Origin of the sequence: Arthrobacter sp. SO5 (assembly GCF_020532805.1) — a bacterium.
Classification (GTDB): domain Bacteria; phylum Actinomycetota; class Actinomycetes; order Actinomycetales; family Micrococcaceae; genus Arthrobacter.
Genome location: NZ_MQTQ01000075.1, coordinates 1 through 55,466, shown reverse-complemented (window position 1 = coordinate 55,466; position 55,466 = coordinate 1). Strand labels below are relative to the sequence as shown.

The window sequence follows — 55,466 nt, the reverse complement described above, 5'->3', positions numbered from 1 at the left end:
AGTTCGTGGAGGATCACCGCACCGCATGGGACTGACTGCCACGGGTTCGTCCGGATGAGGAGTGTGGCTCACAGCTGTCGGTAGTAGTCCATCACTGGGTCTGTTTGATTCGGTGGGGTGTTGCTGAACATGTGCTCGGGCGTCCGTCGAACGCATGTTTTCCACGCGGACCCGGATCCCGGCAGTTGGCGGCGCGGACTGGTTCGGGCTACTCGGCGGATGGCCGCCGTCGTTGCCGTTTGGTCGCTGCCCGCTGTTCCTTGGCGGCGAGGCGCCGGTGGTTCGAGCCACGGCTGGGTTTGGTCGCCCGGCGGTGGGCAGCTTCGGGAGCGAGACCCGCTGCCACGACGTCGGCGAGTTTGGCCAGGGCGATCTCGCGATTGCGCAGCTGGGAGCGCCGCTCGGAGGCGGTCACGGTGATCACCCCGGCGATCAGACGTTGTCCAAGACGGGTCAGGAGCATCAGCCGCTGACTGTCTGAAAGCGCCGCCGAGGCGCCGACGTTCCATGAGAGCTCGACGCGGCTGTCCGAGGTGTTGACGTGTTGACCGCCTGGCCCGGACGATCGCGAGAACCGCCAGCCAAGTTCCGAGGCGGGAATCGTGAGCGCGGGCAACACCTCCAGATCCATGACATCAGCGTCGCACAATATAGGCGTAATCGAAGACCCCATCCCCTGCAGGCTCAAAGATAATCGTCCTACGGCGGGGGAGATACTTTCGGGCGTTGGTCCAGCCCGGCATCGTCAGGAAGGCGGTCCGGCCGCTGTCATGTGACCGTGAGCGTTCCTTGCATATTGGAGTGGTAGGTGCAGTGGAAGGTGTAGGTGCCTGGCTTGGCGGGGGCGGTGAAGGTGACGGACTCTCCGCCTTTCACGATGACGTCGAAGGAACCGTCGTCCGCGGTCACGGTGTGGGCCTCGGTGTCCATGTTCATCACAGTCAGCGTGGCCCCGGCGGGGACGCTGTCCACCGCTGAGTAGGCGAAGGACTGGATGTGGATGGTTGTAGCGGCCGGGGTGCCCGCAGGAGCCGAAGTGGTCACCGAGGGGGAGGCCGGCGGGGTCGAGGTGGCCGGGCTCACGGACGCAGAGGCGGACGACGGCGGCGACGTTGCTGGCCCGGTGCTGCTGCTCCCGGCGCCGCTTCCGCAGCCAGTGACGCCCAGCGCCACGGCTCCGGCGAGGAATGCAGCAGCGAGGCGGCAGGATTTGGTGCTGGTCAGGTTCATGGTGTTCCCTCCGGGAAACTGCATCGGCCGCTCAGGTGTGAGCATGCCCGGTGTCAGGCGGGGCGGCTGGCGGTGAGGTGGGCGTAGACGACCGTGTTGTCCAGGTAGTCCCCGGTGGCAGGATCATATCCGCCACAGGTGATCAGCCGGACCTCGGGCCTGTCTGCATTTCGGTAGACCTCCACGGTCGGGAAGCTGGCCTTGCGGTAGGTCTCGACTCTGTCCACGGTGAACACGGACGCCGTGCGGTCCGCGAGGGTGACGGTGAATTCCTCGCCGGCGGCCAACTCGTGGAGGCGGTAGAACACCCCGACGGGGCCCTTTGTGGAGTTCACATGGCCGAGGATGATCGCCGAGCCCGCCTGTCCGGGAACCGGGGAGTTGTTGTACCAGCCGGCGGGGGAGCCGGGTTCCCCTGGCGGGATACCGACTTCGCCGTTGTCCTGTTTGCCGAGTTGCATCAGCGGGGACGTGACCCCAATGGCGGGGACGTCCACACTGACGGGCACGCTGACGGGCAAAACGGAGGGATTTGCGGGGGCTGGAGCCGGCGGGCCGTCCGGAGCTGCAGTCGGCGCTGCGGATCCCGCCTGTGCTGTCGGCGTGGACTGTGTGGAGTTTCCGGCGGAAGCGGTAGCGGCAGGTGCGCCGGCAGGATTCCCGCCCCCGGCCTGGAGCCCGGATCCGCACGCGGTGATTCCGCCGGCCAGAATCAGGGCGGCCGCCGCGGACGCAATCGTACGTCCGCGGCGGCCTTTCATTTCAGATGCCATCAGGCCCTGCCCTATTTCAGGCCTTGGCGCTCATCCGGCGGCGGACTGTGTAGGCTCCGCCCGCTGCCAGGAGCAGACCGCCGCCGGCAGCCAGCAGTCCCATGTCAGGGCCGGCGGGGGTAGCCGGAGCCTTGATTCCCGTGCCGGGGGCCCCGGCAGGCATCGCGGTGAGCGTCCCGCACAGTGCCGGTGACGTAGCGGCCAGCGGCAGGGACGGGACGAGGTCGCTGGGTGCCTTTTGGGCCTCGGGGGACAGGGTGGCGGGGTCCAGGCCGTGGACGACGACGACGGCGGTGCCCCCCTTGAGCGCGGCGGAGGTCTTTGCGTCCAGGGTGAAGGTCCGCTGGTAGGTGTAGGCGGCGCCCATGCCGGCCACGGCCAGGTTGGTGCCGGCGGCCGGGCTCGTGTCGCCGCTGGTGGACAGGGTCGCTCCGATGCCGCCGTAGTTCGGGGCGCCTTCGGTGGTGCTGATGACGCCGTCCTTGTTGGTGTCGGCGGACATGTCGGGGCAGGTGCCTTTGGCGCCGATGTGGATGTGCTGGACGTGCGGGTAAGGCTTGCCGTCGAACGTGGCGGCGAGTCCTGAGACTTTTTCGGTGACGGTGGCTTGGTCACCGCTGACGGTGATCATCACCGTGCCCGTGGCGTTGCTGCCGTTGATCGCGGCAAGGTTTGCCTGGAAAGTATTGTCGTCGGCCGCGAGGGCCGGGCTGGTGGAGAGGGCGAGCACGCCCAGGGCTAGGGCGGGGGCGATCAGGAATGCGGACTTCTTCATGATGGGTTCCTCCGATGACAATGGCCGTTCCCCTGGTGGGCACGCCATGGTTGTGACACTAATGCTTCGTAGTGATCCATGTCACGGATTGGACATTTCCAATTTCTTTATTTGAGACTTCGCTCCAGAATCGGAGATCAGGACCCGGCCGGCGGATGTTCGGCCCAGCAGGCCAGGACGGCGGTCGCTACCTGGTAGGCGAAGGCGCCCCGGGTCACACCGTGCGGGCCGACGGTCGCCGTCAGCTTCGTTGCTTCGACGGTGAGGGTCATGTTGTCCTTGGCGAACACCACGAGGCCATCTCCCGTTTCGAAGGCCGGCAGCCCGAGGTTGGTCAAGCCTTGAATCGGCACGGCCGACGGTGTGTTGTGCTGGAGGGCGTCAAACTGAGCGCGCGCCGAGGGCGCGTCCGTGGACTCCTGCACCGCCAACACCAGGGACCCCGCCGGCAACGTGTAGGTGCACGTGTAGAGCCGGTTCGCCCACGTATCGGTCGGCTTGGGGGGCTCGGCCAGGGAGAGGACCTTGGCGATGTTTTCCCGCGTTTCGTCCGAGCACGCCATCCGTGCGGCCGTCGAGGGGGAGTCCCCGGCGGCGCCTGGCACCGGTGCGGACGGACCCGTGGACGAGGGAACGGTTCCAGGCGCGGCCACCTGGGCCGGCGTGTCCTGCGGTCCGGAGCTAGTGGGGCTGACACCGCCCGCACCGGTTGCGGCGGAGCATCCGGTCAGCACCAGCGTCGATACCGCCGCAGCTGCCAGGGCCGTCCTCAGGCGTCGGGCGCGCCGGCCGGTGCAGATCCTACTTCTCATAAGGCGCCTTCCAGAGATTCCGGGACTGACGAACATCAGCCTTCCCCAGCCATTCGTTGCCGGGCACTCCACGGACCGGTGAAGTCGAGATGGTCCGAGTAAGCCCGTCGTCGCTATTACACCCCATCTTCCACCATGCAGTCACGGCGCCTAGGGCCACGGCACGGGGTGATTACGAAAACCTTTTGTACCCTAATTTGTTTTAGGTAAGCCTTATCTAATAATATCGTCCGGGTGACCACGCAGATTGACTTCATGCGGGTGCCCTTTGCCGCCGATCTGGCGAGCTACGGGGACAGACCCGCCATCCTCACCGACACCCTGGTCCTGACCTACCGGGAACTGGCGGAACGCGTCGATGACCTGGCCGTCCGGCTGGGCACGGAGCGGCGCCTCGTCGCGCTGACCGCAGGCAACGATCCCGACTCCTTGGTCGCCTATCTGGCAGCGCTGGCGGGCGGGCACCCCCTGATCCTCTTGCCCGAGGACAAACCGGCCGCTCTGGAATCCCTCCTCGCGGCCTACGACCCCGACGTCGTCATGCGGTCCGGGAACGGCGGGACCGTGCTGGAGGAACGTCGGCCCGGTACACGGCACGAGCTGCATCCGGACCTGGCGCTTCTGCTCAGCACATCCGGATCCACGGGCTCGCCGAAGCTCGTCCGCCTCTCCCACGCGAACCTGCAAGCCAATGCCGAATCGATTGCCGAGTACCTGAACATCGGCCCGGATGACCGTGCCGCCACCACGCTCCCCATGTCCTACTGCTACGGATTGTCGGTGATCAACAGCCACCTGCTCCGCGGCGCCGGGCTGGTCCTCACCGGCCTTTCTGTCGTTGATCCGTGCTTCTGGGACCTCTTTCGGCAGCAGGGGGCTACGGCCTTTGCGGCCGTGCCGTACACCTTCGAGCTGCTGGAAAGGGTGGGGTTCGCCGGCATGGAGCTGCCCGACCTGCGCTACGTCACCCAGGCAGGCGGCCGCATGGCGCCGGAATCGGTGCGGCACTACGCCGAGCTGGGCCGCCGCAACGGCTGGGAATTTTTCGTCATGTACGGCCAGACAGAAGCAACTGCCAGGATGGCCTACCTTCCTCCTGGGCTGGCGGCCGAGCTCCCGGGTGCCGTCGGCATCCCCGTACCCGGCGGATCGTTCCGGATCGACCCCGTGCCGGGACTTGAGCACGGCGAACTTGTCTACACCGGCCCCAACGTCATGCTCGGCTATGCCCGCAGCCCGGCGGACCTCGCCGCTGGCCGCACCGTCACCGAGCTCCGCACCGGCGACCTCGCCAGGAAACATCCTGCGGGAGTCTACGAAGTAGTGGGGAGGCGCGGCCGGTTCGTCAAGATCGTCGGACTTCGTGTTGACCTTGGGCAGGTGGAGCGGCTTCTGGCCGACCTCGGAGTGCGGGCCGCCAGCGCGGGAACGGACGACGGCGTCGTCGTCGCCATTGAAGGCGACCACGACGCACAGCTGCTGGGCAAGGTGCTCGCCCAGGGCGTGGGGCTGCCGCGGGCAGCCCTTGAGGTACACGCCGTCGAGCGTCTCCCGCGCCTGGCGACAGGAAAACTGGACTACCAGGCTGTGCTGGCCCTGTCCCGGCCACAGCCTGCACCCGTGACGGAAGCCGGCGGAACAGACAGCGTCCGGAAGATTTTCCAGGACGCCCTGGAATGCGCCGACATCGCCGACGGCGACACGTTTGTCTCGCTGGGCGGGGACTCGCTGTCCTACGTGGCCGCGTCGGTCCGGCTGGAACAAGCCCTGGGCCATCTCCCGCCGGACTGGCATGTGACGCCGGTCCGGGACCTGGAACCGCGGCCCCACACGGAACCGGTCCGGAAGCGGCGGCGGTACTTTGCCCGGCTCGAAACCAGCATTGTGCTGAGGGCTGTGGCTATCGTCCTGATCGTCAGCACCCACGTCGGCCTGTTCAGCTGGCAGGGAACGGCCCACGTGCTCATGGCCGTGGCCGGCTTCAACTTCGCGCGCTTCCAGCTCGCCGGAGAGCGGCTGCCGCGGCTGCGGCGGCAGCTGGCCAGCCTGGCCAGAATCGTCGTACCCAGCATGGCGTTCATTGGGGTCGCCTATCTGATCACCGACAACTACTTACCTGCCAATATCCTGCTCCTGAACGCTGTCCTTGGGCCGGCAGCGGTCACCACGCAGTGGCATTTCTGGTTCATCGAGATACTCGTCTACCTGCTCCTGGGAATGACAGCGCTGCTGGCCTTTCCCTGGGCCGACCGCACGGAGCGGCGCTTCCCGCTGCTCTTTCCCCTGGCGCTGACCGGCGTCGGGCTGCTGACCCGCTACGAGCTGGTGAACCCCGGGGTGCCGCACACGGCGCCGGCCCTCTGGCTGTTCACTCTCGGCTGGGCCATTGCGCGGTCCCGGACGGTAGCCCAGCGCTGCGTTGTCTCAGCGATTGCGGTCCTCACCGTTCCGGGGTTCTTCGACAACGCGAACCGGGAATACACCTTGCTCGCTGGGATACTGCTGCTTATCTGGCTGCCCGGCATCCCGGTGCCGAAGGGCCTACGACGCCTCACGGTGGTCCTGGCGAGCGCCTCCCTCTACGCGTACCTGGTCCACTGGCTGGTCTTCCCGCTCTTGGCCGGGATCAGTCCAGTTCTGGCCGTCGCGGCCTCTCTCGCCGCGGGGATAGCCTATTGGGCGCTGTGCATGCGTGTGGTCAACGCGGTCACCCGCCGGCGGACCCGCCCGAAGAACCCGGCCAAACCCGTTCCGACGACCTGACGCTATGTCCCGCACTGCTGGCTGCGCCTTGCCGCCTCGCGCAGATAGGCGGCTCTGGGCGAGATCTGGCTGGTGCCGTCGAGGTGCCGGTACACGCGGAGGGCACTGACTTCACCGGTCGCGTACTGGATGTTCTCAGGTTCTGCTCATACCGGATGGGACATACTTCCACTATCAAGGAGGGGGTCCCTGAATGAGGATTCTGATCGTGGAAGACGAGAAAGGCCTCGCCGAAACAATCCGCCGCGGACTGACAAATGAGGGCTTTGTCGTGGAAGTGGCGCACGATGGGGTCAGCGGGCTGTGGGCGGCGACGGAAAATCCCTACGACGTGATCCTGCTGGACCTCATGCTGCCGCTCAAGAACGGGTACGCGGTCCTGAAGGAACTCCGGGAGCGCAAGGTATGGACCCCGGTGCTGATGCTCACGGCGAAGGACGGCGAGTACGATCAAACCGATGCGTTCGATCTCGGAGCCGATGACTACCTGACCAAGCCTTTCAGCTTCATGGTGCTGGTGGCCCGCATCCATGCCCTGATCCGCCGCGGTGCACCTGAACGGCCCGTGGTCCTGACGCTGGGGACGTTGACGCTGGACCCGCGCAACCGCACCGTCCGCCGGGGGGACACCGCGGTCGGCCTCACGGCGCGCGAATACGGACTCCTGCACTACCTCATCCGCCGGCATGACCAAGTCGTGTCCAAGGCGGAAATACTGGACAACGTGTGGGACCCGGCGTTTGAGGGCGGAGATAACGTTGTGGAGGTTTACATCGGTTATCTGCGGCGGAAGATCGATGTTCCCTTCGGGGTGCACACGCTGGCCACCGTACGCGGAATGGGCTATCTGCTGAGCGCCGACAAGGATGCGGGAGCGGCAGCCCGACGGTCCTCCGAGCGGTAGGTGGGGTGCGTCCTCAGGGCATGGCGGCGGGGAAGGCCAACTCGAAGCGGCAGCCGCCGGTGGGGCTTTGGGTGGTCCGGATGGAGCCGTGATGGGCGGACATGATTCCTTCTGCGATGGCCAATCCGAGTCCGCTTCCGCCGCCTTCGCGCGACCTGCTCTCGTCAAGCCGGACGAATCGTTCGAAGATCCTGCGCCGATCAGCTTCGGGCACCGGGTCGCCGTCGTTGTCTACGGTGATCAGCGCGCCAGCTCCGCCCGCCCCAGTAGTCAAGTTGATTTGGATCTGCGAGCGGGCATGCCGGTTGGCGTTGTCCAGCACGTTTCGCAGTGCCTGTCCCACCCGGCGCGCGTCCCCGGTGATCCGGGCGGGCGTGAGGTCAAGAGTGATGAGGTGTGGGCTTGTGGCGCGCAGACTCCGCGTTTCGCGGTCGACGACGTCGTCTAGGTCAACTTCCGCCGAGTTGAGCCGCAAGCCGCCGTCGTTGGCATTGGCGAGCGTCAGCAGGTCCTCCACAAGGTAACGCATCCGGGAGGTTTCCTCCGAGATGATGTCCGAGATCCCGTGCCAGGTCTCGCCCGAGGGGTCGGCCGCGGCAATCTCGACCCCCGCGCTCAGCGTCGCCAAAGGGCTGCGGAGTTCGTGGCTGGCGTCGGAAACAAAGCGGCGTTGTTCGCGGTCCGATGACTGAAGCCGTTCCAGCATCTTGTTCATGGTCACGGCCAGGGCCTGGATTTCGTCGCTGGTCTGCGGAACGTCCACTCTGCCGTCCAGGCGCCCGCCGTCGATTCGGGATACCTGCCCGCGGATCCTTTCGACCTGTTGCAGGGACCGCCCCACCAGCAGCCAGACCGAGACGGCCACCACAACAAGCAGCAAGGGGGTGGCGCCGAGGAGGAACCACGACACAGTGCTAACCGTCTCCGTCAAAACCCGAACCGTGGACGCGACGACCACAGTGTAGATTCCGCGGTCCAGACGCACAGCGCTGGCGATGATCAGGAAGTGATCCGCGTCCCCGATGCTCTCCAGTCCTGACACCTCCTGCTTCAGGGTCTGGTTTGGACCCGGGCGCAGGGTCGTTAGCGGCATGTGCGCCGCCGTCGGCACCGAGGCTGCAATGACGACGCCGGATGGGTTGAGGAGCTGGACGATCTGCCCTGAGTGCGCGGTCGCGGTCAGGTACAGTCCCGCCTCGTCGACATCCTGATCCCGCACCTGCGTGATGACGTCCTCGGCCTTGCGCTGCGCGGCCGTTTCCGTGGACGAGATCAGCGATGTCTGCAGCAGCACGAGCAGCGTGAGCCCGCCGATCAGCAGTGCCACCGCGACCACCACGACGGCTGTCGCTGTTGCGCGCTTGCGCACTCCCCAATGCTTGGCGCTGAGCTGGGAGGCGCCCGCGACGGCGTCGTCTGTCATACGCCAAGGATGGTGCACACCTTGAACGCCGACAACCTGGCGGCCCCCGATTCTCAGGTCCGCCACAGGATCCCTTAGGGGAATCTCAGCGGATTCGGCCCACACTGAACCCGGGCCCTAACACCATCCGCAATCCCCATCAAGAAATCGAAAGGCTGAACCGTGAAGACCGCCGGCGGGAACACAGAACTGAAAACCACAGGGGCCCGGCCGCGGCCCGATGGCACCAACGTGGTCACCCCGATCGGGGAGGGCGCCTTACTGCGCGTACAGGTTCTGGAGATTATCCAGGAGGTACTCAGCGGCACCTGCCCCGAACAGGCCGAGGCCCGGGCCAGACTGCGGACCCACGTCGAAGGCAACCCCGGAGCGCCGGAGCGGGCCATCCTCAAACACCTGATGACCAGGTAGCAACGCGCTGGGAACGCGGCACTTGCGGCGCATGGGGGACTCGAGGCGAGAGGAAGGACAGGCCCGGGCATGGGGACAGCTGACCGAAACGGCAGCAGTGCGGCCTTCAGCCGCAGGGCCTTCACCCTCGCTGCCGCATTGGCGCTCGCCGGGTGCGAGAGTCCAGTTCGGCAGGGAGCGGAGCGACGGCGGGAAGCTGTCCCCGGTGCGAACCGGCCGCCGGCGGGCTCCCAGCCAGGCCTTGCGACAAACCACCCTCCGAACCCGGCACCAGAAGTTCAACCAACGTCTCCGACAGACGCCACACCACCGTCCCCAGACGCCCTGCCGACGGCTCCTTGAAAGGAAGAGATCGTCGCGGCCTTCGCCGGGCAGGCGCCTCAGGAGTGGGGGCTTCAGTTATCCGGAGTCCTGTCCAGTCTTCCGGCCGGCAGTTCCGGCGTCGCTCTGAGCTTCGACTGCTGCGGCGGTCCCGGGGGCAATGCCGTGGACCAGGTCCTCATCGATTTTCTGCAACAGACGGGCACCCCAGCAACATTTTTCCTGAACTTCCGCTGGCTCCAGGCCAACCCGGGCCCGGCGAAAGCACTGGCTCAAAACCCCTTATTTGAGATAGGAAACCACGGCACCAGACATAGGCCGCTCTCGGTCTCCGGCCGCGGCGCCTACGGCATTCCCGGAACCGCCAGCCCAGCGGAAGTCTACGACGAGGTCATGGTAAACGAGGACGCCCTCCGCAGTCTGACCGGCAAGCCTTCCCGCTATTTCCGGTCCGGAACTGCGTACCTCGACGATGTCGCCGTTAGGATCGTTCGTGCGCTGGGACTGGTCCCCGTCTCCTTCAGCATCAACGGCGACGGCGGAGCCACCTTCCCCGCCGCCGTGGTCTTCCGGGAAGTCGCAGCAGCCAGGACCCGCGACATCGTCATAGCCCACGCCAACCACCCCACGGCAGGAACAGCCGACGGCGTCGCCCGCGCGCTCCCTGCACTGAGCTCCGCAGGAATCACCCCGGTCCCTCTCCCCAGCACTTGAAGCTAGTGGTGAAGGGGGAGCATTTCGCCGGTGTAGGTTCGCTGTCCGATTCCGGACTCATGCGAAACTAACTTCCGCTCCATGTCTCGGTGGAGAGCCGCGACGACGCGTTCCCTGGCCTCCGGCCATTCCTCCACCAGCAGGGACAGCACCGTGATGTCCCGCCAGGTGCCGTCCCCCCGCTGGGAAGACCGCCGGCGGACACCCTCGATCGTGAAGCCGAGCCGGGTCAGGGACCTCAGGGACCGCTCGTTGCGCGGATCGACGTCGCATTCGATCCGGCCGGCACCGGCGGCGAACAGCCAGTCGAACATGGCTACCTTCACCTCATGGTTCGCCCGGGTACCCCAGAACACCGGGTTGATGACCGTGCGTCCCACCTTCACCCGGTCGAATGAAGGGTGTGCCTCGGTGATCCCCGTGGTGCCGGCGAACAGCGGGCCGCCGGGCAGGCCGGTGTAGTGGATGGCGAAGACCGGGAGCCCGTCATAGCGGCGGCGGATGTACCGGACCAGCTCGCCATGGGTGGCGGGCCTGGGCGCGCCGTTGCCATATCCCTGGGCCCAGACGTCGTCGTTGGACAGTATGCTGGCCAGCGGCTCGACGTCGGCGTTACCGAATGGGGTCAGGACGAAGCGGCCTGTGACCGTGGGGAGGGCCGGCAGGATGCCGGGGAGTTGTAGCGCCATGACGGCCTTTCAGTGACCCGGGATTCCCGGTGAGGTTCGGCCAGGCTGGGCCGTCGATGACCGCATGCGTGCGGCGCCGGAGGAAACACTCATGCATGAAAGTAAATGCCGGGTAAAGAAGGGCGGAACCGCTGGTGGCTGGTCCTCGGCAAGCCGCCCGAACGAGGAGGAGCGATCAGAAATTGGCCGGCAAACGCCGTCGAAAGGGCTGTTGTCGGTAACTTCGTGGGCCGTCCATGCTGGACGATTCCGGGCCGGCCCCGGTCCGGGCGGACCGGGGACGAGTGAATCTCTTGACCGCCTGGAATGTTAGAGACTAACATTCTGCTATGGGAAACGCGGTTGCCACGAGGGCGTTGTTGCAGGAGCAGGCCATGGCACTGTTCGTTCAACGAGGTTTTGACGAGACGACTGTTGCCCAGATCGCCGAGGCGGCCGGTGTCTCGCAGATGACGTTCTTCCGGTATTTTCCGACGAAGGAAGCAGTGGTCTTTGACGACCCATACGATCCGGTGATCGCGGACGTCATTGCGGCCCAGAACCCCGGGCTTCCGGCGGTGGAGCGTGTCCGGCTGGGGCTGCTGGCCGCGTGGACCTCCGTGCCCGAGCCCGTTGGCGATGCGACCAGGGACAAGATCAGGCTCATCGCCGGCCACGCCAGGCTTGCGGCGGGCGTCTGGGAGAACAACCGCAGGACCGAGGACCTGATCGTAGAAGCCCTGACGGGAACCGGCGTCGGCCGGCTTGAGGCGCGCGTCGCCGCAGGAGCCTGTCTTGGCGGATTGACCGCCGCCCTTCTGGATTGGGCATCGGAGCCCGACGGGCAGGAACTGCGGGAGCGAATCATGACGGCACTGGTGCTGATGGGCGAACCGGGCGCGACTTCGCGGGTAGTCCAGTGACTACGCCAGCGTCGCTGAGAGCGGAGCGGATATCGACGGCCTTGGGCGGACTCACCGTTCTCGACGACGTGTCCCTCAATGTGGGGCCGTCGGAAATCCACGCCCTGGTAGGGCTGAACGGAGCAGGAAAGACGACCCTGATGCGGATACTGCTGGGCATGCTCACACCTGACCTGGGCACGGCTCACCTGACAGGAGTCCGGGTCTGCGCTGCAGGAGAGCGGGTATGGTCACGGGTCGGACAGATGCTGGAGACCCCATTCGCCTACCCGGAGCTGACGGCGAGGGAGAACGTGTACTCCTCCGCCCGATTGCACGGCATGGGCAGGGACGCCGCCGGTGCTGCCGCGGCAAGGGCACTGACTGCTCTGAGTCTGGATCACTATGCCAGCCGGCGTGCCGGGACGCTGTCGCTGGGAAACCGGCAGCGGGTGGGTCTGGCCGCCGCCCTGGTCCATGGACCGGACGTGCTTGTCCTGGACGAACCGACCAACGCACTGGACCCGCGCGGCGTCGTTGATCTTCGCCGGATACTTCAGGAAGCAAGCAGGGAGAGGGGCGCCGCCATCCTGGTCTCCAGCCACCACCTCGATGAGGTCGCTCGGATGGCCGACAGGATCAGCGTGCTTCACCGGGGCCGGATCCTCGGTACGCTGCAGCCCGGAAGCGTGGACCTTGAACGCCGCTTTTTCGATCTGGTGCTGCAGTCTGACTTGCAAGAGCAGGAGCAGTGATGAGCGCTTCCCCGCAGGCCCTGGAATTCGAGGCCCTGAAATTCCGCCGGGCGCCGGTGGTGCGTACGGTCTCCGTCCTCATCGGAGTCGGCCTGCCGGTGCTGGCAGCGGCATTCATGGTTGCCGCGACCTCAGACGGGTCCAGCCAGATCGGTCTCAAGGCAGCGGCGATGCTGACGAGTACAGGCTGGACCGGGTATTTCGCGATGGTGGGGATGCTTCTGTCCGTTGGTGCGCTGATGGGCATCGGTTTCGTGGTGTGTTGGTGTTTCGGGCGCGAGTTCACCGAAAAGACCCAGGCCTGCCTGTATGCCCTGCCGGTCAGCCGCCGCCGGCTTGCCTATGCGAAGTTTACGGTGATCCTTCTCTGGTCACTGGTGCTCTGTCTGGTCACCGTAGCGCTTGCACTCCTTGCCGGCGGGATCATAGGTCTGGGCATGCCCGGTCCGGAGGATCTGGTGGTCGCCGGCAAAGCCTGGTGCGCCGGTGCCCTGGCGGCTCTGCTGGCTTGTCCGCTCGCCGTCGTGGCCAGCGTTGCCCGCGGCTATCTTCCCGGCGTCGGCGGACTGGTGCTACTGGTGGTCATCACGCAGGTGGTGACGGCATTCGGCACCGGGGCTTGGTTTCCGTACGCAGCGCCCGGCCTGTGGATGGGCATGGGCGGCCCGGCGGCCGCCGAAACGGTCAGCCCGCTGCAGCTCCTGCTCTGCGTCCCGGTCTCCGTGCTCGGCATCGCCGTCACCGGGCAATGGTGGAAGAACATGGAAATCAGCGCCGGATAAGAAACGCCGCCGCCGGGTGAAGACTTGGGTCCTCGAGGGCGCTCCGGTCCGGTACCCCTGCGGCTCCGAATCACTTTCAGAGACCACGAGCAGAAGGTGACCATGAGTGTTCAGCAGGAAACCGCGCCCGCGGGAGCGGCCGAGCTGCGGCGGCAGATCCTTCCGACGGAGCTGGGTCCGTGCACGGTGCGCGTCCAGCAGGGCACCGGGGGACTGCCTGCCGCGTCCGGCACACCGGTTGTCTACCTGCACGGCGCCGCGGGATCCTGGACTACCTTCCGGCCGATGCTGTCCGGGGCGCCCGCCACTGACCGGGTGTTGATTGACCTGCCGGGCTGGGGCGAATCCACGAAGGGAGCCCGGCTGGAAGATCTCAGTATCGAGGCGATGGGGCGATCTGTCACCGGGGTGCTGAACTCGCTCGGCTACCGGCGTTGGAACCTCGTGGGCCACTCCATGGGAGGCTTCTTAGCGCTGCACATTGCCGCGGCGTGGCCGGAGCAGACCACCAGCGTGGCCGCGATTTCGGCCACCACCTTCGGCGTGTCCGACGCGGCGCGGGGGCCACTGCGCAGCCTGTCAAGGTTCCCGGCGTTCGTCGGCATGATGCTGGCCATGCGCTCCATGGCGGCACTCGGCCCGGCGGGGTCCGCACTGGTCCGCGCAGTCGGCGCCACACCCGTGATGGGACCGCTGATGGCCCCGTTCTTCGCGGATCCCAGGGCAATTTCCCCGAGCGTGATCCGCGCTCTCGGCGACGACGCCCGTCCGGCCAGCTTCGCCGCGGCGGCCAGGGAGGCGGCGCAGTACAATTTTGGCCAATGGCGCAGCATCGCCTGCCCGGTCCTGGCCACCCGCGGAGACAGCGACGTGTTCACGCCGCCGACTGACCCGGTCCGGTTGGCGGAGATAGTCCCGCACGTGAAGACGGTGACGATCCCGCGTTGCGGCCACTTCGCCACCATCGAGCGGCCGGAGCAGTTGCACCGGTTACTCGGTGAGATGTGGTGGCCGTGAGGTGTCCCCAGTCAGTGCGCAACCCCGTGCTCGTCACCGCACGTTTGGGTGGGCCGGGGAAGCAGCTTCCTCATCGTTGTCATCTATGGGCGGACCTTCCGAGGGATCCTGCGCATGGACCCTTGGTGTCGACTCGGCAGCCTCTAGTTCACCCTCCGCGGGCGCGTCGGCATGGAGGCGCTCCACCGGCTCAGGTGTCTCATGCATTTTCATACTCTCCTTGATCGCTTCCGGAGGCGGGACGCCGCAGACCAGTCCGCGTCATCATTCCTTGTGAATCTTCTCGCGCGGTGCGTGCACGCCAGCGTCGATAGCCGCTGTAAGGAATTGATCATCGCTTTGAAGAAACCCGTAGCCAAGCCTCTTTCCCATGATCGGCTCGGCAGGTCAGCGGGTCAAGGGGCATCGCCGGCAGTCCGAGACCGCTCACAGGGGGCTTCGATGAGGCCGGCAAGCCGCCTTACGGGTCCGGCTGCGGAGGGGTAGGTAACGCAATCGAGTGGCCGCTGGATCAGATCAGGGGACTGACACCGAGAAGCGCGGCGCGCAACGACTCGGCGGAGGGAAGTCCTGCCAGGCCGTGACCGGAACGGTAGAGGCGGCAACTCAGTGCAGGTGCGGTTTCCGCGGGGAAAAGGTCCCGTCCGTCGGCTATGAACGACGGCGAGCCGTGGAACTGGAGTTCCACTGCCTCCTCTTCCGAGGTGACGCGGCGGATCGTCAGCTGTTCGGCCGCGTGTCCTTCGGCAGTTAGCGTCTTACGGAACAACTCCAGGGCGGCCCAGCTGTTGGGGCAGTCCCGGATGGTGCGCAGCTCGAAGTCCATGGCTCAGGCGTCCTTCCGGCCCAGGCTCAGGCATAGGCAGGCGGCGCGCGTCAGGGTTTCCATGTATCCAACGTACCGCCAGGTGCGGACAATGGTGGTGCGGGTAGGACACGGATCAGATGGCGGGCTTGTGGTGGGTGCCGCGCATCCGGAGGGCGACCAGGATGCCTGATGCCCCGGTGAGGGCTGCGACTGCGGCGACGTACGCCGGAATCCCGTATGCATCTGTGAGAAAGCCGGCGAGCAGCGCACCGATGGCGAATCCGCCGTCGCGCCACAGACGGTAGATGCCCGCCGAAGCGCGCACGCCAGTCAGGATGCTCGACGTCGCCGATTTCAGCCAGCAGGGTCGGGTAGACCATGGCGGTGCCGAGTCCGAGCAGAACGGCGGCGGCGAGCACCGCCCGGAATGGCATGCCGCGTCAGAACAGGACAGACTGCAGGGCGACATAGACGGCGATGGCCAGCACCAATGTTCCGAAGCTGCGTTTGATGGTCTTGTCCGGGATGCTCGTGCCGATCCGCCCGGCCGCGAGCGAGGCTGCCATCGCGGTAACCGCGAAGGCTGCCGTGACGGCCCAGTCGATCTGCAGGTCACCCAAGTGCGCGGCGAAGCCTGCGGCAGAGTTGATGGCGATGATCACCAGGGAGGTCCCTACCGTCAATGCCATTGGGAGCCCTAGAACCAGGGTGAGGGCCGGGACGATCAGGAAGCCGCCCCCGACGCCGAGCAGGCCGGTCAGGAAGCCCACGACGGCGCCGGTGGCGATTGCCTTGGGCAGGCAGCTGGGCCAGTTGATCCCGCCGCCGGGGAGCGCGCAGGCGCCTCCGGCTGCTGCCGAGGGCATCAGCATCCGGACTCCGGCGAGGACCATGATCGCGGCGAAGGCCAGCAGCAGGATCTTCGGGTCCAGGTGCCGGTTGACCATGGCGCCGAGGTAGGCGGTTGCGGTTCCTGCGGCGCCGATGATGAGCGCCAGTCTCCAGTTCACCCCGGTGCGCAGCCGGGGCAGCACCGCGACGGCGGAGGAAGCGCCGACGACGACCAGCGACGTCGGGATTGCCGCGGCAAGCGGCAGTCCCACGCCGTAGACGAGGGCCGGCACGGCGAGGATGGATCCGCCGCCTCCGACCAGGCCCAGCAGGGCGCCGACGAGAAGCCCGAACGCCGCCGCGGCAAGGATCATGCCCGGGCGTCCAGGTTCTGAAGGGCCTGGTGCGCGGTGGGCTCATTGGTTGAACGGTTCCAGGGCATCTTGGAGAGCATCTGCCCCATGGCGCAAGTGTTGGTCGCTGCGGAGGACGTCAGGCCGGCGCCAATGCCGCCGGCGAGCAGTCCCAGCTTCGGGGAAACGAACTTCGCGGCGACGATGCTGGCGAGCACCAGGGAGCCGGCGGTCATCCGGACCTGGCGTTCCAGCGCCCAGGGGCCACGGCCGCGGACCACGTTTCCGCCGGCGGCGGCGTAGGCGGTGACTCCTCCGGAGAGCACGCGGGCGCTGGCCAGGCCGACGGAGTCCAGGTGTTTGCGCGCCTGCTCGGCCCGGTTTCCGGACTGGCAGACGAGGACTACGCGGGTACCCATTTTTGCTGCGAATTCTTCCGCGTGTTCGCTGAGCATGGCCAGCGGCACATGGTACGAGCCCTTGATATGCAGGGACTCAAACTCGGCGCCGCTGCGCACGTCAATGATCATCAGATCGTCGTGGTGATCTTCCCAGGCCGTCAGGGTCGAGGCATCGATGGACTGAAGAGCGGAATCAATGGTGTTGGTCGTATTCCAGGAAGTCATGATCTCTTTCGGTATGTCTTGGAGGATTTCCGGTGGCGGCCACTCATTTGCGCGAAGCCGCCCTCCACCGTCCGGTTCGCCGGGTCAAAGCCGGTCCGGGCAAGTGGAAGCCCGGGCAGCACTTGGGGGGCCTGCCGCCCGGGCAGTCTGGTGGGGTCAGCTGATCGATAGTCCGGCTCGTGCCGACTTCAGATAATGCGTGGATCAGTTGCTGGAAACAGACTCGCGCGACTGCTGCCAGGCGGTCCACCCGGCGTAGCTGCCGTCGAGTTCGACGACGTCGTACCCGGCGCGGCGCAGGGCGCTGGCCGCCACCGAGTTCCTTACGCCGCTCTGGCAGTAGCTCACGATGGTGCCCCCGGCGGGGAGCTCGCTCAGGTTCCACATGACGCGGCCGCCGCTGAGCTGGTGCGACCCGGGGATGTGCCCGGCCGCGTGTTCGGTGCGGTTGCGGACATCCAGGAGCATGGCGTACTCGAACCCTTCGAGTTCTTCGGGCTGGATCAGCGGGGGAGTGCTGATGGGCAGGCCGTCGAGGCTCGTGACGTAGCCGGCCACCGAGTCGATGCCGACGCGGATCAGGTGATCCCACATGTCCTGCGCGGCTGCCTGGCTGGTGGCCAGCAGGACGAGGGCGTTCTTGTCCGTTTCGGGGTTCACGGCCCAGGCGCCGAAGCTGGCCGCGGACTTGCCCGCCGGAATATTCACCGAGCGCGTGACGGTTCCTGTGTGGACTTCGGCGTTGGACCGGGTGTCCACGAAGGTCACGGTGTCCTCCGCCAGGTCCCGGACGACGTCGGCGGTGGCCAGCTTGGCCAGCGGCTTCCGGTCGCCCAGGACGGCGGGGCCTTCGCGGTTTTCGCGTTTCATCCGGCCGAAGTAGGCGTGGGCATCGGGCTGTCCGTCGAGGAGTTCAGCGACAAAGCCTTCCTCGTCGTTGGCCGCGAGGTAGGGCCCCCACCAGGAGTAGAGCCGCTCGTAGCCGACGGTGGAAGAGGGGATGGCGCCGAGGGCCTTCCCGCAGGCGCTGCCGGCGCCGTGGCCGGGGTGGACCTGGACGTGGTCCGGCAGGATCAGGAACTTGTCCCGCAGGCTGGCGAAGAGCTGCCGGGCGCCGGCGAAGCGCGTGTCGACGCCGCCGGCCGCCTCGTCGAGCAGGTCGGGGCGGCCCAGGTCCCCGGAGAAGACAAAGTCGCCGGAGAGCAGGTAGCCGGGGGTGTCGGCGAACGCGCCGTCGGTGATGAGAAAGGACAGGTGTTCTGGGGTGTGCCCGGGGGTGTGCACGGCCTTCACGGTGATGTTGCCGAGGGTGATCTCGTCGTCGTCGTTCAGGCGTTCAGCCGCGAAACCGTACTGCCAGTCGGTTCCGCCCTCACCGGAGACGTAGGCGGCGGCGCCGGTCGCGGCGGCCAGTTCACGGGTGCCGGAGAGGAAATCCGCATGGATGTGGGTCTCTGTGACGGCCACAATCTTCATCCCGTTCGCTGCAGCCAGGGACTGGTACACGGCGATGTCGCGGCGGGGGTCGACGACGAGCGCCTCGCCCTTGGCCTGGCAGCCGATCAGGTAGCTGGCCTGGGCGAGGTCTTCGTCATAGATGCGCTCAATAAGCATGGGGGCACTCCTTTGGTCGGCGGTGGGGAGCTTCGGGGTGGGACCCTCCGTTCCTCTCACAACGGTAATACCCCCGGGGGTATCTTGCAAGCGGTCCGGCGTCGACTGGAACGCGACGGACCGCCGCTGGCCGTTATACCCTCCGGGGTATAGACTCGGCAATGCACCCACCACCTTCGGAGTCCGCCATGGAACTTGATTCGACAGAACTCACCCCGGTCGTCAACCGGCTGAAGCGCGCCCAGGGGCAGCTCGCCGCGGTCACCCGGATGCTGGAAGAGGGGAAGGACTGCCGGGACATCGTCACCCAGCTCGCAGCTGTCTCAAAAGCCCTGGACCGGGCCGGCTTCGCCATCATCGCGAGCGGCCTCGAGCAGTGCCTGCTCCGCGGCGACACGAGCATGGACACCAAGGACCTGGAAAAACTCTTCCTGTCCCTCGCCTGAGACCCCTCACTATCCCTGCAGGAGCAGCCATGAGCTACACGCACACCGTCACCGTCCCGCTGACCTGGGAAGAAGCAGTCCAGCGTACCCGGGAGGCGCTCGCCGGACAGGGGTTTGGCATCCTCTCGGAGATCGACGTCCGCGCTACCTTTGAGGCCAAGCTGGGCGCCGGTGCCGCGGCGGAACTCGGCGACTACATCATCCTCGGCGCCTGCAACCCGGCCCTGGCCAGCCGGGCACTCTCCGCGGACCCGGACATGGGCGCGCTGCTGCCCTGCAACGTCGTCGTCCGACGGGGGAGTGACGCCGCCGAAACAACCATCCAGTCCATCGATCCGCAGACCATGGTCAAACTCAGCGACAGCCCGGAAGTCCGGGACGTCGCCGACGACGCCGACGGCCGGCTCCGCGCCGCCCTCGCCTCCCTTCAGGCCCGCTGACCCCCGCGGACTGAACCACCGGCATCAGTCGTGGGCCGGCTCGCCGGTGATCCGGTGGTCGGCGTGGTTGATGGTTTCGCGGATGAGCCGGACCAGGTGCCCGTCGTGGAGGGAGTAGATGACGTGCCGACCGTCCTTTCGTGTGTCCACGAGGCCGCTAAGGCGGAGCTTGGCAAGGTGCTGGCTGACGACGGTCCGGGCCGCACCGGATGCGGCGGTGAGTTCGGTGACAGTTTCCGGCCCGTTTGAAAGCAGCCACAGGAGATGCAGGCGTGTGGGTTCGGCGAGCATGCGCAGGGTACCCGCGGCTGTTTCGAGAAGTTCCGGCCCCGGGGTGACGGGATGGACAAGGGACGACCCGTCCGGAGCGTTCCTAGGCGAGCTTCCCGACTGGCTGTTCAACGGTCTCCTCCTCAAGCGTGGGTTCCGCCGAAGCCGCGGCTATGTGCCGCGGCCAAGACAAGAAGGCAGCAGCACTTCCTATCATCGCAAGAACTGTCAGGGCCAGTGCGGCCCAGCCAAGTCCCGCGACGGCGCCGACCCAGCCAGCAAGTGGATAGGTCGCGAGGTAGCAGGCGTGGGAGAGCGAGAACTGCGCGGTGAAGACGTAGGGCCTGGTCTCCTCAGTGGAGGCGTCACGCAGCAGCCGAGATGAGGGCGTGAGGATGGTCGAGTTCGCGGCGCCCAGCAGGAACCACAAGCCCAGCAGCAGCCACCACTCTTCACCGGGGACGCCGAAGACGGTCGTAGCCGTGGTGCCGGCCAGGACCGTCGGGATCAGGGCGGCGCCGGTCAGCATCACCGCCCGGTCCCCGAACCGGTCCAGAAGCCGGGGCGCGGATAAAGCGACGAGCATCGACCCGACGCCGAAACACGCCAGGGCCAGCGCAAGATCCGTATCGGGGCGGTGCAGGACGTCCCGCACGTAGACCACGGTATTCACCAAAACAAGGGCTGTCGGCGCCGCGACGACGAGGTTCAGGGCCAGCAGGGAGCGCAACCGCCGGTTGCGCCAGAAGATCCGCGCTCCCCATGTGGTCCTGTGCCACAGCGAGGTCTGCGGCATCTCGGGCGCGGTGACCTTGGGCAGGACGGTAACGGCAACCATGACGGCCGAGAACAGGAACCCGGCAATGGTGCCGACGAAGAGATTGTTGTAGCTGACCACTGCCAGCAGTACCGCGGCGATTGCCGGGCTCACCAGCGCCTCCATGTCGTAGGCCAACCGCGACAGCGACAGCGCACGGGTGTAGTCCCGCTCGTCTTCCAGAATGGTCGGAATCAACGACTGAAAGGCCGGGGTGAACGTCGCTGAGGCGGACTGGAGAAGGAAGATCACCACGAAAATTTGCCATGGTTCCGTGACGAACGGAAGGCACAGCGCCATCGCTGCTCGGATGAGGTCCGCGCCGATCAGCACCCTCTTTTTCGGCCACCGTGCCGCCAGGGCATTGATCACCGGGGCCAGCCCAACGTAGGCCAGCATCTTGATCGTCAGCGCCGTACCCAGCACCGCACCGGCGTTTTGTCCGGCCAGATCGTAGGCCAGCAGTCCCAGGGCGACCGTGAGCAGCCCGGTGCCGATCAGGGCCACGATCTGAGCGGCAAAAAGCCGCCGGTAGGTCACGTTCTTCAAAACCGTCAGCATCAAGGCCGCCCTCCAGGTGCATATGTGCGTGTCTGTGCACTCATTCTAGCGCGGGCGACGGCTGCGGGGCTCGCGTATCAGGCCAGGTGCGTGCCAAGGAACGAGAAGACATCCGGGAGGATGGAGCGCCAGTAGCCGCTGTCGTGGCCGCCGTCCTGGAATCCGCCCTTGTGTTCACCCGGCAAGTCCTTCACATAGTCCTTCACGATGAAGAGCAGGTTGTCCGCCGTGCCGCAGTCAATTCTCTTCGGCAGTGACTCCAGCTCCGGCCGCAGGGCGAAGACGTCGTTGGCCGCAAAGTCCGCTGCGCTGTCGAACGTATCGGACCGGCCGGCGTCGTACTGGCTCCAGAGGGCGGGGCTCATCGCGGCGACGGCGCGCAGCTCCGGGAGTCGATGCTGTGACGCGAGGAGCAGGGCGCCGAATCCGCCCATGGACAGGCCGAACAAGGCGAGCCTGCCGGTGTCGAGGCCCTGGCTGGCCAGCAAGGGGAGGAATTCTTCCACCACCATGGACTGCGTGTCGGTGCCCGACGCGCGGGGGTGCCACCAGGAGTCGCCGCCGTCGACTGCAGCGATTGCGAAGGGCGTCCCTCCGCGGGCGACATGCTGGGCCAGGACATCTGCCGCGTGCAGGTCCTCGAAGACCATGCTGTGATCCGCGTGCGCTCCATGCAGGAAGAGGGCCACGGGGAGGGGACCGGACGTGCCGCCGCCGGTGGGTCCGGGCACCATTGTTGTCCAACCCGTGGGTTCCTGCGGGCTGAACCGTGACGCGAAGCTGCCGGTCTCCATGGTCATTGACGGGGGCTCCCCGGCCGGGGTCCGGCCGGCGCACGCCCCGAGTGACGCCGCTGCGAAGGCGCCCGCTCCGAGCCCCAGGAGGGTCCGTCGGGGTATTCCGGGCGTTCGCATAGCCCCGATCATAGGCCGGGAGGCGCCGGCCCGGCATGACGCCACTGCGCATTCTCCCGTGACGATCGTGCCATGATCGGTGGTGTGACCGGACGACTGATGCTCCTGGATACCGCTTCGCTGTACTTCCGCGCCTTCTACGGGCTGCCCGATACCTTGCGAGCGCCGGATGGTTCCCCCGTCAATGCCGTTCGGGGGCTGCTGGACATGCTCGCACGGCTGGTCCATGACTTCGCGCCGAGCGAACTGGTGGCCTGCTGGGATGACAACTGGCGCCCGCATTGGCGGGTTGCGCTGCTGCCCGGCTACAAGGCGCACCGTCTCGCGGAGGTGGTTCCCGGCGGCAACGATGTGGAGCAGACGCCTGAACTGCTCGTGGCCCAGGTACCGATCATCCGGGAAGTGCTTGGCGCCTTGGGCATAGCGGTCATAGGCGCGGAGGACCACGAGGCCGACGACGTGATCGGCACCCTGGCGACGCGGGCGCGGACTCCGGTGGACATTGTCACCGGTGACCGCGACCTGTTCCAGCTTGTCGACGACGGGTCTTCGGTACGCGTGATCTACACGGCCCGCGGGATGGGCAGGCTTGAGCTCGTCACCGACGCCGTCGTGGTGTCGAAGTACGGCGTAGCCCCGAACCGGTACCAGGACTTCGCCGTCCTGCGCGGAGATCCGTCCGACGGGATCCCCGGCGTTCCGGGCGTGGGGGAAAAGACGGCGGCGGCTCTGCTGGCTCAGTTCGGGGATCTCACGGGAATCATCGAGGCTGCCCGGGATCCCGCGGCAGCGCTGTCAGCCGCGGTGCGGACGAAGATTACCGGCTCATCGGCCTATCTCGAGGTGGCGCCCCACGTGGTGAAGGTAGCGCGCGACCTTGAGCTTCCCGTGATGGACCTGCGCATCCGTCCACTCGATGCAGAGCGTCTCGAAGACCTGGCCGCACTCTCCGAAAAGTGGGGACTCGGTGGCCCGCTCGAGCGCGCAGTGCACGCCCTCGGCGCGGCAATCTGACATCAGTGCAAGTGCGCTCGGCTCCAGCCGTAGGGATGGCTGACGCGCTACCAAAGCCATTCCGCAAGTCAGGAACCACCCTTTGAAAATGAGATCAGGGCCCGCATAAAAGACCTGATAGCATCCCTGACCCCGGCCGCCACGCAGCACCTCTCCGGCGCTTGTACCGGTGCCACAGGATAATCTTGAAGAATGACTCCCGCAGCCCGATCAACCGTCACCCTCGAGGGTCACTTCGCCCGCGACTTCGCGGAACTGGCCGTTCCGTGGCAAGCGGAGCAGGCTCCCGATCCGCGGTTGCTGGTCCTCAACGAGCCGTTGGCGGCCGAGCTGGGCCTCGATCCCTCCTACTTGCGGGGTTCAGACGGGCTGCTTCTGCTCGTCGGTAATCTTGTCCCGAACGGTGCCACGCCTGTGGCGCAGGCGTATGCCGGCCACCAGTTCGGCTCTTTCGCGCCCCGCCTGGGTGACGGGCGCGCACTGCTGCTCGGTGAGATCGTCGACGCCGCCGGCCACCTTCGCGATGTCCACCTCAAGGGTTCCGGGCGGACACCGTTCGCCCGCGGTGGCGACGGCCTGGCCGTGGTTGGTCCCATGCTGCGGGAATACATCGTGAGTGAGGCCATGCACGCCATGGGCATCCCCACGACACGATCCCTTGCCGTCATTGCGACGGGTCGTTCGGTGCGCCGCGAATCACTGCAGCCCGGAGCCGTCCTGACCCGGGTCGCGGGCAGCCACCTGCGCGTGGGCAGCTTCCAGTATGCCCGGACCACGGGCGACGTCGATCTCCTGCGCAGCCTCGCCGACCATGCGATCAGCCGTCACTACAGTGGCGCCGCGTCGGCCGAGCACCCCTACGTTGCGCTGTTCCAGGCGGTGATCGCCGCGCAGGCTTCGCTGGTGGCTCAATGGATGCTCGTGGGATTCGTGCACGGGGTCATGAACACCGACAATATGACAATTTCCGGCGAGACCATTGACTACGGGCCGTGCGCATTCATGGACGCTTTCGACCCGGCTGCGGTCTACAGCTCCATTGACGAGGCGGGACGCTACGCCTACGGCAACCAGCCGGTCATGGCGGAGTGGAACCTCACGCGGCTCGCAGAGGCTCTCCTGCCTCTTTTCCACGACGACCAGGAGCAGGCGGTAGCCCTCGCCGAGGAGTTCCTCGCCGCGTTCCGCGGGCAGTACAGCGCCGCCTGGGCGGCCGGCATGAAGACCAAACTCGGGCTGCGCAACGACGTCGACGACGAAGTGGCCGCGCCGCTGCTGGTTGAACTGCCCACCCTCCTGAAAGTCGGGCGGATCGACCATACGTCCTTCTTCCGGAGCCTTGGCTCGGCTGCCCGCGGCCATGCTGAACCTGTGCGGAGCATGTTCATGGACCCGGTTGCGTTTGATGCATGGGCGCAGCGCTGGAGCGCCTTGGGCCCCGATGCGGAGGTGATGGACCGGGTCAACCCTGCCTACATCCCCCGCAACCACCTGGTAGAGGAAGCCCTCGCCTCCGCTTCAGGTGGCGATTTGTATCCGCTCGAACGGCTCCTGAGCGCGGTGACCGACCCCTTCAACGAGCGCTCGGGGCTGGAGCGCTACGCGTGCGCCGCGCCGGAAGACTTCGGCACCTACAGGACCTTCTGCGGAACCTAAGCCTCCGGCTCCCTGTTCGAGCCAGAACGCGGCCCACCGGCCGTCATGCCTAGACGCCTTCGACCGCGTCCAGGCGGCCGGAACGAACGGCCTCGGCGAAGGCCTGGTAGTCCTGTTCGTTCTGATCCGCATAGCGCTCGGAGAAGTCGGTGATAGACCGCTCGAATTTGTCGCTCTTGCCGAGGTAAGCGGCGATCGCGATCGGGTCGCCTGACCGGGCATGCGCACGTGCCAGTGTCCAGCCGCAGGCGTCGGCGTAGAAGTTCAGGCCAAGTGGTTTCATCCCCTCGACAATGGCTGAACCCTTCATATCGCGCAGTTGGCGCCAATACAGGTACCGGTTCTCCTGCGCGCCCTTGGTCCACCCCAGGAAAATGTCACTCGCGGCCTGCATCATCCGCTGCCCCTGCACCACGCGCTCGCCCGGCTGCTTGAAGCGACTCTTCGGCAAGTGGTCCTCAAGTACCGATCTGGTGGCTTCCTTCACCTGCAGGAACAACGGATCCTGCTGATCTCGTCCCTGGAGCAAGGCGATGAACGCCCGCGTGCCGACGCTGCCGACGCCCACCACCTTGCGGGCGACGTCGATGATTTCGAAGCGCTCAAGCAGGTGGCGTCGGTCGTCCTGAAGCGTGGCCCGGTACGAACGGAGCTGCCTGCGAAGCACGCGCTGAAGCTCATCGGCAGACATGCCGAATGATTCCCCCAGCTCGCGGGCCGGAATGACGATCGGCGGCTGGCTGACGATCCGGTACTTCCCGTCCACGAGCTCGGCGAGCTTGGAGAGTGCCTGCAGGCTGTCGCGGGTGTGGGCCTTCTCGACGTTGTGTCGCGCGGCTTTTTCCATGCGCTGGGCTGACTTCTTGAGGGCTTTGCCCTTTTGGCTTGTTACGGCCAATCCAACGGCTTGCAGCAGCTGTTCCTCGGACAGCCGGGCATACCAGATGTCCAGAGTGCCCATTTGCGCGAACTGGGCCATTGCTTCCCGGTAGGTTCGAACCGCGGTGAGGGTTACGTCTCGAGTCTCCTCCTCGGTGAAGGCGTTATTCCTCGCTGCGATGGTAAAGCTGGCCGCCATGCGTTTGACGTCGTACTCGAAGGGGCCCGGGAGCGTCTCATCGAAGTCATTCAGGTCGAACAACAATGTCCGCTCGGGTGAAGCGAAGACGCCGAAGTTGGACAGATGCGCGTCCCCGCACAGCTGGGTGGTCAGGCCGGCCCGCGGCGTGTCCTTCAGGTCGGCCGCCATGATTTTGGCCGCACCCCGGTAGAAAGTAAACGGTGAGGCGAGCATCCGTCCGTGGCGAACGGGTACCAGGTCCGTCTCCCGGGTGAGGTTTTGTTCCTCGAGGAGCGCGACCGGATCCGCGCGGTCGGGTGCGGGAACCCAGCCCGAGTGGCTAGAGACGGGTGTCTTGTCCCGGTAGCCCTTGCCCTTCGCAGCTCGCTCTTCGACGCTCCGGTGCTTGATTTTGGTCTCGGCCATGATCGGCGACCTCCCCTTTACATCCGCGGACCGGCACGGGCACCGGTGCCCGGATCAGTCCCTCCTGAGCGCGTAACTGCGCCTGACGTTCGTGCTCAAATCGAAATGGCTGGTACGGAAAATCTCACGGCCGGTCCTGCGTGGAATATTCGGGAATATTAGGGAATTGCCGGGCAACGTCGGCTATCACCTTGCCCGAAGTGTCCAACTTCTCCTTCGCATTAATACTGCGATTGTGGCCCCGAAGCGGCCACGAGTCAACGCACTGCAGGCGGCTGTGGTGACGGCCGGGAAGTTGACCCTTGGGCCGACGATTCGCTTAATCCGAGTCTCGCTTAATCCGAGTCCCTACGTGGTCTGCCTTCGTCGTCGCCACCATCCGTTCGGTCTTGGCCCACGGCTAGGCGGTCATGGAGTCTCTCGATCAGCTCCGTGAGCTGGGCAAGCTCCTCGGTACTGTAGGTTCCGGATTCTTTCGTCCGCTCACCGGTTGCGGCGCTCACGCTCTCAACCAGCCAGGAGGCCACGGCCGCCGTGACCATGCTCAAGACGGCAAATCCGCCGATCATGAGTGCTGTCGCGGCCCAGCGGCCAGGAACGGTTACGGGGTAAAAGTCGCCGTAGCCGATTGTTGTGAGGGTGACAATCGCCCACCACAAAGAGTCACCCATCGAGGTGATATTCGCGTTCGGAGCGCCCTTTTCGAAACTGAGGACACTCAAGGCAACGGTGTAGATGAGAAGGAGGGCGGATGCAATGACGTAGGCCATGACGCGGGCCCTAATCGCGGTGCCAGGGGCGCGGTCCATCACCTTGCGCAGCGTGAAGGGACGCAGGAGCCGCAACGGCCGGGCTACCGGCAGCACCACCATGAGCAAGTCCATCGGATGGCGGAGGAACCATCGGCCCCGCTGGGGGGACAGGGACAGTTTCACGAGGTAATCGACTCCGAAGGCAGCCCACGTGGACCAGATGGCAATTGTCAGAGCCGTGGAGTATGGTGCGGCCGGTTCGACAATGACCAGGATGGAGTAGGCCGCCAGGAATACGAAGGCCGCACCGATGAGGGGCCCTTCGGAATGCTTTTGCCACGTCTGAAGCGTCATGGCTGAATCGTAGGACTTTGTTCCCCAGGTTGTCCCTAGAAATTGTCCGACCCGAACTTCGAGCGACGGAAGAATTCGTCGCCAGTGACGGGCGCCTGCCAGCGGACGGGCCATCAACCGCAAGGTCGACACGCAGTGATGACAAGTGGCTAAGGCGGCGGTACATTGAGGCTCTGACGTGCCGGACCGTGCTGGGCACGGCAGGTGAGGATGCCAGTATCGGCGGAGGCAAGCCATGGCGGAACATCAGGGCGACGAAGGAACCGGACGCAAAAGTGCGCGCGAGGACCGTGCGCACGCAAACAACTTAGCCAGCGAACTGGGAGTTGTGGAGCAGAACCTCCTGCAGCGCATCGAGGATTTCAATGATCCGCGCCAGGAATGGCGGCGCCTCTTCTCGGAGTTGTATGGCACGTTCCTGCTCGTCGTTGTCGCGGCCGGGGGTGGCATGATGAGTCAGGCTTTCCCCGGCGTCATTAGCCGCACGGCGGCCGTAGTGGGCCCGGGTTTGATGGTGATGGGGATCATCCTGTTCATGGGCAAGGTCTCGGGTGCGCACCTGAATCCCGCAGTCAGCATTGCCTTCGCACTCCGGGGCGACTTCCCGTGGCGCCGGGTGCCGGCGTACGTTGTGGTTCAGCTCGCTGGCGCGACGCTGGCTTGCCTGTTGCTGCAGGCCGTAATCGGCGTCTCCGCCACCTACGGTTCGAACTATCCGGCGGCTGGCTATTCGGCGGGTGCCGCGTTCTGGATGGAGGCGCTGCTGACGCTTGCGCTGGTCAGCGTAATTCTTGGAACGGCCTCAGGGGCTCAAAATATCGGGTTGCTCGGGGCTTTTGCGGTTGGCGGATACATCGCCTTGGCAGGCCTGTGGGGCAGCCCGATCTCCGGCACATCGATGAATCCGGCGCGAACGTTCGGGCCCGATCTCGTCGGTGCCAATTTCAGCGACTACTGGGTTTATGTCGCCGGGCCATTGGCCGGCGCGGTCGCCGCCGTCGGTGTCGCATTCATCTTGCGGGGCGCCGGCGGAGGGAAGTCCGGTTCCGGTGCCGCGCAGGGAGACCTCTTCACCGAGGCTCCCAAGGAAGAGCGGGCTTAGCAGTCGGCTGGACCGTGCCGGGACCGCGGCAGTTCGCCGGCCGGATTCCCAGCCCTTCAGGTGGGGGTGGCGATGACAGTTCGGAGCGCAGGTATTCTGCTGTACCGGCACGGCAGTTCTTCAGACGTGCAGGTTTGGCTAGCCCATATGGGAGGACCTTTTTGGGCCCGCAAGGATGCCCATGCCTGGTCAATTCCCAAGGGCGAATACGCTGCGGACGAGGACCCGCTGGCGGCAGCGAAGTGCGAGTTCGCAGAGGAAATGGGCACTCCGGCCCCTCGGGTCGATTACATCCAGCTGGGGGACTTTCGGCAACCCTCGGGCAAGGTGATCACGGCCTTCGCCGCCGAATCGGGCTTTGATCCCGAACGAATCGTGAGCAACACCTTTGCCCTGGAATGGCCGAAGGGATCCGGCGCCGTCCGAAATTACCCCGAAGTCGACGGCGCGCAATGGATCGGGGAACCCGAGGCCCGCCTCAAGCTGGTACGGGGTCAACTGCCGATCCTGGACGCGCTCATCCGGCATCTCCGGAACGCCGGTGACCGCGGGGGAAGAATCTAGGTCCGTCCTCTGGCTGCCGACGCGCGGGTACAGGGTTCCCACGGCTTTTTTGGGTCCAGGGGGACCGAAAGCTGTCTTTGGGTAATAAACTTGTGCTGCTGATGCCGAAGCCATGAGCCCAACTTTCTGCGCGGCCCGGGCCACCCGACGGTTGTTCCGTCATCAGGACGAACAGGCGCCGGAATTATCAGGAGGACCAGCCATGATCGGTGTTTCCGCCAGTGAACAGCCGCTGGATCCTTTTCCCGGATACGAAAAGATGAGGAAAAGCCAGCCTGTCTTCAGGGATCCGCAGTCCGGGGTGTGGCATGTTTTCCGCTACGACGACGTGCAGCGGGTCCTTTCAGAGCACGTCACGTTTTCGTCCCGGATGGGCGGCGAGAATCCCTCCGAGACGGGCCAGCTCTTCGCTGCCAGCCTGATCAATACGGACCCGCCCCGGCACCGCCAGTTACGCTCCCTGGTGACGCAGGCATTCACGCCCCGGGCAGTGGAGGCGCTGGCCCCGCGGATCTTCGACATAACGAATGAGCTGCTGGCCCCGGCGATCTCCGCTGGTGCGATGGACCTCATAAAGGACGTGGCATATCCGTTGCCCGTGATCGTCATCGCGGAACTCATGGGCATCCCGGCGGGGGACCGGGATCGATTCAAAAAGTGGTCTGATGCAATAGTCAGCCAAACCCGACCGGAAACGGATGAGCACCACCATGATGACGCAAACCATGAAATGGCAGACTATTTCCTGGGGATGATCGAGGAACGCAGGCGCCGCCCGGGCAACGATTTGATCAGCAGGCTCTTGGCGGCGCAGATCGAGGGCGAACACCTCAGCGTCGTCGAGTTGCTCGGGTTCTGCAGCCTGTTGCTTGTGGCGGGCAACGAAACAACCACAAACCTGATCGGCAACGCCGTGCTGTGTTTCAGCGAAGACCCCGGCACGATTCCGCGGCTCGCCGCCGAGCCGTCCCTGCTGCCGGAGGCCGTCGAAGAAGTGCTGCGCTACCTCTCCCGGTCCAATCGATGTATCGCGTCGCGGCCGCCGATACATCGGTCGGCGAGCACCAAATCCCCGCCGGTTCGCCCCTCGTCGCCTGGATCGGGTCAGCGAACCGGGACGAGAAGCATTTTCTGCATCCGGACGTTTTCGACGTCGGGCGAACCCCCAACCGCCACCTGGCCTTTGGCCAGGGCATCCACTTCTGTCTCGGGGCACCGCTCGCCCGGTTGGAAGCCCGGATTGCACTGCAGACCGTCATCGACCGCCTGCCCGGGCTGGCGCTGGCACCGCGTACGCATTTGGAACGGATGGACAGTACCATCATTTACGGTCTGAAGAAGCTTCCCGTCGTCTGGCAGCCCGCCTGAGGCTGAACGCACGGCTTCGGCGGTGCGGTGATCCGCGGTACTAGCCATCTGCTCTGGCGTGCGCAGGCGAAGGAGACGAGAATAGCCTCGTGGTGACCCTTCGCCCTGGCGGTGACGGCGACGAGATGAATGCCGCCGCCCTAAAGATTCAACGCATCTTTCTCACGTTGACGCTGGGCAACACCCTTGCCGCCTCGTTCATCTGGGGGATCAACACCCTCTTCCTGTTGGATGCGGGACTCAGCAACCTCGAAGCCTTCGCCGCAAACGCCTTCTTTACTGCCGGCATGGTGCTGTTCGAGGTTCCCACGGGAGTGATTGCCGATGGCTGGGGACGCCGAGTCTCTTTCCTGCTCGGCACTGTGACCCTGGCCGTAGCGACCTATGTCTACTACCTGCTCTGGCAGGTCTCCGCTCCGTTCTGGGCCTGGGCGCTGGTGTCGGTCTCGCTCGGTCTGGGCTTCACCTTCTTCTCGGGCGCAGTCGAGGCGTGGCTCGTCGACGCCTTGCACTTCGCGGGGTATCGGGGCGCGCTGGAGACGGTGCTCGGGCGTGGACAGATGGTGTCGGGCATAGCGATGCTCGTCGGCTCTGTGGCCGGCGGCGTGATCGCGCAGGCCACCAACCTGGGTGTGCCGTTCCTGATGCGCGTGGGCGTGCTGTTGGTCATGTTCGCCGTCGCCTTTTCGCTCATGCACGATGTCGGTTTCACTCCCGAACGCTCATCCCGCCCTCTTCAGGCCACCCGCGCCGTGCTGTCAGCGTCGATCGAGAACGGATTGAAGAATCCACCCGTGCGTTACGTAATGCTCGCCGCACCGTTCAGCGCGGGCGTCGGGATCTACGTGTTCTACGCCCTGCAGCCCTACCTGCTTGGTCTCTTCGGTGACCCTCACGCGTACTCGGTGGCGGGTCTGGCGGCAGCAATCGTGGCCGGAGCGCAGGTACTTGGCGGGTGGATGGCGCCCCGCATCCGGCGCCTCGTTCGCAGACGCACGACGGTGTTGATTTTGAGCAGCATCGTGAGCACACTGATCCTGGTCTTGCTGGGGTTTGTCCAAGTGTTCTGGGTGGCCTTGGCGCTGTTGGCACTCTGGGCTCTGGTCTCAGCGGCTGGCACCCCGGTGCGGCAGGCGTACCTCAACGACATGATCGCCTCAAAGCAGCGGGCCACCGTGCTGAGCTTCGACTCACTTATGGGGTCGAGCGGCGGAGTGGTGGTGCAGCCGTTGCTCGGCCGGGCGGCCGACGTGTACGGCTACGCTGCCTCGCTGGCCATCGCCGGCGTTATAGAGTTGATCGCGGTGCCGTTCCTCTTGGCGAGTCGTCTGCAGCGGCCCAAGGCCGATCAGGCGAACGCTTCGGCAGGGACGGCCAACGCGGAAGGTCGGCGCCCCAGCGCAACATGAAGGGCCCCAGTCATTTGAGGATTATCACAGCCGCTCAGGGCAAGAACTCGCTGGAAGTCATCGCGGGCATCATTCAGTCAACGTGGCGCCCCGGATCTTTTGTCGACGTCGACGACGCCCGGGATGCCATCCTGGCCGCGGAACGCATCGGCGGCGGCACTCCGATGCCAATGCTGTCCGAAATGACGGACGTAGAGATAAGCGCCGCCGCCCGGCACGCATTCGCCCAGACGACGGGCGTTTCCGCCATCGCCGTGCTGGGATCCAGTGCTGTGGATCGTGTCTTAGCCGCCGCCATGAGCCGGTACACGCGCTACCCGCACCGGTTCTTCACGTCGCGGGACGACGCCCTGGCCTGGCTGAGGACTGTCACCGCAACGCCGATCGACGCGCCGTCGCCCTAGAGGCAAAGCGGAGCACACGCCGCGTACGGCACAGCGCAGTGATCGAGGCGTACGGCAGCCCATTGATGAAGTCGGCGTCGAAGGCGTAAGCGGCAAGCCACTGGCGGTAACCGGCGCGGTTGTGAGCTCCGGATGGGCCTTCGCCCCTGCACTGCCGCGCCCAAAAGGCTTCTACTGGACGTATCAACCTTGTTCCCGGCCCTTTTCCATGATCCACTTCCATGATCCACGGGAGTACCGCCATGTCCGACTTGCTTAAGTGGTCACCAGTCCACGCCCAGCATTGCGTGGCCCCATGCCGCACCGGCCCTGGTGAGCGGGAACGGCACCGGCGATGCCGGCTCCCCGTCGACATCGTCGCGGATCTAGAGTCCCGCCCTCGGCCGGATGAGACTTCGTAGCAGCTGGGAGGCTGCAGCGGGGAGTGTTGGGAAATGTTTGAGCGATTTACCGACGGTGCGCGGCAGGCCGTGGTGCTGGCCCAGGGAGAGGCATGGCTGCTGAGCCATCAGCATATTGGCACCGAACACTTTCTGTTGGGCCTGATCCGGGAGAATGAAGGCGTGGCTGCCAGGTCCCTTGAGTGTTTGGGCGTCTCACTCCGCAGCGCACGGTGGCAGGTGGATGAGCTCACGCGCCACAGCCAGCCTGCACCGTCGGGGCGCATCCCCTTCACTGCACGGGCCAAGAAAGTGCTGGAACTGGCGCCGCGGGAAGCCGCGGACCTGGGACACAACTACATCGGAACGGAGCATCTGCTGCTCGGGATCATCCGCGAGGGTGAAGGTGTGGCCACCCAGGTGCTGGCCTCCCTTGGCGCGGAACCTGCCAGGCTGCGCCGCCAGGTTCTCCGGCTCATCCACAGCCCGGGCAGGAACACGACAGGCCCGGGCGCCAGTGCCGGTTCACGGGCGTGGACGGCCGCCATGTCGCCCGTGTTGGATCAGTTCGGCCGGAACCTGACCCAGGCCGCTGCAGAGTGCACCCTGGACCCGGTCATCGGGCGGGAATCCGAGATGGAACGCGTTATGCAGGTCCTGTCCCGGCGCACCAAGAACAACCCGGTGCTGATCGGCGAGCCCGGCGTCGGCAAGACCGCCGTCGTGGAGGGCCTGGCCCAGGCGATTGTCCGGGGCGATGTCCCGGAGACCATCAAGGACAAGCAGCTGTACACCTTGGACCTCGGGTCCCTGGTGGCCGGCTCCCGGTACCGCGGTGACTTCGAGGAGCGGCTGAAGAAGGTCCTCAAGGAGATCCGTACCCGCGGGGACATCATCTTGTTCATCGATGAGATCCACACGCTTGTGGGTGCCGGTGCCGCGGAGGGTGCCATCGATGCGGCCTCGATCCTGAAGCCCATGCTGGCGCGCGGGGAGCTGCAGACCATCGGTGCCACCACGCTGGATGAGTACCGCAAGCACATCGAGAAGGATGCCGCGCTGGAACGGCGTTTCCAGCCCATCCAGGTCAAGGAGCCCTCGGTTGCGCACGCGATCGAGATCCTCAAGGGCCTGCGGGACCGGTACGAGGCGCCCCACCGCGTCACCATCACCGACGGCGCCCTCGTCGCCTCCGTGACCCTCGCAGACCGGTACATCTCGGACCGCTTCCTCCCGGACAAGGCGATCGACCTGATCGACGAGGCCGGCGCACGCCTGCGCATCCGCCGGATGACGGCGCCGCCGGAGCTCAGGGCCCTGACCAGCAGAATCATCGCCGTCCGGAAAGCCAAAGACGCCGCGATCGACGCCGGCAACTATCGGGAGGCCGCTGCTTTGCGCGACACGGAGCAGAGCCTTGTTGTACTGCGTAAGGAGCAGGCGCGCTTCTGGGGTGCAGGCGTTCTGGACCGATGTTCACAGGTGGATGAGGACCTGATCGCCGAGGTCCTGGCGAATTCCACGGGCATCCCGGTCTTCAAGCTGACCGAGGAGGAGTCCTCGCGGCTGCTGAAGATGGAGGATGAACTGCACAAGCGGGTGGTGGGCCAGAACGAGGCCATCAAGGCCCTGTCCCAGGCGATCCGCCGGACCCGTGCAGGCCTGAAGGACCCGAAGCGTCCGGGCGGTTCGTTCATCTTCGCCGGCCCCACGGGCGTCGGCAAGACCGAACTGGCCAAGGCCCTTGCCGAGTTCCTGTTCGGTGAAGAGGATGCCCTGATCACCCTGGATATGTCCGAATACTCGGAGAAGCACACGGTCTCGCGCCTTTTCGGTGCCCCTCCGGGCTATGTGGGCTACGAGGAGGGCGGGCAGCTGACCGAAAAGGTCCGCCGCCGCCCGTTCTCCGTGGTCCTGTTCGACGAGGTGGAAAAGGCCCACCCGGACCTGTTCAACTCGCTCCTGCAGATCCTGGAAGACGGCCGCCTGACCGACTCCCAGGGCCGGGTGGTGGACTTCAAGAACACCGTGATTATCATGACCACGAACCTTGGCACCCGGGACATCTCCAAGAGCGTCGCCACCGGCTTCCAGTCCGGCACGGACACCCAGACCGGCTACAACCGGATGCGTGCCCGGGTCACGGAGGAGCTCAAGCAGCACTTCCGCCCCGAGTTCCTGAACCGTGTTGACGATGTGGTGGTCTTCCCGCAGCTGACCCAGGACGAGATCATCGAGATCGTGGACATGTTCGTCGGCCGGCTGGAGAAGCGCCTCAAGGACAAGGACATGGGCATCGAACTCACGCCCGCGGCCAAGGTGCTCCTGGCCACGCGCGGCTACGACCCCGCGATGGGCGCCCGGCCGCTGCGCCGGACCATCCAGCGCGAGATCGAGGACCAGCTCTCCGAGAAGATCCTGTTCGGCGAGCTCCACTCCGGCGACATCGTGGTGGTGGATGTGGAAGGCGAAGGCGACGACGCCAAGTTCACGTTCGCCGGCAACGCCAAACCGCGCATCCCCGATGTGCCTGCGGGAATCACTCGCCGCGGGTGGTGACTCCCGGGCAGGCGAGGACCACACTTGAACCAACGCGCCGGACAGCGCGCTCGAAATGCAACGGAGGAAAGCCAGTGACAACCACACCAGAGGCAGAGGCAGAGGCAGAGGCGCACGGGCCGGTCGACTTCGTGCTCCTTGAGTTCCCTGTGGCCGGACTGACGGGACGGGTGAGCGAAGAACTTGTGCGGCTCGTTGAGCAGGGCGTGATCCGGCTCTTTGATCTCCTCGTCATCATGAAGAACGAGGACAGCTCGGTTGTAGTCCTCGAGCTCACCGACCCGGGCGGTCCCGCGGAGGCGTTTTCGTACTTCGACGGCGCGCATTCCGGACTTCTTGGCAACGAGGAAATCGCGGAAGCAGCAAGCGCGATTCTTCCGGGGAGCGTAGCCGCGCTGATTGTCTACGAGAACACGTGGGCCGCACCCTTCGTGGCGGCCGTTCGCGACGGCGGAGGCGAGCTCGTCGCGAGCACGCGGATCCCGGCTCCCGACGTGATGGCAGCGCTCGAGGCCCTCGACGCCGAGCCGACCGTAGCCTGATACATAAGACCGACGCAAGAGGAGAAAGAAAATGGGACTGCTTAGGGGTATGGCGCGAACGGCGGTTGTGGCCGGGACAGCAACCGCGGTCAGTGGCCGCGTCCAACGGCGGCAGGCTTCGAAGTTCGCCGAAAAGGACGCCCAGACCGCGGCTGCGGAGCAGCAGGCTTATGACCAGCAGATGGGCCAGCAACAGCAACCTTCGGACCAGCCACCGCAACCTGCCTACGAGCAACCGGCTCCACCCCCGACGACCGGAATTTCAAACGAGGCCATCGAGCAGCTCAAGGAGCTCGGGGCGCTCAAGGAGCAAGGGATCCTCACGGAACAGGAGTTCGCCGTCCAGAAGGCGAAGATTCTCGGCGCGTAACCTCTTCGGGTGGCAAGGCTGAAGCCCCACGGAGGCGATTGTTCCCGGGAGGCGGGTATGGGAGAGTTCACACATGCCCTCACCCCCAACTACCTCCGCCGAGGACGTCGTCGATCAACCACTCCTTGCCCAGTTCGAGACGTTCCTTGGCGAGCACCGCCGCGCGCTCAATCACTGCCTGGTCGGGCTGACAGAGGAGCAGGTCCGACGGTCGCTGGTGCCGTCCCGGACTACTCTGCTTGGTCTGGTGAAGCACGCGACCTTCGTTGAGAAGGTCTGGTTTGACGAAGCCCTCACATGCCGTTCCCGAGAAGAGATCGGCATCCCGGCGACGCCCGAGGAGTCGTTTATCCTCGATGCCGAGGACACTATTGCCACCGTCCAACGGGCCCACCGGGAGGCATGCGAGTCATCGCGCCTTGCGACGTCAGTTTTGGGGCGCGACGACGTGGTCCACGGCAACCGATCCGGACGCCGGGAGCGGCTCCCGGCTATCCTTCGCAGTCGACCTATCCTTCGCAGTCGAGGCAGTACACGTGTCCGTTTTTCTCCAGAGCAATCTGGGACCGGTGACGGACCAGGAAGCATGAGTAGCAGGTGAACTCATCGTCTGCCTGGGGGATGACCTGGACAATAAGCTCTTCGGCGATAAACTCACCGCCGGGGACACCTGCTCCGTCCAGGCCGTCGGTTTCATCCAGCTCGCGAACGACGCTCAGGGCGTCCGGAGCGTTGGCCGACTGCAGTGCTTCCAGGGAGTTGTCCTGGGTCTCCTTGACGTCGGAGCGGACTTCATCATAATCGGTTGCCACTTAGGTGATTCTCTTTTCTTTTCCGGCTTGTTCGAGCTGAAACGTACACCATGCCGGCTCTATTCCAGTGCCACGAAATTCATGTGCGGTCTCCGGACTCCTGCCAGCGTTTCCTCCGAAGCCATGGACCCAGCAGCCTGGTGGTCACGGGCAGAAAAACGTACGTCATCAGCGGGGTGAGGAGACAAGTGGCCAGCAGCACCTGGAGCGTCAAGGGCCATCCCTGGGTCAGCGGGTGCAGCAGGAAGTTGGCCAGCAGACTCAGCGGAAAGAAGGGCAAAAAGATGCTGACCATTTGCTTCCACCGGGGCGGCACTTCGGTCTCGGGGACGGTGAGGTGGGCATCTCCGGGCTGCGCGAACCAACCCTCAATGCCGGTTCGCCGTTCTATCTGCGTAACTTCCACGAGGTCTGCTGCGCTGTCGATCCACCAGCGTCGCTCGTCGGACTGCTCCCAGTCGTTCAGGAGATTGGCATTGGCAAAGCGGTAGAGCATGTGCCACTCATTCGAATCCCCGGACGTGCGGACCCAGCCGGAACCAAGGTAGCCGGGCCATTCGCGGGCGAGTTCCTGGCCTGCATGGGCCCAGGCGCTGGCCTGGCGCGTCCGGCCGGGTTGGACTGTGCGCACAACGGACACAGTAACGGGCTGGGCATGCAAATCGGAGAGGGTCACACCACAGATCCTACCGAGCGGGTTAGGGGTCCGGTCCGCGGTCCATGCATATCCATGAGTTCAGTAAGGGTACGCCTTTCTTGGAACGACCTTCCGGCCTAAGGTTGGGGTTGTAGGACTGTCGACAGGAGTGCAGCCATGATTACCCTGCAGATCGAACACCGTGTCCGGGACTTCGGCATGTGGAGGAGTGCGTTCGACAGTGACCCCCTAGACCGCTCCGCTTCGGGGGTGAGGTCCTACCGCATCTCCCGTCCGCTCGATCAGGAGGACTATGTGATGCTGGAGATGGACTTCGATACGCAGGAAGCGGCCGTAGATTTTCTCGCGCGGCTGCAGAACGACACGTGGAAGACGGGCGTCACGGCGCCTGCGCTGGTCGGAGAGCCCTCGACCAGAATCATTGAAACGGTCGCCATCGAGCAGGTGGCTGTTCGCTGATATGTAGACTCCCTCTTGACGGTAGCCACTGCCCGCCCGAAACTCGAAGAGTGACCAGGGACGACGAATTGAAAGCCATGGTGAAAGTCGTCGACCGGCTTGCCGAACGATTCCCTGCAGTGCCACGCTCGAGCATCGAGGACGCGGTCCGGGAGGAACACCACGCTTTGGACAGCGGCCGGGTGCGTGACTTCGTTCCGGTCCTTGTCGAACGCGCAGCTAAGGCGAGATTGTCCCGATGAGGACCGTCGTCGTCCATCGTGGGGCCTGGACTGAGCCGGCACGGCACGCGGACAGGCGAACCCTAGTACTGCGCTGGAGCTGATGAGGCGGTTCCACCCGGAGACGGGAGTCGCTGCAGCCACTCCATGGCCTCAGGGACGGAAGTGAAGTAGTGCTGGGGGCAACTCCGCTCGCGCTGGAGGGCCGCTGCGAGTACCCGATCCACCACGGTGAGCCCGACGAGTGCTACTGCCGCAACAAAGCGCGTCTCAAGAAGGATCCGGCGCGCCCCTGAGCTCATGCTCACGTGCGTAATCTCGACGAGGAGGGGTCGCAGCGTATTGCCGCTCAGGCGCTGCACCTCCACCACCACGGTCCGCGCATCATCGGCGTCGAGGATGGAGCCGGGCTTGCAGGCCAGACGGAGGACCCCGTGCGGGCCGTCGGCTAAGGTGGCCTTGCCCCCTGCCAGTTCGATGTGTTCCATACGCGCCCCCTCATGAGGCTAGCGCCTCATGTGAACCGCCAATCACCCGTCTCGTATCGTGGACAAATCTACGGAACCTCCGCACTTTGCGCGTCGGGGCGACAGGATGTCGTTGGCGGCGGCACCGGAGCCAAGGACCAGCTTACGGATCGGGATCATGGCTCCTTCGAGCCGTCATCGCGCCGGTCTGTGCGTGTCCTGGGCAGGAGGTGGCTGGGCGAACGAGTGGGCAGACCGCGAGCCAGCCACGACGCTGGCTGCGATGGTGACCAATGCTCCGAGGATCAACGCCGAGGGCTCACCCGGAAGAAGCACGCCCAGCTGGGTGCCGATGCTCACTGCCGCCACAGGAATGCCCAGCTGAGCGGCGCTGAGGACCCCCAGCGACAGCGGGAGTCCCAGAACCCGCAAAGCGGCGTGAACAAACACTGCCGCGACGCCGAGACAGAGTCCCAGCAGGATCATTTCGGGGTGAGTGGACAAGTCACGCATGCTCAATGAGGCGCCAAGCCAGACAAAGAACACCGGACCCAGAAATCCCTCGCTTAGCGCGAACAACTGGTGGGCCAGTCGCCGGGGCTCCCCGACAGCCGACACGACGAGTCCAAAGGAGAATCCCGCGAGCATGATTGAGACGTGGCTGAAAACTGCCAGTCCCGCGAGGGCAAAGAGAATCGTCAGCTGAATGCGCAGTTCCAGCGCGAACTTGCGGCTTTCTGAGATCCGGTGCAACCGGCCCCGAACACCGGACTTCTCCAGAGGCCGGAGAATAAAATACAGTGCTATCGAACAGGCCGCGACCGCCAGCGCGCCGAGCGCGGCGCGGCCCGCATTCTTCGGATCAACCGCCAGCGGAAGAGCGACGATGCAGGCCAGATCCGCCACGGCGACCTGGGCGGTCATCGCGAGAACTTCCACGCCACCCAAACGAAGGGATTCCACGATGGGCAGGACCAGCGCCGCCGAAGAGGAACCCAGCAGCACCACGTAAAGCGGTGCATGGGCGGTGGCGAATAGCGCCGCTATCAAGATTCCAACAGCGGCAGCCAGGAGTGCAGCAGCTCCCGCCCGGAGCGAACCCCGCCCCAGCGCGGAGCGGATATTCGCATCCCGGACGGGCACATGGGTTCCCGCGACGAACATCATGAGTGCAAAACCAATGTCCGCAAGCAGGGAGAAAGTCGGATCTGTCGGATCAACGAGGGCAAAGCCGCTGCTTCCGATCACGATCCCTGCGAGCAGCTCACCCAGCACCGCTGGGAGGCGCCACTGGATGGGCAGAGCCAGCACCGGTCCCGCCAAGGCCACGACGCCCACCAACGCCAGGGTCAAGAACGTCACGTCGGCCGCCATGCCCGCCGTGGAGCCGTAACCCGGGCCGCGGTCGTCGGAGCATATTCGTCGTCGATGGGGGAGACCCCAGAGACTCGGACGCGGCTTCGGGAGTTTGCCGGATGCCGGTCAGTCGCTGTCATCGTCGGGCAGACGACGGAAATCCCGGGAGAGGTACAAGGCCATCGCCGCCGCGTTGCTGCTGTCCACCCGGACGGTCACCGAGGTCCGTCCTGCTGCATGCAGGGCGTGGATGCAGCGGAGGAGCAGCTCTTCCGCCAGGCCTTGCCTGCGGTGATCGGGGTGGGTGAAGAGCTCCGCGATGATGGCCGCACCGGATGCTTCAGCGGCAACAGCCGAATCGGTGGTGATGATGGCTGCAGTGATGTTCCCGCCGGCGTCGACGCTGACCAGAGTGGCGTCGGGGACCGGACTTCCGTGGACACCTTGCAGGAGGGCGCCGATCCCGCCGGCTGCGCCTTCACCAGGGTCGTAGGCGCCGTCGGCATAGGCGCGACGGTACAGAACGGTGAGTTCGGGGAGGTCCAGGGCTTCTAGCGGCCGGACCTCGATGGTGGCAGCACGCCGGTCCTGGGGCCCAGTTGGTGCCGCAAGGGTGACCATTGCATTCATGACAGCTCCGCCTTCTCCGGTCCGGACACACTCCTGAACATAGTGTCCGGCATGCAGGGCCGCGCGCGGAAGACCCGAGGACCCGGGATGCGCCGGGCATGTCCGCGTTCACTGCGGCGCCAGCAGTTCGTCGGGTGCCGCCAGCACAACAAGCCCTTCATCCCACCCGAGCTGATTGGCGACTCGTTATGCTGTCCGTCACCGTGAACACTTCTCCTTTGCCGGGGGCCGCCGGGACGCACGTCCCCTGCTCCGCCAACACGGGGAATTCATATTGACACCAACTTCTGCGGAGAGGAGCCTGATAGCGGAACTCGAAAATTGTTCGGCGCGGCCCTGCAACGGGCACCCGCGCGGACCAGCCGAACCCTCATCCTCGGAGCCCTCCCCAGCGCCTCCGATGACCAGCTATCACCGCTCCCTCACAAGGAGGACAAGATGCCCGCAATAACTGTGAAGGCCCTGGAATCCAAGTCCTTCAACGAACCCGACGAAAAACGGCGGCCGCCCAAGACTGAAGTTGACGTGGTCACCCTCGGCGACACCACCCTGGGACGGCTCACGTTCGAGCCCGGCTGGCGTTGGTCCGAGACAGTCAAGACCGTGGTGCACACGGACAGCTGCCAGAACAACCATCTGGGGTTTTGCGCAGCCGGAACGTTGACAGTCGAAATGGACGATGGAACCCGCGTCACGCTTCACGCCGGCGACGCCTACGCAATTCCCGCCGGCCATGATGCTTGGGTCGAAAACGATGAGGCCTTCGTGGGCTACGAAATCCTGAGTGCGGCCACATTCGCCAAACCCGTCTAGCTACCGGACGCCAAGACAGCCGGCATCGGCCGGCTCGCTGCGCCGATGCCCAAGCGGCACCGGCGAAGCGCGTTGGGGATTTGTGCAGGCCATTGGCGCGGATCCATGGGGTGAAGGAAGCCGCCGGAGGACGTGACTTTTTCACGGTCTCTCTATGGGTGGCTCGCCGGGGCAACCTCCCGGTGTGGGACCTTTACACGCCTAGGTTCCCGGCCCCGGACAGTGCTGGCTGACATCCGGGGTGGCTTGCGCGAGGACGCCCCTTTAAGAAGACCAAAGGGGCCGACGACGGCTGGGGGGAGAGATGCCCCGGTCTCAGAGGGCTCTCAAGCGTCGCCGACCCCGTCTCGCGCCGGACCCGCAGGTCCGGCAAGAAAACGCGGCCACTTCAAATCGCGGCCACTTCAAATCTATGCCACTTCAAATCCATGCATGGTTACGCACAGGCGCTGCCACTACTACCATTGAACACCTTCCGGGCAGGATCGGGGAGAGCCATCTTCCGGGCGGCGGTGGCCCGGGGTGCTGCAGGCGTGGAACCGGAGTGGGAGGTGATCGCGCTTTTCGGCTTGGCCCAATTCGGGACCGACGGCGGGGAGTAGCCGGCGGTTCCTGATCCGGGACTCGCCGAAGTCGATTGAAAGGGGTCCTATCTCCCACGGTCCGCGGCCCCGCGTTTTCGGACGACCCACTGCAATGTGGGGTGTCCAATGGGGGTGCCGGTAGCCGAGGGCGGGCGAGCTAAGTATGAAGTCATCGATGTTGTCCACCAGCAGTGAATCGAGAAGTTCATGCAGCGACTGGAGCAGGGACACCTGGTAGTCACGCACTTGTTGGGGAGCCTCCACTTCGAGACCGCACACGCCTCCGCCGCCGAGTACCACCAACCTTTCGGCGCTTGCGGAGAAACCCTCCAGCACTGGCAGCGCCTCCAGCCAGGCAACTGTCCGCCGGGTGGTTTCATCGGGGCTAGTGATGCCGGTGGTCCAGGAGGCGATGTCCCGGGAGAAGTCTGCCAGGACACCGATGTGCAGCAGGGTCATGTGCAGCCCCTGCCGGTTACGCGGCGCGTCGACATGGCTGACCAATTCCTCAAAGTCCGCGGGCTCTGATCCGATCCTCAGTGCTGGCACTTCGACCGTGATGCGCGGAATCGTGTGCATTCGGACCCTCCTGCCCCCGCCGATCATCGCGGGACCTGGTTTGGGGCAGTTGGTGCCCCACGTCAATAACTACACCTTCTCCCCGATCTCGGACGAACGGATCAGCGGGGCCCCGGCGTGAACCTCGGTCATCGGCTGATCAGAGCTGAAGGGCGCTGTAGCCGGCAATGAACAGCCCGATTCCCAGGGATGCCCACGCCGCAATGGTGCGGCCGTTTCGCTGGAGCCAGGCCAAGAGTGCAGTCAGTTTCACTTCGGCGCGCTCGGGGGAGCGCAGCCAGATGGCAATCGGCACGACGACGGCTGACTGGGTGACGGCGGCGTAGGCAAAGACAAGGATGGTTCCGGAGAGCTGCGTCGGTTCCCGGACACTGATCAGGGCCCCGGCCGTCAATGCGAGCAAGAGCGCCTTCGGGCGCAGGTTCAGCCCCAGACCCAAGGCTACGAATTCCCAAGTCCGGGCTGATTGGAATTTCGCCCCAATTTTGCCAAGCATGGCGCTTTCCGTCTTGCCGCCGCGGCTGAAGAGGTAAATGGCGTAGCCCACGAGGAATGCGCCGATCACCAGGCCAAGCATCGCTAGCGTCACATCCTGATTCAGCTTCGGCCTGACCGGCATGGACTGCAGCCCGACGGCGGAGAGTCCGACGATCACGATCGATCCGGCAAGGCTGCCAAAGAGAAAGGGCAGGGCGCCGTGGCGAGGATTCGGGGACAGCAGAATCAGGATTGTGATGCTCAGGGGCACTGTGCTGATCGCCCCGGCGACGGCGACCAGCGCCAGGTTGGCGACGACGCTCAGCACGCGGCGGTCACTTCCCCCAGGCGGTACCCTGACAGCACGTCAGGCCTTCCGGGTGTTGCCGTGCGCCGGGGCATTCCGCCCCCGCTGTGCTCGGCGGGCGCGGATGGCGTCGTCTTCTAGTTTGAGGATGGGTTCGATGTCCTTCCGATCTCCCGTCAAGGGACGCCACCAGGCGCTAGACGGATCTGAATCCAGGAGGATCGTACGGACGAAGAGTGTCAGGGGGACGGCGAGGATAGCCCCCGTTGGTCCCAGGATGACAGCCCAGAAAAGTACAGACATGAAGGTCAGTGTCTCGCTAAGGGACACCGCGTTTCCGACGTACTTAGGTTGGATGATGGACTGGATGACGCCGTTAACCACGCCGTAGATGAGGATGATGGCCACGGCCGTGGGCCAGCCGCCGCTGAGGAATCCGAAGAACAGCGGCGGGACGATGGCAATGAAGTAGCCAATGTTCGGGATGAAGCTGCAAATGAATGAAAGCAATCCCCAGAGCAGGGCGCCCGGTACCTGCAAGATGACCAGGACTAGCCAGTTGAACAGCCCCTGGACTAGTCCGAGGACGGTGGTGGCGACCATGTACCGGCGAACTGCGTCACCGAAGCCGACGAAGGCGGTAACAAGCGCAGGCCGGTGCAACTTCAGGTAGGTCAGGAGTGCGGGCACGCGCGAGCCGTCCACCGCCATGAGGATGAGCATCGTCAGAATCACCACGATACTTGTCGCAATGCTGGTGATGCTTCCCAGAAGACCACCGAGGAACGCGATGATCCGGCCCGGAGTGAAGCCTTGCAGAAGCATTTGCGCCTGATCGGCGCCGAAACCGATCGATTCCAACCCCTGGGCGATGGAGGCACCAAACTGTGCTATCTGGGGGGCAAATTGCGGTAACAGCGCGGCAAACTGTGAGAGCGAGGCCACCAAGACAGCACCGAAGCCGATCAGCAGGCCGAAGGCGGCAACAACTGTGGTGCCAGTGGCTAATCCCCGGGGAATTCCGCGCCCTTGCATCCATTTCCGCAGAGGGTGAACGCAAAGAGTGAGCACGAACGAGAAGAAAACTGGCGTGAAGATTCCGCTGATGGCGCCGATCCCGAAAGCTGCGATGGTCGCCCCGGAGAGGGCAAGCAGGATAGTGACGGTGCGGGGAAGGACTGGGGGTGGATCTGATTCCGATGGTTCCGGCCCCATTGAGCCCTCCTTCGATCGCCCTAGGCACAGTGTAGACGCGCAGCGGCGCTCTTAGAAGGAGGATTGGGGCTGCCCCGTCGCTAGGACGAAGTCAGCACACTCCAGGGGCCAGGCGCTGACGCCACACGAGGGCCTTCGGCGAATCGGGGTTGGGCCGGCGAACCACTGCCTCAGCACTTGACGTCGCGCCTGAGGTCGGCCACCGAGGCCTGGACCTTCGCCGCTTCGCTTCGCAGGGAATCCACCGCCTGAGGAACAGTCGCCTGGGAGGATACGGCGTTAACGGCGGACACGAACTCCTTCTCGGCCGCCACAACGGCGGCCGCCCGCTCCTGGGCCAGCTTTTCGCTCTCCTTGATCAGAGCGTCGTAGGCCTTAACGGCCTCATCCCGGGCAGAGCGCACCTGCTCAATCGTGGCGCCAGGCTTAAGCGTGTCCTTGAAATTCGTCAGCGCGCTGGCGAAATCATTGGAAGCAGCGCATAGCTGCGCAACGTCCTCCGGCTGGCTTGACCCGGCACTGGGGCTCGGTATCGCACTGGTGCTCGGGTTGGACGCTGGGCCGGGGCTGCTGCAGCCCGCGACTACCCCCACGGCCGCTGCGAGCGCGACCAATCGCGCAAGGACTGGTTGTGGTTTCGACATCGGAGAACCCTTCTCCTGGACGGGCTGCCACCCGGCAATCGAGCGCCCGCTGGCAGCACAATTCTCCGTCCTGCCCCGGCGGTCCGCGTCACCCGCTGGGGGTGATCCGGGAGCGTGCGCCGGGACAGGCGAGACCTCGCGCCTGCACCCCCGGCCATCAGATCAAGCGTGATTCAAGATTTCCAAAGACCGTTCCCACGAGTGCGCGTCTGTGAGAGCATACGGCTTAGGGGCGCCGAAGGAATGGTGAGACTGATGGCAGTCAGGAAGCCTGGGTGCTTAGAAGTTCGCAACCCCTGGAGCGCCTTTGTCCCCGGTTATCTAGGCCTTAGTGAGGCCTTTGATGACGCCCTCGATCCGGATGCTGCGGGGTTTGACCGAATTCTGCACGGACCTTACCGGACGTCCTTTTGCTCATCATAGTGAAAGGCAATAATCATGAAATCCAGCAGCTCGGATGAAGGTAAAGGCAATGACTTTCTGGGACTTTTTCTGGCTAATGGTCTGGACTTATCTTTTTATCGCCTACCTGGTTATTCTCTTCCAGATCATCAAGGACATTTTTTCTGATTCGGAGCGCACCGGATGGAGCAAGGCCCTCTGGGTGATCCTGCTGGTCATCGTCCCGATCCTTGGTAGCTTGGCATACCTGATAGCCCACGGCCGGTCCATGGCACTTCGGCAGGCAGCCCGGTCCGATGTCGCAAAAGAAGACGTCGACGACTATGTCCGCCGGGCGGCAGGATCCAGCCCGGCGGAAGAGATCTCACGAGCCAAGACCCTCATGGACGATGGCACCATTACCGCCGGCGAATTCGCGGCCATCAAAGAGCGGGCCCTTCGCCAGTAACTGGGTCGCAGGAGGAGGGCGGGGCCGGACCATCCGCGAGGGATGATCCGCCGGGCGCCTCCACCGTGATCGAATTCTTTTCAACGGATCGAATTCTCTTCACAAGGAGGAGAAGGAGGAGGTTGCCATGTGTCGCTGGCTCGCGTATTCGGGTTCACCGGTGAATTTGGAGGAGCTGCTTTTCAAGCCCGCCAATTCGCTGGTTATGCAGAGCAAACACTCGCGGCTGGGAGTCGAAACCACCAATGGGGATGGCTTCGGTGTCGGCTGGTACGGAACCAGGGCCGAGCCCGGGTTGTTCAGCAGCACGGAGCCGGCCTGGAACGACCGTAACCTGCGGGAGCTCGCAGCTCACGCGTCCGCCGGCCGCGTCTTCGCGCACATCCGCGCCTCCACCGGCTCCGCAGTCCAACAGACGAACTGCCATCCCTTCCGGCACGGCCGCTGGCTGTGGATGCACAACGGCCTCATCAAGGACTTTCCGGCCGTCAAGCGCGACCTCGCTTTGGCCGTCGAACCCGCACTCTTTCCTCAGATCGAGGGATCAACGGACTCCGAATTGTTCTTCTTCCTCGCGCTCACCTTCGGCCTGGAACGGGATCCTCGCGCGGCGGTAGCAGCCGCGGTTGGCCTGGTTGAAGAGACCGGCCGGAGCCACGGCATCGAGAATCCGATCCAGATGACAGTAGCCACTACTGACGGCGACACCACGTGGACATTCCGCTACTCGAGCGAACGCCGTTCCCGATCGCTCTTCCACAGTGCCGACATGTCGACGCTCCGCGTCCAGTACCCGGACAATCCGGTCCTCCATGAGCTGTCCGACGATACACGGTTGGTGGTGTCGGAGCCGCTGGGGGATCTACAGGGAGCGTGGCAGGAAATACCGGAGTCAACGTGCGTTGTGGTTCACGAAGGCGATGCGGACTTCTTTCCGTTCCTGCCCGCCACAGCCTAGACCCAGCGCCTATTGTCCGGGGCCTGAAGTAATCCCAGGCGACTCCGGGGGACTGGCCGCGGCGGCCCCGGCCGCAGGGCCTTCGGCGATGGGGCCCGGGGCAACAGCCGGGCGGCACAGGATCTCGATAAGCACAACCGACAGCCCGGCAAGGACGGCTGTCCAGATGGCCACTGCGGCCGTCGGGTACTGCCACAAGACGAGCACCAGCACGGCAACGCCGACGACGGTGGTTTCTAGGATCCGCCGGTAGCGAGCCAGCCAGCGTTGCCACGGCTTAACCTGACCGGCGCCGACCTTGCCGGACAGGTAGTCTCCGGCCCCTGCAATACCCTGCCTCACAAACTCGGCGGGGCGCGAGTGGCCACCCAGGAAGGCGCCCACGGCGATCAGCAGCGCCACCACGAAGACAAGCCGGACGCTGGCCCGCAGGGGTGTCAGCAGGGTATCCACGAGGCTTGCAGCAGCTGCGGGGGAGACCGCGTCCTGCGGGATGGTGGCGAGGAAGATGTTCAGCCCTACGGCCAGGCCGAGCGCCAGCACAGCCATGGCGGCGGCTATGCCCAAACCCACGTAGCTCAACGTGCGCCGTTTCCAGCCCCGCGGTGCGAAAAGAATGGCACCGACGGCGCTGATTACCGTCAGCCAGCCCAGTATGGGGGCTGTCTGGTCCAGCGTCCTGATTGCCTGCGCTGCCCTGGCCAGTTCGGGCGTCTGCAACAGGGGGATCTGCCGGTCAATCTCCGGAATCCTGGCGGCGATGTCGACGCCTTGCTGAACCAGGGCACTCTTCACCCGGGAGATGATCTCTTTCGTGGAGATCGTCACGGTGCCGCCCTGGTCGATGCTGACGGCGCCGCCCGTGTTTCCTGTCGCAAGGTTGACGAGACCCTGGTGGCCCACGCGGTTGACCTGGATCCAAAGATCCTGAAATTGTTGGCTCGCCACGAATTTGGAAACGGCGGAATGGATCAGCGATCTGGTCTGTGCAGCAATGGCCGGCGCCAGTCCGGTGACCACGCCTGCCACTCGAGGCGCGACTTTTCCGAGTTCGGTCATCGCATCCCGCGTGATCGCTTCGATGTCCAGCGCTTCGGTGATCTGTGCGGTGACCTTGTCTGCGATTTCGGCCTGGATGGCAGGGTCGGAGGCCAATGGTGCGACGGTGGCCACGTAACGATCCGCGTCGAGTACCTCGCTGCGCAGGTACAGTGCCGGAACGGCAGCGAGGGCCAGGACGGCGGTAAGCACCACCAGGACAACGGCCACGATCCGTCGAGCCAGTCCACCTGGGGGACCCGAAGACTTCGGGCTTGCCTCTCTGGCCTCGTCCCGCTCGAGCTGCAGCCGTTGAACCTCGGCCCGCAACTGAAGTAGTTCCTGCTGCTCCGGGTTGCCGGGGGAGCCGGCCGGATCATGACTAGGCATGGGGACGCACCGTCCGCGTTTCGGCTTGCCGCACTGGCCAGAAGGTCCAGCCGGACGACGCCGGCACCGTCGCCGAACTTTCCGTCGCCTTGCTCTCCAGCGCTGGGAAAGGGACACGGCTACGAGGTAGCGACACGGGAACCAACTCCAAAGTAAGGACCGCGGTGAAAGGGTTTCAGGTACGGGCGGGTGGGCGCCTGTCGGGCAGTCATACCACTGTTTATTCTCCACACTCCACGACGGGTTCACCCCACCCCCAAAGGGTGATTGGCCGCGATGGGGAACGAGCCCGCATGCGCGCGGGCCACACAGGCGGTGGCGGGATATTGCCCGGCTACCCGCAGCCGGTGTTCGGCGTTGCCATTTTTCGCGGCTGGGTCTTGCTGGATTGTCCGCCCGCGCGGTTCCATCGCGCCGCGACCGTCCCCCTCGTGTGAGAAAGGCTGCCGCGGGCTGAGTTATCGGCCCAGACGTCTGCCCGCCGCGAAAAAGGTGACCTTTGCGACCAGCACAAGAGCACCCAGATCAGCGATCATCTGAACGGACACGATGGCCCGCGCGAGCTGATTCGTGGGTGTAATGTCTCCGAACCCCACAGTGGCGAACGTGGAAGTGGTGAAGTACAGCGAATCTATCTTGCCCAATGGTTCGCTGAACGTCGAACGGTCTGTAGCGGACATTGACGAGTACAGCAGCGCGAACAGGCACACAAACATCAGTATCGTTTCCACAAGCGCTTCGGCCGCCCGGACTTGGGGGACTTTTGCCGCGAGGATCATACGCAGTTGCAGGGCCAAGGCAATGAGAAAAACGAGGATGACAGCCCCAAGCCGGATCCACGCGCCGGCAGGGTTGTCAGCATTGAATCCATCGACCGGAATGAGGAAAAAGAGGGACAGGATAATTGCCAGGACAACCATCAAGCGTATTGCCGCGGCAACAATGACGCGGCGCCTGCCAATCTTGTCGAGTTGGCGGACCAAGACCGGCTCCTTGCGGCTGCCGCGGTTAATTGCCATGACTGATGATACTCCCGCGGGGAAAACCACCCCTGGGCGGGGGCTCGGGCCGGGCCGTCAGCGGACGGTGCATCGCAAAGTAGGCGCGCCCGTAAAGAGGACAGAAAGGGCACAATGGACCTATTCGTGCCGTCTCAAGTGGCCCTAGCCTTTTGCACATGGAAGACGCCGTAATCTCCGGATATGTGCCTGCTCCTCAATTCAAGATCCGGCCACCCCTGCGCGGCCCGGGAGCGCTGGAGCGTCCGCGTCTGGAACGCGACTTGGCAGCGGCCGTCGCTTCGCATCGGCTCACCCTTGTCGCCGCGCCTGCCGGCTACGGTAAGTCCACTTTCTTGGGCGACTGGGTCCGCAATTCGGACCTGAATTGCGCGTGGCTGTCCCTGGACAGGTTCGACACCGAACCTGAACGGCTCTTCCACGGGGTCCTCGGGGCGATTCAGTCCGCGGCCGGCAAACTCCCTCTTCCCGGCAACCACATCCTGTTGGCCCTCGACCAGAATCTTGCCCGCGACCGTGCGGTCTCCTACGATCTTCTGCTCGGAGCCCTCGAACACCTCACGGAGCCGGTTGCCCTGGTCATTGACGACGTCCATCTGGCCGGCGCAGGGCTAGCCCAGGGAATCGTCGGCGTGCTCGCCGCGTCGGCTCCGCCAGCTTTGCGGCTGGTCCTCTCCGGGCGTGGCCATCCTTCCATCCAGCTGGAGAGACTGCGTTACGGGGAAGGCATCGGTGAAGTCCAGGCGGCCGAGCTCGCCTTTACCCGGGGGGAAGTCGCCGAGCTTGCCTCTGCCCTTGGGCAGGACTCCGCGTTTGATGCTGGGTCCCTGTGGCAGATGACCTCCGGATGGCCCGTGGCCGTGCACGCCAGCCTGGTAGCCCTGGCACAGACGCAGAATTCCCGGGACCGGGCTGCGATCGCCCTGCCAACGCACGTATCTCTTGTCGATTACGTCGCAGAGGAAGTAGTCGACCAGCTGGAACCTTCGCTGGCAGACTTTGTGCTGCGCGCCACCACGTGCGACTGGATCAGCAGCCGGCTCGCCACCGAGCTGTATGGCCGGCCGGGTGGCGGTATGTGCCTCCAGGAATGCCTCCGCAATGGCTTTTTCATCGAGGGGCACGATGACCGCGGCGGTGAATCGATGTACCGCTGGCATACGCTCTTCGCGGTGCAGTGCCGCCGCATACTGGAGCGCCGGGACCCGCTTCTCGCTGAACGACTTCACCGCGTGGCGGCCCACTACTTTCGGGACGTCGACGTGTGCGAAAGCGTTGCTCAAGCTTTGAACGGGCGCTCGCCGGGGCTTGCGGCGGCATCGCTCGGACCGCATTGGCTCGAGTTCCTGCTCCGCAACGATGCCCGCACCCTCGAACAAGTGTGCCGCGACCTGCCGGCCCCGTGGGGCGAGGACCCGGAGATACTGATGATCAGGTCCGCCTGCCGGGCCGTCGCCGGGGCCGTTGCGGCGGCCTCTGAATTTTCGCGGGGTGCCTTGGCCGGCGCCTCTGCCCTGGATGCAGCGCGCCACGCGACGTCTGACCGTGTGGACCCTTCTGAAGCTCTGCCCCTGGGCGGCCCGGCTAATCCACGCGCCGTCGCCCACGACTTCCAGCGATTCGTCGAGATTTCAGCGGACGGCAATCCCACCCTCGACGCGACAGACCTGCTGCTCCTTGGTCCGGCTGAGGTTCGGTTGCACCGGGACGGGGTGCAAGCGATCGCCCCGCTCCCGGCGGCCGGCGCCACGGCTCATTCAAACCCGCGGACCGGGATCGGGGTGTCCGCCACAGCAGAACTCGCATTGGCGTTCGCGGCCGCCGGGGACCTGGTGAATGCAGCCAATCAAGGAGCCAACGCGTTGGAACGGGCCGAGAGGCTGGGCAGGAGCTCGCAGGAGCGGATGGCAGCGGCGTGGCTGGCACGCGGCATTGCGTGCTACTGGACGGACGATCTGAAAAACGCCCGCGCGCACCTTGCCAAGGCCTTGCGCTTAGGCGGCAAGCTGCTCCCGCTTGCGCCGCTCGGGATCCTTTACCAGGTTCTGGCCGATTGTGCCACCGGCGATCCATCCCACCTTTCCGCCTCCAGCGCGGTGCTTGCTTCCGAACATGAGCGGGGGATCTATCGAGTGTCGTGGACCGACTTTCATACCATCACGGCAGCCAAAGTCACCGAAGCAAGCGGCGATGTGGACGGTGCCTTGACGATCGTTCGGCCTCTGGGTGCGGGCGGGCACGCTCCGCTGGTGGACACCCTCCTGGCAGAGCTGCTCCGCAGGGGAGGAGAGATAACGGCGGCCCGGCGCTGCGCCGAGTCCATGACAAAACGCCGGCGCAATGCATATATCGACACCAGCTTGAGCCTGACCGAGGCACTCCTGGCCCACGGGAGCGGAGACTCAGCTACGGCGCACGAGCGGATTGAACACGCCGCTTACCGGGCCGAACCCCAGTCCGTGGTGCGCCCTTTCACCGAGCGTGCAGACGAACTCGCCGACCTTCTCAGTCAGCATGCTGTGTGGGGCACAACTCATGAATCCTTCATCGCCGCGCGGCTTGCACGCCACGCGGCAGATCACGCCATCGGGACGGATTCACAGTGGAGCCTCACAGGGCGCGAACGCGAAGTCCTTGCCTACATGCGCTCCATCATGACCGCAGCTGAAATAGGAGCGGCCCTGTTCATTTCCGTGAACACGGTGAAGACCCACGAACGGTCAATTTACCGAAAACTCGGGGCAGCCAGCCGGCGCGATGCGCTCAAGATGGCGGCCGAACGCGGGATCGTATGACTGGCCCATCGTGGCAAAGCCACCCCGTCCACGCGGAAAGGAGAGCCCGAGTGTCGAGACCGCACCTGACGATGGATCGATAAATCTTCGGGATATTCCCAGTTTTGCAAGCCCCCATGTGCCTCAGGCAGGGGAGACCTGCATCCAGCCTCATGCCCGACGCAGGCTGCGCTCACGTACAACGCTGCATTAATTGAAAGCAGGGATCCAGAATGAATTTCTGGGATAGTTTTTGGACTATTTTCTTGTGGTTCTTCTTCGTTTATGTATTTTTCGCCTTCCTCTATGCCTTGTTCATTGTCATTGGCGACGTTTTTCGCGACGACACGCTGAACGGCTGGCTTAAGGCCGTCTGGATCGTCCTCCTGGCATTCCTTCCCTTCTTGACCCTGGTGGTCTACTTGATTGCCCGCGGCAAGGGCATGACCCAGCGGTCCAGGGAACGGGCGCGCCAAGACCAGGAATCCACCGAGGCCTACATCCGCAGCGCCGCAGCATCCGGGCCGGCCGCATCATCCAGCCCGAGCGAGGAGATCGCCAAAGCCAAGGCTCTCCTGGATTCCGGAACCATCAGTGCCGCAGAGTTTGAAACGCTCAAGAGCAAGGTGATGGTCTGACCTGCCAGTCCGGCCGTGGGACTTACGGCCTCTTCGCCAGGAGCAGGCGCAGTCCCCGGTAAAGGATGCCTGCAGCGAACATGACCATCCCCGCGATCACGGAACCCACGGGCAGCGTGGCAACCAGGGCCACGCAGGACATTGCGCCCGCCACCTGCAGTGCCTTCGGGTAGCGTCGGTGTTCGGAGTTCTGGGTGTACGCGGAGAGGTTGGCGACCAGGTAGTAGACCAGCACGCCGAAGGATGAGAACCCGATGGCGCCCCGAAGGTCGGCGACGCCGATGATCAGGCAGATGGCAGCCGCCAGCACCAGCTCCGCCCGGTGCGGGACTTTGAAGCGCGGGTGCACGGCGGCCAGCCAGCGCGGCAGGTCCGCCTCCCGCGCCATTGCCAGGCTGGTCCGGCCCAGTCCCGCGATCAGCGCCAGCAGCGCACCGAGGGAAGCGAGCGCGGCGCCGACGCCCACAATGGGGGCGGCCCAGCCCCAGGATCCGGCGGACACGGCGGCGGCAAGCGGGGTGGGCGTGCCCGCGATGCCATCCGGACCGAGCACGGAGAGGATGCTCACCGCGATCACGGCATAGACGACGGCGGCGATGGCGAGGGCGATCACGATTGCCCGGGGGATCGTCGTGCGCGGATTGATGACTTCTTCGCCCATCGTGGCGATGCGGGCGTAGCCCGCGAAGGCGAAGAACAGCAGCCCGGCGGACTGCAGGATCCCGTACCAGCCGTGCGCAAGCAGGCCGCCGTCGGCCACGCGAAGGGGGTCGGCAGTACCGGGGATCCAACAGGCGGCCACGACGACGGCGAGGGAAGCCAGGACGGCGACAACAATGATCCGGGTCAGGGCAGCTGTGCGGGTCACTCCCCGGTAATTGACGGCCGCCAGCAGGACGACGGCGCCGATCGCGACCGGACGCTCCCAGCCAGCAGGAGCAGCGTAGGCGGCAAAGGTCAGTGCCATGGCCGCGCTGCTGGCAGTCTTTCCGATCACAAAACCCCAGCCCGCCAGGAAGCCGGGCCACGGACCCAGCCGCTCGCGCCCATAGACGTAGGTGCCGCCCGACGTCGGGTACTGAGCGGCGAGCTGGGCCGAGGCCGTGGCGTTGCAGTAGGCCACCACCGCGGCAACAAGAAGTCCGATCAACAATCCGGACCCGGCGGCCTGGGCCGCGGGGGTGAAGGCGGCGAACACTCCCGCGCCGATCATTGACCCGACGCCAATGGCCACGGCGTCGAACGTGTTCAGTCGGCGGGCCAGGACGGGATGGTGGCTCAACGCTGAAGACCCTTCACAAGAAAACGAGAGCCCTGGCGCCTGCCGGGGCAATTCCATACTGTCACGAGCCTAACGGGACTCAGTCCTGAATCCTGTCCTTCCACTTCGTAGCCAGGTTTCTCTTTGCGCGGTACAGTGCGGTAACGGACTGCCGCGGCCCGTCTGGGGACAGGGACGTGTGCAGGCCGGTTCCGGGCTCAGCCGGAACGGCAAACAGAGGAACCGCCAATGCCGACCGAGTCATCCAACGTGCCATCACCCAACGAGATACAACCGCCGAACGCCCCGGCCGCCGGCAACCAGCCCGGGACAACTCCGGGGATACGCCGGCAGGCCGCTGAGATTATCGACGCAGTATTGTCACAGACTGCACCGGAGAACGCGCCAGTGCGCGATCAGCTCCGCGAACACCATGCAGCCAACCCGGGACGCCCGGAAGTGGCGCTGGCAGAGCATATTGCTTCACTCAGAGTCCTCGCCGCCGGCCAGAGTGGCCCGGGCGACGCGTTGCCCCCTACCGCGGGTGCCTCACGAATTGAGTCGGTCCTTGCGCATCGGACCCTCCTGACGGCCTTCCAGCCGATCTTCGATCTCGCCACGGACGCCGTCGTGGGTGTCGAAGCACTCACCCGCTTCGTGAGCAACGGGAGCGACAGTGCGGACCACTGGTTCGCCGAAGCGAGCAGCGCACAGCTGGGAAGTGACTTGGAGTTCGCGGCGCTGGAGTCCGCCCTCATCGCCGCGCAGCGCCTGCCCGGGCACCTGTACGTGGCCCTGAAACTCTCCCCGGCAACCTGCCTTGATCCGCTCCTGCCGGGGCTGCTCCGGGAATCGGTTCTACATCCGGGCCGCACAGTCCTTCAACTCACCGAGACCCTGACCGACGAGGAGCCCGCTGCCCTGGCGTCAGCGCTGGCACCGCTTCGGGCGCTGGGAGTCCGGCTGGCGATTGACCATGTGGGCTCCTACTTTGCCTCGATCCGTCACGTCAGGCTGCTCGAACCGGAGATCATCAAGCTTGACCGGGATCTCATCGCGGGAATCGATACGGACCCGCTGCGCCACTCGTTCGGTGAGGCCATGACCATAATTGCCAGGCAGTTCGGCGCGTCGGTCACTGCAGAGGGAATCGAAACCAGCGATCAACTCGCTGCCGTCACCGGGCTCGGAATAACGGCCGGGCAGGGATATTTCCTGGGCCGGCCTTCCGCCCTGCCCCGGGACTGGGAAAGCTGGAACAGTCCCGCGCCGGACGTCGGGCTGCTGACCGATCCTGACGCGGCGCGGCGGGCGTGGTTGTGACCCTTGCCTTGACCGGCGCCGGTCCCCCGTTGCCCGAGGTAACGGATTGGTGACGGATCGGGGCTGACCCATCCGGGACGGCTGTGCTGTCGAAGTACTCCTG

At 65.2% G+C, this 55,466-nt stretch carries 58 protein-coding genes and 3 pseudogenes (1 of these 61 running past the window's edge); 31 read left to right on the top strand and 30 right to left on the bottom strand.

Annotated elements, in window-relative coordinates; genetic code table 11:
* Nucleotides 1–35, top strand: partial view of an SDR family oxidoreductase gene (locus BJG92_RS14480; RefSeq protein WP_232084697.1) — the 3' portion only. It extends 814 nt beyond the left edge of the window; only the last 35 of its 849 coding nucleotides appear in the window; its start codon lies beyond the left edge, outside the window; it ends in the stop codon at nt 33–35.
* Between the two features lie 173 nt (nt 36–208).
* Here BJG92_RS14480 and arfB read toward each other — a convergent pair whose 3' ends face one another.
* The 5 genes from arfB to BJG92_RS14455 form a co-directional block, all read right to left on the bottom strand.
* Nucleotides 209–631, bottom strand: a complete 423-nt coding sequence (gene arfB, locus BJG92_RS14475) for an alternative ribosome rescue aminoacyl-tRNA hydrolase ArfB (RefSeq protein ID WP_232084696.1) — start codon at nt 629–631, stop codon at nt 209–211.
* Between the two features lie 137 nt (nt 632–768).
* Nucleotides 769–1,230 carry a cupredoxin domain-containing protein gene (locus BJG92_RS14470; protein ID WP_232084695.1) on the bottom strand — a complete coding sequence of 154 codons (462 nt, stop codon included), beginning with the start codon at nt 1,228–1,230 and terminating at the stop codon, nt 769–771.
* 53 nt (nt 1,231–1,283) lie between these two features.
* A complete protein-coding gene (locus BJG92_RS18430) occupies nt 1,284–1,991 on the bottom strand; it encodes a class F sortase (protein ID WP_269462037.1) in 708 nt (235 codons plus the stop codon).
* Between the two features lie 28 nt (nt 1,992–2,019).
* Nucleotides 2,020–2,778, bottom strand: a complete 759-nt coding sequence (locus BJG92_RS14460) for a hypothetical protein (RefSeq protein ID WP_232084693.1) — start codon at nt 2,776–2,778, stop codon at nt 2,020–2,022.
* A 137-nt stretch (nt 2,779–2,915) separates the two neighbouring features.
* A complete protein-coding gene (locus BJG92_RS14455) occupies nt 2,916–3,590 on the bottom strand; it encodes a hypothetical protein (RefSeq protein ID WP_232084692.1) in 675 nt (224 codons plus the stop codon).
* Nucleotides 3,591–3,824: 234 nt separating this feature from the next.
* Between BJG92_RS14455 and BJG92_RS14450 the strand changes: the two genes are divergently transcribed.
* On the top strand, nt 3,825–6,353 hold the full coding sequence (locus tag BJG92_RS14450; protein WP_232084691.1) for an AMP-binding protein: 2,529 nt from the start codon (nt 3,825–3,827) through the stop codon (nt 6,351–6,353).
* 193 nt (nt 6,354–6,546) lie between these two features.
* Nucleotides 6,547–7,257, top strand: coding sequence for a response regulator transcription factor (locus BJG92_RS14445; protein WP_232084690.1), 711 nt, complete (start codon nt 6,547–6,549; stop codon nt 7,255–7,257).
* A gap of 13 nt (nt 7,258–7,270) precedes the next feature.
* Here the strand turns inward: BJG92_RS14445 and BJG92_RS14440 are convergent, their stop codons facing one another.
* Nucleotides 7,271–8,680 (bottom strand): cell wall metabolism sensor histidine kinase WalK, encoded by a 1,410-nt coding sequence (locus BJG92_RS14440; protein WP_232084689.1) that lies wholly within the window; start codon nt 8,678–8,680, stop codon nt 7,271–7,273.
* Between the two features lie 162 nt (nt 8,681–8,842).
* Here BJG92_RS14440 and BJG92_RS14435 point away from each other — a divergent pair, with 162 nt between their 5' ends.
* Together BJG92_RS14435 and BJG92_RS14430 are read left to right on the top strand one after the other, a co-directional pair.
* Nucleotides 8,843–9,091 (top strand): hypothetical protein, encoded by a 249-nt coding sequence (locus tag BJG92_RS14435; protein WP_232084688.1) that lies wholly within the window; start codon nt 8,843–8,845, stop codon nt 9,089–9,091.
* A 351-nt stretch (nt 9,092–9,442) separates the two neighbouring features.
* Entirely contained in the window at nt 9,443–10,126 is a 684-nt protein-coding gene (locus BJG92_RS14430; protein WP_308011665.1) for a polysaccharide deacetylase family protein, read from the top strand.
* A gap of 2 nt (nt 10,127–10,128) precedes the next feature.
* Here the strand turns inward: BJG92_RS14430 and BJG92_RS14425 are convergent, their stop codons facing one another.
* The gene (locus BJG92_RS14425) at nt 10,129–10,815 is read right to left on the bottom strand and encodes a GNAT family N-acetyltransferase (protein WP_232084686.1); all 687 of its coding nucleotides are present in this window, start codon (nt 10,813–10,815) and stop codon (nt 10,129–10,131) included.
* Between the two features lie 329 nt (nt 10,816–11,144).
* Between BJG92_RS14425 and BJG92_RS14415 the strand changes: the two genes are divergently transcribed.
* The 4 genes from BJG92_RS14415 to BJG92_RS14400 all read left to right on the top strand — a co-directional run bounded on the left by BJG92_RS14415 (nt 11,145) and on the right by BJG92_RS14400 (nt 14,250).
* Nucleotides 11,145–11,717, top strand: coding sequence for a TetR family transcriptional regulator (locus BJG92_RS14415; RefSeq protein ID WP_269462025.1), 573 nt, complete (start codon nt 11,145–11,147; stop codon nt 11,715–11,717).
* A complete protein-coding gene (locus BJG92_RS14410; protein WP_232084685.1) occupies nt 11,714–12,451 on the top strand; it encodes an ABC transporter ATP-binding protein in 738 nt (245 codons plus the stop codon). The genes BJG92_RS14415 and BJG92_RS14410 overlap by 4 nt, the downstream gene beginning before the upstream one ends.
* Nucleotides 12,451–13,233 (top strand): ABC transporter permease, encoded by a 783-nt coding sequence (locus tag BJG92_RS14405; protein ID WP_232084684.1) that lies wholly within the window; start codon nt 12,451–12,453, stop codon nt 13,231–13,233. Before BJG92_RS14410 ends, BJG92_RS14405 begins: the two co-directional genes overlap by 1 nt.
* Nucleotides 13,234–13,335: 102 nt before the next feature.
* On the top strand, nt 13,336–14,250 hold the full coding sequence (locus tag BJG92_RS14400) for an alpha/beta fold hydrolase (protein WP_232084683.1): 915 nt from the start codon (nt 13,336–13,338) through the stop codon (nt 14,248–14,250).
* 33 nt (nt 14,251–14,283) lie between these two features.
* Here BJG92_RS14400 and BJG92_RS14395 read toward each other — a convergent pair whose 3' ends face one another.
* The 6 genes and pseudogenes from BJG92_RS14395 to BJG92_RS14370 all read right to left on the bottom strand — a co-directional run bounded on the left by BJG92_RS14395 (nt 14,284) and on the right by BJG92_RS14370 (nt 18,482).
* Nucleotides 14,284–14,457: a hypothetical protein gene (locus BJG92_RS14395; RefSeq protein ID WP_232084682.1), complete on the bottom strand. Its 174-nt coding sequence runs from the start codon at nt 14,455–14,457 to the stop codon at nt 14,284–14,286.
* A gap of 304 nt (nt 14,458–14,761) precedes the next feature.
* On the bottom strand, nt 14,762–15,076 hold the full coding sequence (locus BJG92_RS14390; protein ID WP_232084681.1) for a hypothetical protein: 315 nt from the start codon (nt 15,074–15,076) through the stop codon (nt 14,762–14,764).
* 115 nt (nt 15,077–15,191) lie between these two features.
* Nucleotides 15,192–15,480: pseudogene (locus BJG92_RS14385) on the bottom strand (MFS transporter); the annotation flags it as partial.
* Nucleotides 15,481–15,498: 18 nt separating this feature from the next.
* Nucleotides 15,499–16,263, bottom strand: coding sequence for a sulfite exporter TauE/SafE family protein (locus BJG92_RS14380; RefSeq protein ID WP_232084680.1), 765 nt, complete (start codon nt 16,261–16,263; stop codon nt 15,499–15,501).
* Nucleotides 16,260–16,868, bottom strand: coding sequence for a rhodanese-like domain-containing protein (locus tag BJG92_RS14375; RefSeq protein WP_232084679.1), 609 nt, complete (start codon nt 16,866–16,868; stop codon nt 16,260–16,262). Before BJG92_RS14375 ends, BJG92_RS14380 begins: the two co-directional genes overlap by 4 nt.
* Nucleotides 16,869–17,072: 204 nt before the next feature.
* Nucleotides 17,073–18,482, bottom strand: a complete 1,410-nt coding sequence (locus BJG92_RS14370; RefSeq protein ID WP_232084678.1) for a rhodanese-like domain-containing protein — start codon at nt 18,480–18,482, stop codon at nt 17,073–17,075.
* A 188-nt stretch (nt 18,483–18,670) separates the two neighbouring features.
* On the opposite strand from BJG92_RS14370, the gene BJG92_RS14365 reads away from it, so the two are divergent.
* On the top strand, nt 18,671–18,928 hold the full coding sequence (locus BJG92_RS14365) for a metal-sensitive transcriptional regulator (RefSeq protein WP_232084677.1): 258 nt from the start codon (nt 18,671–18,673) through the stop codon (nt 18,926–18,928).
* Between the two features lie 29 nt (nt 18,929–18,957).
* Entirely contained in the window at nt 18,958–19,368 is a 411-nt protein-coding gene (locus tag BJG92_RS14360) for a DUF302 domain-containing protein (RefSeq protein ID WP_232084676.1), read from the top strand.
* Between the two features lie 24 nt (nt 19,369–19,392).
* Here the strand turns inward: BJG92_RS14360 and BJG92_RS14355 are convergent, their stop codons facing one another.
* The 3 genes from BJG92_RS14355 to BJG92_RS14345 form a co-directional block, all read right to left on the bottom strand.
* Nucleotides 19,393–19,770: a helix-turn-helix transcriptional regulator gene (locus BJG92_RS14355; protein ID WP_232084675.1), complete on the bottom strand. Its 378-nt coding sequence runs from the start codon at nt 19,768–19,770 to the stop codon at nt 19,393–19,395.
* Nucleotides 19,742–21,016: an MFS transporter gene (locus BJG92_RS14350; RefSeq protein ID WP_232084674.1), complete on the bottom strand. Its 1,275-nt coding sequence runs from the start codon at nt 21,014–21,016 to the stop codon at nt 19,742–19,744. Before BJG92_RS14350 ends, BJG92_RS14355 begins: the two co-directional genes overlap by 29 nt.
* A 77-nt stretch (nt 21,017–21,093) precedes the next feature.
* Nucleotides 21,094–21,930 (bottom strand): alpha/beta hydrolase family protein, encoded by an 837-nt coding sequence (locus BJG92_RS14345; RefSeq protein WP_232084673.1) that lies wholly within the window; start codon nt 21,928–21,930, stop codon nt 21,094–21,096.
* An 84-nt stretch (nt 21,931–22,014) separates the two neighbouring features.
* On the opposite strand from BJG92_RS14345, the gene BJG92_RS14340 reads away from it, so the two are divergent.
* On the top strand, nt 22,015–22,944 hold the full coding sequence (locus tag BJG92_RS14340) for a 5'-3' exonuclease (RefSeq protein WP_232084672.1): 930 nt from the start codon (nt 22,015–22,017) through the stop codon (nt 22,942–22,944).
* A 192-nt stretch (nt 22,945–23,136) separates the two neighbouring features.
* Nucleotides 23,137–24,600 (top strand): YdiU family protein, encoded by a 1,464-nt coding sequence (locus BJG92_RS14335; RefSeq protein WP_232084671.1) that lies wholly within the window; start codon nt 23,137–23,139, stop codon nt 24,598–24,600.
* Nucleotides 24,601–24,649: 49 nt separating this feature from the next.
* On the opposite strand, the gene BJG92_RS14330 is transcribed toward BJG92_RS14335, so the two are convergent.
* Nucleotides 24,650–26,086, bottom strand: coding sequence for a DUF2252 domain-containing protein (locus BJG92_RS14330; RefSeq protein WP_232084670.1), 1,437 nt, complete (start codon nt 26,084–26,086; stop codon nt 24,650–24,652).
* Nucleotides 26,087–26,421: 335 nt separating this feature from the next.
* Nucleotides 26,422–27,192 carry a potassium channel family protein gene (locus BJG92_RS14325; RefSeq protein ID WP_232084669.1) on the bottom strand — a complete coding sequence of 257 codons (771 nt, stop codon included), beginning with the start codon at nt 27,190–27,192 and terminating at the stop codon, nt 26,422–26,424.
* A 235-nt stretch (nt 27,193–27,427) separates the two neighbouring features.
* Here BJG92_RS14325 and BJG92_RS14320 point away from each other — a divergent pair, with 235 nt between their 5' ends.
* The 10 genes and pseudogenes from BJG92_RS14320 to BJG92_RS14280 all read left to right on the top strand — a co-directional run.
* Entirely contained in the window at nt 27,428–28,294 is an 867-nt protein-coding gene (locus tag BJG92_RS14320; RefSeq protein ID WP_232084668.1) for an MIP/aquaporin family protein, read from the top strand.
* Nucleotides 28,295–28,366: 72 nt separating this feature from the next.
* A complete protein-coding gene (locus BJG92_RS14315) occupies nt 28,367–28,858 on the top strand; it encodes an NUDIX domain-containing protein (protein WP_232084667.1) in 492 nt (163 codons plus the stop codon).
* A 112-nt stretch (nt 28,859–28,970) separates the two neighbouring features.
* Nucleotides 28,971–29,762: pseudogene (locus tag BJG92_RS18425) on the top strand (cytochrome P450); the annotation flags it as partial.
* Nucleotides 29,763–29,881: 119 nt separating this feature from the next.
* The gene (locus BJG92_RS18420) at nt 29,882–30,226 is read left to right on the top strand and encodes a cytochrome P450 (protein WP_269462031.1); all 345 of its coding nucleotides are present in this window, start codon (nt 29,882–29,884) and stop codon (nt 30,224–30,226) included.
* A gap of 125 nt (nt 30,227–30,351) precedes the next feature.
* Nucleotides 30,352–31,635, top strand: coding sequence for an MFS transporter (locus BJG92_RS14305; protein WP_232084742.1), 1,284 nt, complete (start codon nt 30,352–30,354; stop codon nt 31,633–31,635).
* Between the two features lie 14 nt (nt 31,636–31,649).
* Complete coding sequence (locus tag BJG92_RS14300) at nt 31,650–32,039, top strand: STAS/SEC14 domain-containing protein (protein WP_232084666.1); 390 nt, start codon at nt 31,650–31,652, stop codon at nt 32,037–32,039.
* Between the two features lie 434 nt (nt 32,040–32,473).
* Nucleotides 32,474–34,978, top strand: a complete 2,505-nt coding sequence (locus tag BJG92_RS14295) for an ATP-dependent Clp protease ATP-binding subunit (protein ID WP_232084665.1) — start codon at nt 32,474–32,476, stop codon at nt 34,976–34,978.
* 74 nt (nt 34,979–35,052) lie between these two features.
* A complete protein-coding gene (locus BJG92_RS14290) occupies nt 35,053–35,520 on the top strand; it encodes a DUF6325 family protein (protein ID WP_232084664.1) in 468 nt (155 codons plus the stop codon).
* 31 nt (nt 35,521–35,551) lie between these two features.
* On the top strand, nt 35,552–35,890 hold the full coding sequence (locus BJG92_RS14285; RefSeq protein ID WP_232084663.1) for an SHOCT domain-containing protein: 339 nt from the start codon (nt 35,552–35,554) through the stop codon (nt 35,888–35,890).
* Between the two features lie 73 nt (nt 35,891–35,963).
* Nucleotides 35,964–36,362 (top strand): annotated as a pseudogene (locus BJG92_RS14280) (DUF664 domain-containing protein); the annotation flags it as partial.
* A gap of 37 nt (nt 36,363–36,399) precedes the next feature.
* On the opposite strand, the gene BJG92_RS14275 reads toward BJG92_RS14280, so the two are convergent.
* Together BJG92_RS14275 and BJG92_RS14270 are read right to left on the bottom strand one after the other, a co-directional pair.
* Nucleotides 36,400–36,702, bottom strand: coding sequence for a DUF4193 domain-containing protein (locus BJG92_RS14275; RefSeq protein ID WP_232084662.1), 303 nt, complete (start codon nt 36,700–36,702; stop codon nt 36,400–36,402).
* A gap of 79 nt (nt 36,703–36,781) precedes the next feature.
* Nucleotides 36,782–37,333 (bottom strand): antibiotic biosynthesis monooxygenase, encoded by a 552-nt coding sequence (locus tag BJG92_RS14270; protein ID WP_232084661.1) that lies wholly within the window; start codon nt 37,331–37,333, stop codon nt 36,782–36,784.
* 183 nt (nt 37,334–37,516) lie between these two features.
* Between BJG92_RS14270 and BJG92_RS14265 the strand changes: the two genes are divergently transcribed.
* Both BJG92_RS14265 and BJG92_RS18630 read left to right on the top strand, forming a co-directional pair.
* Nucleotides 37,517–37,819, top strand: coding sequence for a hypothetical protein (locus BJG92_RS14265; protein ID WP_232084660.1), 303 nt, complete (start codon nt 37,517–37,519; stop codon nt 37,817–37,819).
* Nucleotides 37,820–37,896: 77 nt separating this feature from the next.
* Nucleotides 37,897–38,061, top strand: a complete 165-nt coding sequence (locus BJG92_RS18630; protein WP_374199806.1) for a three-helix bundle dimerization domain-containing protein — start codon at nt 37,897–37,899, stop codon at nt 38,059–38,061.
* A gap of 62 nt (nt 38,062–38,123) precedes the next feature.
* Here BJG92_RS18630 and BJG92_RS14260 read toward each other — a convergent pair whose 3' ends face one another.
* The 3 genes from BJG92_RS14260 to BJG92_RS14250 form a co-directional block, all read right to left on the bottom strand.
* The gene (locus BJG92_RS14260; RefSeq protein ID WP_232084659.1) at nt 38,124–38,528 is read right to left on the bottom strand and encodes an STAS/SEC14 domain-containing protein; all 405 of its coding nucleotides are present in this window, start codon (nt 38,526–38,528) and stop codon (nt 38,124–38,126) included.
* Nucleotides 38,529–38,702: 174 nt separating this feature from the next.
* A complete protein-coding gene (locus tag BJG92_RS14255; RefSeq protein ID WP_232084658.1) occupies nt 38,703–39,869 on the bottom strand; it encodes a cation:proton antiporter in 1,167 nt (388 codons plus the stop codon).
* Between the two features lie 120 nt (nt 39,870–39,989).
* On the bottom strand, nt 39,990–40,493 hold the full coding sequence (locus BJG92_RS14250) for a GNAT family N-acetyltransferase (RefSeq protein ID WP_232084657.1): 504 nt from the start codon (nt 40,491–40,493) through the stop codon (nt 39,990–39,992).
* Between the two features lie 438 nt (nt 40,494–40,931).
* Between BJG92_RS14250 and BJG92_RS14245 the strand changes: the two genes are divergently transcribed.
* Nucleotides 40,932–41,306 (top strand): cupin domain-containing protein, encoded by a 375-nt coding sequence (locus tag BJG92_RS14245; protein WP_232084656.1) that lies wholly within the window; start codon nt 40,932–40,934, stop codon nt 41,304–41,306.
* A gap of 458 nt (nt 41,307–41,764) precedes the next feature.
* Here BJG92_RS14245 and BJG92_RS14240 read toward each other — a convergent pair whose 3' ends face one another.
* From BJG92_RS14240 to BJG92_RS14225, 4 genes are all read right to left on the bottom strand, one after another.
* A complete protein-coding gene (locus BJG92_RS14240) occupies nt 41,765–42,469 on the bottom strand; it encodes a hypothetical protein (protein ID WP_232084655.1) in 705 nt (234 codons plus the stop codon).
* A gap of 139 nt (nt 42,470–42,608) precedes the next feature.
* The gene (locus BJG92_RS14235; protein WP_232084654.1) at nt 42,609–43,274 is read right to left on the bottom strand and encodes a GAP family protein; all 666 of its coding nucleotides are present in this window, start codon (nt 43,272–43,274) and stop codon (nt 42,609–42,611) included.
* A gap of 39 nt (nt 43,275–43,313) precedes the next feature.
* The gene (locus BJG92_RS14230) at nt 43,314–44,468 is read right to left on the bottom strand and encodes an AI-2E family transporter (protein ID WP_232084653.1); all 1,155 of its coding nucleotides are present in this window, start codon (nt 44,466–44,468) and stop codon (nt 43,314–43,316) included.
* Nucleotides 44,469–44,638: 170 nt separating this feature from the next.
* Nucleotides 44,639–45,112, bottom strand: coding sequence for a hypothetical protein (locus BJG92_RS14225; protein ID WP_232084652.1), 474 nt, complete (start codon nt 45,110–45,112; stop codon nt 44,639–44,641).
* A 472-nt stretch (nt 45,113–45,584) separates the two neighbouring features.
* Here BJG92_RS14225 and BJG92_RS14220 point away from each other — a divergent pair, with 472 nt between their 5' ends.
* Both BJG92_RS14220 and BJG92_RS14215 read left to right on the top strand, forming a co-directional pair.
* On the top strand, nt 45,585–45,962 hold the full coding sequence (locus tag BJG92_RS14220; protein WP_232084651.1) for a PLDc N-terminal domain-containing protein: 378 nt from the start codon (nt 45,585–45,587) through the stop codon (nt 45,960–45,962).
* Between the two features lie 127 nt (nt 45,963–46,089).
* Nucleotides 46,090–46,920 carry a class II glutamine amidotransferase gene (locus BJG92_RS14215; RefSeq protein WP_232084650.1) on the top strand — a complete coding sequence of 277 codons (831 nt, stop codon included), beginning with the start codon at nt 46,090–46,092 and terminating at the stop codon, nt 46,918–46,920.
* Between the two features lie 9 nt (nt 46,921–46,929).
* On the opposite strand, the gene BJG92_RS14210 is transcribed toward BJG92_RS14215, so the two are convergent.
* Together BJG92_RS14210 and BJG92_RS14205 are read right to left on the bottom strand one after the other, a co-directional pair.
* A complete protein-coding gene (locus BJG92_RS14210) occupies nt 46,930–48,348 on the bottom strand; it encodes a hypothetical protein (protein ID WP_232084649.1) in 1,419 nt (472 codons plus the stop codon).
* 458 nt (nt 48,349–48,806) lie between these two features.
* Entirely contained in the window at nt 48,807–49,367 is a 561-nt protein-coding gene (locus BJG92_RS14205; RefSeq protein ID WP_232084648.1) for a potassium channel family protein, read from the bottom strand.
* A 158-nt stretch (nt 49,368–49,525) separates the two neighbouring features.
* Here BJG92_RS14205 and BJG92_RS14200 point away from each other — a divergent pair, with 158 nt between their 5' ends.
* Entirely contained in the window at nt 49,526–52,162 is a 2,637-nt protein-coding gene (locus tag BJG92_RS14200) for a LuxR C-terminal-related transcriptional regulator (RefSeq protein WP_232084647.1), read from the top strand.
* A gap of 212 nt (nt 52,163–52,374) precedes the next feature.
* Entirely contained in the window at nt 52,375–52,779 is a 405-nt protein-coding gene (locus BJG92_RS14195; protein ID WP_232084646.1) for an SHOCT domain-containing protein, read from the top strand.
* A 22-nt stretch (nt 52,780–52,801) separates the two neighbouring features.
* Here BJG92_RS14195 and BJG92_RS14190 read toward each other — a convergent pair whose 3' ends face one another.
* Nucleotides 52,802–54,061 (bottom strand): APC family permease, encoded by a 1,260-nt coding sequence (locus BJG92_RS14190; protein ID WP_232084645.1) that lies wholly within the window; start codon nt 54,059–54,061, stop codon nt 52,802–52,804.
* 228 nt (nt 54,062–54,289) lie between these two features.
* Between BJG92_RS14190 and BJG92_RS14185 the strand changes: the two genes are divergently transcribed.
* Nucleotides 54,290–55,363: an EAL domain-containing protein gene (locus BJG92_RS14185; RefSeq protein ID WP_232084644.1), complete on the top strand. Its 1,074-nt coding sequence runs from the start codon at nt 54,290–54,292 to the stop codon at nt 55,361–55,363.
* The last annotated feature ends 103 nt before the right edge of the window (nt 55,364–55,466 follow it).

Bases quoted from the DNA above. Each gene is read 5' to 3' on its own strand.
- arfB (WP_232084696.1), bottom strand. From the start codon at position 631: ATGGATCTGGAGGTGTTGCCCGCGCTCACGATTCCCGCCTCGGAACTT.
- BJG92_RS14470 (WP_232084695.1), bottom strand. From the start codon at position 1,230: ATGAACCTGACCAGCACCAAATCCTGCCGCCTCGCTGCTGCATTCCTC.
- BJG92_RS18430 (WP_269462037.1), bottom strand. From the start codon at position 1,991: ATGAAAGGCCGCCGCGGACGTACGATTGCGTCCGCGGCGGCCGCCCTG.
- BJG92_RS14460 (WP_232084693.1), bottom strand. From the start codon at position 2,778: ATGAAGAAGTCCGCATTCCTGATCGCCCCCGCCCTAGCCCTGGGCGTG.
- BJG92_RS14455 (WP_232084692.1), bottom strand. From the start codon at position 3,590: ATGAGAAGTAGGATCTGCACCGGCCGGCGCGCCCGACGCCTGAGGACG.
- BJG92_RS14445 (WP_232084690.1), top strand. From the start codon at position 6,547: ATGAGGATTCTGATCGTGGAAGACGAGAAAGGCCTCGCCGAAACAATC.
- BJG92_RS14440 (WP_232084689.1), bottom strand. From the start codon at position 8,680: ATGACAGACGACGCCGTCGCGGGCGCCTCCCAGCTCAGCGCCAAGCAT.
- BJG92_RS14425 (WP_232084686.1), bottom strand. From the start codon at position 10,815: ATGGCGCTACAACTCCCCGGCATCCTGCCGGCCCTCCCCACGGTCACA.
- BJG92_RS14415 (WP_269462025.1), top strand. From the start codon at position 11,145: ATGGGAAACGCGGTTGCCACGAGGGCGTTGTTGCAGGAGCAGGCCATG.
- BJG92_RS14405 (WP_232084684.1), top strand. From the start codon at position 12,451: ATGAGCGCTTCCCCGCAGGCCCTGGAATTCGAGGCCCTGAAATTCCGC.
- BJG92_RS14400 (WP_232084683.1), top strand. From the start codon at position 13,336: ATGAGTGTTCAGCAGGAAACCGCGCCCGCGGGAGCGGCCGAGCTGCGG.
- BJG92_RS14395 (WP_232084682.1), bottom strand. From the start codon at position 14,457: ATGCATGAGACACCTGAGCCGGTGGAGCGCCTCCATGCCGACGCGCCC.
- BJG92_RS14390 (WP_232084681.1), bottom strand. From the start codon at position 15,076: ATGGACTTCGAGCTGCGCACCATCCGGGACTGCCCCAACAGCTGGGCC.
- BJG92_RS14380 (WP_232084680.1), bottom strand. From the start codon at position 16,263: ATGATCCTTGCCGCGGCGGCGTTCGGGCTTCTCGTCGGCGCCCTGCTG.
- BJG92_RS14375 (WP_232084679.1), bottom strand. From the start codon at position 16,868: ATGACTTCCTGGAATACGACCAACACCATTGATTCCGCTCTTCAGTCC.
- BJG92_RS14370 (WP_232084678.1), bottom strand. From the start codon at position 18,482: ATGCTTATTGAGCGCATCTATGACGAAGACCTCGCCCAGGCCAGCTAC.
- BJG92_RS14365 (WP_232084677.1), top strand. From the start codon at position 18,671: ATGGAACTTGATTCGACAGAACTCACCCCGGTCGTCAACCGGCTGAAG.
- BJG92_RS14360 (WP_232084676.1), top strand. From the start codon at position 18,958: ATGAGCTACACGCACACCGTCACCGTCCCGCTGACCTGGGAAGAAGCA.
- BJG92_RS14350 (WP_232084674.1), bottom strand. From the start codon at position 21,016: ATGCTGACGGTTTTGAAGAACGTGACCTACCGGCGGCTTTTTGCCGCT.
- BJG92_RS14345 (WP_232084673.1), bottom strand. From the start codon at position 21,930: ATGCGAACGCCCGGAATACCCCGACGGACCCTCCTGGGGCTCGGAGCG.
- BJG92_RS14335 (WP_232084671.1), top strand. From the start codon at position 23,137: ATGACTCCCGCAGCCCGATCAACCGTCACCCTCGAGGGTCACTTCGCC.
- BJG92_RS14330 (WP_232084670.1), bottom strand. From the start codon at position 26,086: ATGGCCGAGACCAAAATCAAGCACCGGAGCGTCGAAGAGCGAGCTGCG.
- BJG92_RS14325 (WP_232084669.1), bottom strand. From the start codon at position 27,192: ATGACGCTTCAGACGTGGCAAAAGCATTCCGAAGGGCCCCTCATCGGT.
- BJG92_RS14320 (WP_232084668.1), top strand. From the start codon at position 27,428: ATGGCGGAACATCAGGGCGACGAAGGAACCGGACGCAAAAGTGCGCGC.
- BJG92_RS14315 (WP_232084667.1), top strand. From the start codon at position 28,367: ATGACAGTTCGGAGCGCAGGTATTCTGCTGTACCGGCACGGCAGTTCT.
- BJG92_RS18420 (WP_269462031.1), top strand. From the start codon at position 29,882: ATGTATCGCGTCGCGGCCGCCGATACATCGGTCGGCGAGCACCAAATC.
- BJG92_RS14305 (WP_232084742.1), top strand. From the start codon at position 30,352: ATGAATGCCGCCGCCCTAAAGATTCAACGCATCTTTCTCACGTTGACG.
- BJG92_RS14295 (WP_232084665.1), top strand. From the start codon at position 32,474: ATGTTTGAGCGATTTACCGACGGTGCGCGGCAGGCCGTGGTGCTGGCC.
- BJG92_RS14285 (WP_232084663.1), top strand. From the start codon at position 35,552: ATGGGACTGCTTAGGGGTATGGCGCGAACGGCGGTTGTGGCCGGGACA.
- BJG92_RS14265 (WP_232084660.1), top strand. From the start codon at position 37,517: ATGATTACCCTGCAGATCGAACACCGTGTCCGGGACTTCGGCATGTGG.
- BJG92_RS18630 (WP_374199806.1), top strand. From the start codon at position 37,897: ATGGTGAAAGTCGTCGACCGGCTTGCCGAACGATTCCCTGCAGTGCCA.
- BJG92_RS14260 (WP_232084659.1), bottom strand. From the start codon at position 38,528: ATGGAACACATCGAACTGGCAGGGGGCAAGGCCACCTTAGCCGACGGC.
- BJG92_RS14250 (WP_232084657.1), bottom strand. From the start codon at position 40,493: ATGAATGCAATGGTCACCCTTGCGGCACCAACTGGGCCCCAGGACCGG.
- BJG92_RS14245 (WP_232084656.1), top strand. From the start codon at position 40,932: ATGCCCGCAATAACTGTGAAGGCCCTGGAATCCAAGTCCTTCAACGAA.
- BJG92_RS14240 (WP_232084655.1), bottom strand. From the start codon at position 42,469: ATGCACACGATTCCGCGCATCACGGTCGAAGTGCCAGCACTGAGGATC.
- BJG92_RS14230 (WP_232084653.1), bottom strand. From the start codon at position 44,468: ATGGGGCCGGAACCATCGGAATCAGATCCACCCCCAGTCCTTCCCCGC.
- BJG92_RS14225 (WP_232084652.1), bottom strand. From the start codon at position 45,112: ATGTCGAAACCACAACCAGTCCTTGCGCGATTGGTCGCGCTCGCAGCG.
- BJG92_RS14220 (WP_232084651.1), top strand. From the start codon at position 45,585: ATGACTTTCTGGGACTTTTTCTGGCTAATGGTCTGGACTTATCTTTTT.
- BJG92_RS14215 (WP_232084650.1), top strand. From the start codon at position 46,090: ATGTGTCGCTGGCTCGCGTATTCGGGTTCACCGGTGAATTTGGAGGAG.
- BJG92_RS14210 (WP_232084649.1), bottom strand. From the start codon at position 48,348: ATGCCTAGTCATGATCCGGCCGGCTCCCCCGGCAACCCGGAGCAGCAG.
- BJG92_RS14205 (WP_232084648.1), bottom strand. From the start codon at position 49,367: ATGGCAATTAACCGCGGCAGCCGCAAGGAGCCGGTCTTGGTCCGCCAA.
- BJG92_RS14200 (WP_232084647.1), top strand. From the start codon at position 49,526: ATGGAAGACGCCGTAATCTCCGGATATGTGCCTGCTCCTCAATTCAAG.
- BJG92_RS14195 (WP_232084646.1), top strand. From the start codon at position 52,375: ATGAATTTCTGGGATAGTTTTTGGACTATTTTCTTGTGGTTCTTCTTC.
- BJG92_RS14185 (WP_232084644.1), top strand. From the start codon at position 54,290: ATGCCGACCGAGTCATCCAACGTGCCATCACCCAACGAGATACAACCG.